Consider the following 57671-nt stretch of genomic DNA (forward strand, 5'->3'; position numbering starts at 1 on the left):
TTAAGTCGTTTTGTGTGTTCATTCATCATTAAGTTAATTTGCTACTAAGTAGCTATGTAAAATCAACATCAATGTGAGTGCCCACACAAATTGCATGATAACTAATTGTTAAAGATGGCTACACGATGTAGTTATGCAAACCTGTTCATGGATGAACGTTTTGGTTTGTACTTTCTCATGTAGAAGAACTAAGTCGCATTCGCTTAACTCTTATTGCTTGTGGCTAACGTTGCCGTTTGCCCGAAGCAGGAGGCGCATTATAAGCACCTTAGTTAGGAAGTCAACAGCTTTTATAAAAGATTTTATAAAAAGTTTTTATTGGCGTTAAACTCTAAGTATTACTTAAGGTTTAACCTTCTAACCGTTCTTTGGGTTGCCCCGAAGAAGTGGAGCGCATTGTATAGATCTAAGCCTTGGCGTCAACAAGTTTTTTAGTTTTTTTATAAATTAATGAGTATTGGTACATATAATAGACAAAACGTATATTTTAGCAGCTACATCTTGCTTTGTTTCTATTTATTTATATAAGGCTCATCGTTAATTTGCCTCTTTACCCATATTAACGGGCGATTAATAACCATATTTTCCCAGATTAAATACTTCTTTTAAAAACACATACATTAAAAACAGAAGCGAGATTAACAACCTTGTAAAATATTGCTACAGTGGTTCACTTATAAAAAGCTTTAAACAATAAAAATAATAATTAGGGTTCGTTATGAATAGAAGAGAATTTATACGCATTATTGGCGGAACCGTTGCTGTCACAGCTATCGCGCCAACTTATGGTTTTGCCAACTCAGGTTTTTCCTCATCGGGTATGCTAATTGAAGCTGCTAATTTTAACAATTTAGGTGGCTGGGTATTAGATACTCAATTTTATCAGCAGATGGGCGGAGTTCAGCTATTAGCTCATGGTTTGGGCTCTCCTGTTGAAAATGCATCTACGCAAATTGACGTTATTGATTCAGGTTTATGGAATGTGTATGTAAGAACTACTGATTGGTGCCCGGGTGACTGGGAAGCTCCGGGACAGTTTAAAGTTCATATAGATAACAAGACTCTGGAGAATAATCTAGGAACTCAAAAAGGCTGGGGCTGGCAGCTTGCTGGGCAAGTAGAGCTTAATAAAGGCCAATCAAAAATTGAAGTTGAAGATCTAACAGGTTTTGAAGGACGGTTTGATGCGATTTACCTTACTAAAGAATCAAGCCCTAAACTACCTAATACCCCAACAGATTTATTCCATTGGAAAGATCAACTCACTGGGCGCAGCAAATTAGCTATTGAAGAAAAAGTATTTGATTTTGTTGTATGTGGCGGTGGAGTAACTGGTTGTGCGGCGGCAATTGCTGCTGACTCACAAAACATTAATGTTGCGGTAATACAAGATCGCCCTATCTTTGGTGGTAATGCCAGTGAAGAAATACGTGTAACTTGTATAGGTATAACAGGAAAGAACGACAAACTTATTAAGTCGGTTGGCACAGAGGAGTGGAAACTAGGCTCGGAAGAATCCATTGTCGACCAACAAAAAAGAGAAAAGACCATGGCCGATAGCAATGTAAGTTTATTTGCTGGTCACATGCTAATTGGTCTTGAGAAACAAGGTGATAAAATTGTCAGTGTAGATGCCCGAAATATAACAACGGGTATCATTACTCGCTTAAGATCGAAACAATTTCTCGACAGTACAGGTAATGGTGCCTTAGGTGTACTAGCTGGTGCAAAATACCGTTATGGCCGTGAAGCAAGTTCAGAGTTTAATGAGAGCTGGGACAAACATGGCGATTTATGGAGCCCTGAAAAGCCTGATAATAAAGTTATGGGTGCTACCATAATGTGGAAAAGTAATCGAAGTAAACAAGCCGAAATTTTTCCAAAGGTTCCTTGGGCAATGGATGTAGCGGGTAAAGATGCTGCGACTCGTGGTGGATGGAAGTGGGAATATTCATCTGATGAGCTTGATCAAGTAGCGGATGGAGAAACCATTCGAGATCACCTATTCCGAGCTATATACGGTAACTTTTACAATGCCAAAAAACACCCTAAACATCGTAAGACAAAAATTAACTTTTTAGGTTATATTCTAGGACGCCGAGAGTCAGTACGTCTAATGGGTGATCATATTTTCACCTTAAATGATGCTGTTGATAAGCCAGATTTTCCCGATATAGTTGCAGAAGAAAAACGCGTATTTGATATACACTACCAAGAAAAAGAGAAAGGCCATCATGCTGATTATCGTTCTGAAGGGTTATTTAAATACGTAGGGCTATATTACATTCCATTTAGAAGTTTATTTTCTAAAAATATCGATAATCTATTGATTGCTGGCCGTAACTTTAGCTGTTCACATATAGGTCTTGCCGGGCCTAGGGTAATGAATACTTGTGCACAAATGGGTGTAGCGACTGGTTACGCCGCCGCTTTGTGTACAAAATATAACGCTAATCCTCGCAAGGTCGGTCAACAACATATTACAGAGCTAAGAAAGTTAATTGGCTACGTATAGTAAACCTTAAATAAGCGATGCTAGATTCGGTTATGTTATCTAGCATCGTGTGGTTTATAGCAATTATATTAACTTCCGGCACATTGAGTAGCACTTTCAATTGTTCACCTAATTAATGAAAATGCTATTACTAAAATGTCGTATTGCATAAGCAATTCTGTACCGCGTATAAATTTACGCTCAGTTCATACTAAGGATCTACAATGTTTAATAAACATTTGATGAACTATGGCTTATTAATCTCATTTGTCATTTTAATGGTGACAGGGATCATCGCTTACCTATTGCCTTTTTCATTAAATAATACTCGAGTTCATATTGTATTTGCATTCGCTACCATCTTTTTTATTGGCTATCATTTAACACAAAAGTACGGTTACTTTCCTAAGGCTATTACTCGCACAAGTTTAAGAACAAGGCAGTTATTGCTATTAATCTTGTGTATTTTGATTTTTGTCTTAGTTAGCGCACTACAAAATATTGCACCAATAAGTAAATTCATGGATTGGAGCTATGAAAGCAGGCATCAAAGAGAAATTCTCAGAGTATCACCAAATACGGCAACTCAAATAATAGAGAATAATTTACATACAGTGCGCAGCTTCGAACCTAAAGAGGATGATACACAGCGTGCTGTAGCTTTAGATATTGAAGTCAGAATGTCAGCGCAAATTACACATAAACCAGCTATTGCCATTTGGGCAGAATCCACTACTGGCGCCTTAATAGAAACTTTGTACTTAAGTCCTGAACTAGCTTACTCCGATTCACCAACTTGGCATGGACAGACAGTTAATCGCAGCAAAATATTACCTATATGGAGAAGTCGATTCACTTTAATAAGTGGTTTAGAGCCTAACGGTACTATCGATGGTTCAACAGGAGCGACGGCAAACCATACATTCTCACTTAAAAAGTATTTTAGCCAAGCAGAACAAGAATACCTGATATTTTTCGAAATAAACCAACCATTTGACACCAATAAGGATTGGCAAGACAAGCTGTTAGGCCAGCCTTCAGTCGTATATTCCACTTATATGGAGCATTCGGATTTAAAGAAATATGCCATTCTTGAATTAACCGGCCATGGTGGCTCTAATAATTTAGGTGGTGGAATAGAATACGAACTCGACACTATAACTACAGCCAAAGAATTAGTTGATCTTATTCTTATTAGTGGAGCTAAATATAGAAGTGAATAATCGCAATAGTTTTAAAAACTTGTTGTGATATTTGCATTAAATAATGAAAAAAGACCGCGGTGCGGTCTTTTTATTTTGAGTTCCAAATATAAATTCTGGAATTGTTTCAGCAGCTAATCATTACGCACTAGCTTGTGCAATAACTACTTCTTTCGCTTTCTTCGTGTAACTATCCATAGTATGGAAGTTTAAGTAGCGATATGTATCGGCAGCTGTTGTATCTAACTTAGCAGAATACTCCATGTATTCAGCAACTGTTGGTAAGTGACCAACAATAGCACCAACAGCAGCAAGTTCTGCTGAAGTAAGATAAACATTTGCGCCAGTACCTAAACGGTTCGGGAAGTTACGAGTCGAGGTTGAAAGTACTGTCGATTTCTCAGCAACACGCGCTTGGTTACCCATACATAAAGAACAACCTGGAGTTTCAATGCGCACGCCTGCTCTACCATAAGTAAAGTAGTAACCTTCTGCTGTAAGCTGATCTCTATCCATTTTAGTTGGCGGAGCAACCCACATACGTGTTTTAAGTACGCCACCAAAATCTTCTAGTAATTTACCTGCCGCGCGGAAATGACCAATGTTAGTCATACAAGAGCCGATAAATACTTCGTCTACATCTGCGCCAGCAACATCTGAAAGAAGCTTAGCGTCATCAGGATCATTTGGACAACAAACAATAGGCTCTTTAATTTCATTTAAATCAATTTCTAAAACATGAGCATATTCTGCATCACTATCAGCTTCCATTAACGATGGATTAGCTAACCACTCTTGCATTGCTACAATGCGGCGCTCAATAGTACGTACATCACCGTAACCTTCACTGATCATCCACTTAAGCATAACGATGTTTGATTCTAAGTACTGTGCAACGGCATCTTCTTCAAGTTTAATTGTACAACCTGCAGCACTTCGCTCCGCTGATGCGTCAGATAATTCAAATGCTTGCTCAACCGTTAAACCGGTTAAACCTTCTATCTCTAATACTCGACCAGAAAACTCATTAACTTTACCTGCTTTTTCGACCGTTAATAAACCATTTTTAATCCCGTAGTAAGGGATGGCATGAACAAGATCGCGTAAAGTGATGCCTGGTTGCATTTCACCTTTAAAACGAACAAGAACCGATTCCGGCATATCAAGTGGCATAACACCTGTTGCCGCAGCAAATGCTACTAAACCAGAACCAGCAGGGAATGAAATACCAAGAGGGAAGCGAGTATGTGAATCACCACCTGTACCAACAGTGTCTGGTAATAACATACGATTTAACCATGAGTGAATAACACCATCACCTGGACGAAGTGACACACCACCGCGGTTCATCATAAAGTCAGGTAATGTGTGATGGGTATTTACATCAACAGGTTTAGGGTATGCCGATGTATGACAGAAAGACTGCATTGTTAAATCGGCAGAGAAACCTAAACAGGCTAAATCTTTTAATTCATCACGAGTCATAGGACCGGTAGTATCTTGTGAACCAACCGTGGTCATTTTAGGCTCACAATATTGACCCGCACGTACGCCATCTACGCCACATGCTTTACCAACCATTTTTTGCGCTAAAGTATAACCTTTAGAGCTTGCGGTAGCATCTTCTGGCTTTTGGAATAAATCAGTTTCACCTAAACCTAACGCTTCACGTGCACGGCCAGTTAAGCCACGACCAATAATAAGTGGAATACGGCCACCAGCTCGAACCTCATCAAGTAAAACCGGGCTTAATTCGAATGTAGAAATAACTTCGTCTGTATTTGCACGCTTAACCACACCTTCGTATGGGAAGATATCGATCACATCACCCATATTCATCGCCTGTACGTCTAATTCAATTGGTAGTGCACCAGAGTCTTCCATAGTGTTATAGAAAATTGGCGCTATTTTACCGCCTAAACATACACCGCCACCACGCTTGTTAGGAATATAAGGGATATCATCTCCCATAAACCATAGCACTGAGTTTGTTGCCGACTTACGAGAAGATCCCGTACCAACAACATCACCTACATATGCTAATGGAATGCCGTCTTGTTGTAATTCTTCAATTTGCTTGATCGGGCCAATAACACCTTCTTCTTCAGGTTCAATACCATCACGGCCAATCTTAAGCATAGCTTTTGCGTGTAGAGGGATATCAGGACGAGACCAAGCATCAGGTGCTGGAGATAGATCGTCGGTATTGGTTTCACCAGTAACTTTAAATACTTTAACCGTGATTTTTTCAGCAACAGGTTCACGATTAGTAAACCACTCACCGTTAGCCCAAGATTGCATAACAGCTTTAGCTTGCTCGTTACCAGCTTCAGCTTTTTCTTTTACGTCGTGGAATGCATCAAACATTAATAATGTTTTAGAAAGCCCCTTTGCTGCAGTTGCACCTAACTTATCGCAATCTAAAAGATCAATCATTGGTTGAATGTTGTAACCACCAAGCATTGTACCTAATAATTGGGTTGCGCGCTCAGCATCTAAGATTGGCGATGTTGTTTCACCTTTTGCGATTGCAGCTAAAAATCCAGCCTTAACATAAGCTGCGTCATCAACACCGGCAGGTATACGATTTGCAAGTAGGTCTAATAAAAGAGCTTCTTCACCGGCAGGTGGATTCTTTACTAATTCAATTAACAGAGCAACTTGCTCAGCATCTAATGGCTTAGGTACGATACCTTCAGCGGCACGCTCTTCTACGTGTTTGCGATATTCTTGAAGCACAACGCTTTCCTCTCTGACTATAAGATGAAAAACAAATAAATGTTTTCACTTTGTTATTAAATTTTATTGAAATAAGTATATGTGATAACAAAATAAAACTGAATAACATTACTAATCACAAGGTTTATATTTACTATAAATACGATCAATATAGTTATAGGTATAAAAAATAAGTAAAAATACACTTATCTTTGTTAATAGCAATTTGCATCAAAAAAGCCCATGTAACAAATTGTACAAAACACTTTGCTTGCTTGACATTATAGGCAGGAGATATAGAGTTAAATGAATAGATTTATTTAGTTTCTGGTAACTAATATGTTCAAAAAAATTGCAATACTTTCACTAGCGTTACTTTCTACTTCAGTATTTGCCACGGGTAAAGGTAATCACCATTTCCCAGGTATTTTTGTAGGCGCGACTACAATAGACGATAAAACCGACTTTTCTTACGGGTTAGAATATGAGTATAAATTCACTCGTACTTGGGGAGCTGGTTTTGTATTAGAAAATACCGATGAAGCGCACGAAGGTGCCGGTGTTGAAGTTAAACTTGTTTCGGCTTACTTTCACCCTATTCATCACGTACGCATCGGCTTAGGCTTTGGTGAGGAAAAGGTAAATGGCAGTCATGGTCACCCTAGCCATGAAGAAGATTTAGTACGAGTATCAGCAAACTACGATTTTGTTGTTGGTGACTTTGAAATTGCCCCAACCGTTGCATTCGACTTTGTTGACGGTGAAACCTCTACAGTATTAGGCGTAGCTTTTATTCGCCCTTTCTAAAGCGGCAAAAATAATATAATAAGAAAGCTTTAGTTAGAGCTTTCTTGTCTATCACATTAAACTCATCACCTTACAAAGCCGTTTTGGATTAATCAAAACAGCATGCTTGTAGCGCACATTACCTGGTCATAACAAACCAACTAATATAACCCTCTCTTCTACCTGCTATAAATAGCATGAATATTGTTTATTTAACTAAATGATTAGTAGTGGCTAGAAATTCAGGTAAACTATGCAAAAAATTTTTCCTGCTAATTTAACTTTATTAGCAATATTATAGCTAGAGAGAGAGCCACATGAGCTTATATTTAGAATACCTTAAAGACATTGAAAGTCGTAAAAACGATCTTGGATTGGCCCCTCTGCCAATTGATTCTGCTGATTTATTATCTGAAATTATTGCGCAAATCAAAGATACTGAAAATGAGTACCGTGCAGAGTCACTTAACTTCTTTATTTATAACACCTTACCAGGTACTACAAGTGCCGCTGGTGTAAAGGCTGCTTTCCTAAAAGAGATCATCTTAGGTCAATCTAGCGTTGCAGAGATCACTGCTGAGTTTGCTTTTGAATTGTTATCACACATGAAAGGTGGTCCTTCAATCGAAGCTCTTCTTGATTTAGCATTATCTGACGATGCATCAGTAGCAAACCAAGCTGCTGACGTGTTAAAAACACAAGTATTCCTTTACGACGCAGATATGGCTCGCATCGAAGCAGCATTTAAAGCGGGTAACGCAATTGCTAAAGACCTATTAGAAAGCTACGCACAAGCAGAGTTCTTTACTAAGCTTCCTGACGTAGAAGAAAAAATTGAAGTTGTAACTTACATTGCTGGTGAAGGTGATATCTCAACTGATTTACTTTCTCCTGGTCATCAAGCGCACTCTCGTGCTGACCGTGAATTACACGGCAAGTGTATGATAACTGAAGAAGCGCAAGAAGAAATACAAGCATTACAAGCTAAGCACCCGAATGCAAAAGTAATGCTTATCGCTGAAAAAGGCACTATGGGTGTTGGTTCTTCTCGTATGTCTGGTGTAAACAACGTTGCTCTTTGGGCTGGTAAGCAAGCAAGCCCATACGTACCATTTATTAACATTGCTCCAGTAGTTGCAGGTACGAATGGTATCGCGCCTATTTTCTTAACCACTGTTGATGTTACTGGTGGTATCGGTCTTGACCTTAAAAACTGGGTAAATAAAGTTGATGCCAACGGCAATAATGTTGTTGACGAAAATGGCGACCCAGTATTAGAAGAAGCGTACTCTGTAGCGACTGGCACAGTATTAACGATTGATACTAAAGCTAAGAAATTATACAACGGCGATGAAGAGCTAGTTGATATTTCATCAGCATTTACTCCGCAAAAAGTAGAGTTTATGAAAGCTGGCGGATCGTACGCAGTTACTTTCGGTAAAAAATTACAAACATTTGCAGCTGAAACATTAGGTGTTGCACCTGCTAGCGTATACGCAGCGTCAAAAGAAATTTCACATGAAGGTCAAGGTTTAACAGCTGTTGAAAAAATCTTTAACCGTAATGCGGTTGGTGTTGTATCTGACTCTCCTTTACATGCTGGTTCAAACGTTCGTGTTAAAGTAAACATTGTTGGTTCTCAAGACACAACAGGTCCTATGACATGTCAGGAATTAGAAGCAATGGCTGCTTCTACTATTTCTCCATTAGTAGATGGTGCATACCAATCAGGTTGTCATACAGCATCAGTTTGGGATAGCAAAGCACAAGCGAACATTCCTAAACTAATGGCATTTATGAACAAGTTTGGTTTGATCACTGCACGTGATCCTAAAGGTAAATATCATGCAATGACTGATGTTATTCATAAAGTATTGAATGATATTACCGTTGACGACCGCGCTATCATCATTGGTGGTGACTCACATACTCGTATGTCTAAAGGCGTAGCCTTTGGTGCCGATTCAGGTACAGTTGCTATTGCACTTGCCACTGGTGAATCTGCAATGCCAATCCCTGAGTCTGTAAAAGTTACATTTAAAGGTAACATGAAAGGCCATATGGATTTCCGTGATGTTGTTCACTCAACACAAGCACAAATGCTTAAGCAATTTGGCGGCGAGAACGTTTTCCAAGGTCGTATTATTGAAGTACATATTGGTACATTAATGGCTGACCAAGCGTTTACATTTACCGATTGGTCTGCAGAAATGAAAGCTAAAGCGTCAATCTGTATTTCAAACGATGAAACACTAGTTAAATCTATCGAGCTTGCTAAGAGCCGTATCCAAATTATGATCAATAAGGGTATGGAAAACGAAGCAGGCACATTAGCAGGATTAATTGCTTTAGCTGATAAGCGTATCGAAGAAGTTAAATCAGGCGCTCAACCTGCTCTAGCACCGGATGAGAATGCTAAGTACTACGCAGAAGTTGTTGTAGATCTTGATTCAATCGACGAGCCAATGATTGCTGATCCTGATGTGAACAACGAAGACGTATCTAAGCGTTACACGCACGATGTTATTCGTCCAGTATCATACTACGACGGTAAGCCAGTAGATTTAGGTTTTGTTGGTTCATGTATGGTTCACAAAGGTGATATGCAAATTATCGCGCAAATGTTCCGCAACCTTGAAAAACAAAACGGTAGCATTTCATTTAAAGCACCACTAGTTGTTGCGCCACCAACGTACAACATTGTTGATGAGCTTAAAGCTGAAGGTGACTGGGAAATTCTACAAAAGTACTCAGGTTTTGAATTTGATGATGCCGCACCTAAAAATGCAGCACGTACTAAGTACGAAAACATCATGTATTTAGAACGCCCAGGTTGTAACTTATGTATGGGTAACCAAGAGAAAGCTGAGCCTGGTGACACTGTTATTGCTACATCAACGCGTTTATTCCAAGGTCGTGTTGTAGCAGATAGCGCTGAGAAGAAAGGTGAATCACTACTTGGTTCAACGCCATTAGTGGTACTTTCAACTATGCTAGGTCGTTTCCCAACTATGGATGAGTACAAGTCTGCTGTAGAAGGCATTGACTTAACTAAGTTCACTCCTCCTACAGAAGAAATGACGACTAAGTTTGCTGTACCAATTAAAATGGTATAAAACAAAGTATGTAAATTTCTATTTTAGCTGATAAGGTAGTATAAAAGTTAATAAGGGTTACTTAGATAGTAACCCTTTTTTTGTGGGTAAATAATCTGTCGCTTTACTAATAATAGCAAGTCAGGGGAATTTTATGGCTAATAACAACAACATCGCTATACCATCACAACAAGTAATTGATACCGTTATAAAAATTATCGCTATCGTACTACTGGGTACTTGGTGCTTCGACATCATCCGTCCATTTATCTTACCTATGGCGTGGGGAGCCATCATTGCCACAGCATTGTTTCCACTGTTTAATAAAATGGTTAGTTTATTTGGCAATAGAATAAAAGCCGCAGCCACAGTATTTGCCATTGTCGGTATATCAATATTAGTTATTCCAACCATAATCTTTGGCGGCTCAGCCATTGAATCAATATCCGCAGTTTCAGAGCAATTGAAGGAAGGAGCACTAGTTATCCCTCATCCTGACGTGAGTGTAAAAGACTGGCCTTTTATTGGTGAAAAGACATATATAGCCTGGGAAACGGCAGCGACTAACTTAGAAGCTTTTACTGATCAGTATTCTGAACAAATTAAAAATACTATATCTACACTTTTGGGAGCTGTTGCTAGTTTTGGTGGCATAATATTTCAATTTATTTTTTCAATGCTCATTGCTGCTATGTTTTTAGCAAATTCTGAATCTTGTATTAAAGGCTGCCATAGTTTTTTTAAGCGATTAATGGGAAACAGATCTGATACAGTTCTAAAAAATACTGTCGCTACAGTGCGCTCTGTAGGTGCAGGTATTTTAGGTATTGCATTTACCCAAGCAATGCTTGCCGGAGTTGGTTTAGTCCTAGCCGATATTCCCGCAGCAGGTTTATGGGTACTGCTAGTGCTATTAGTTGCGATAGTGCAATTACCACCAATCCTTATTTTAGGGCCTATTGCAGCATATTACTTCTCAATTGCTGACACTACACCAGCCGTAATATTTTTAGTTTGGTCATTACTAGTGAGTGCTAGTGATGCTGTTTTAAAACCAATATTATTAGGTAGAGGGACTGACATTCCTATGTTGGTTATACTTATTGGCGCAATTGGAGGAATGATATTTTCTGGTATTATTGGCTTATTTACCGGTGCCGTAATTTTATCTTTAGGCTACCAATTGATGCTTATGTGGCTTGAGCAAGGTTCAACTGAAGATGAACAAAGTATTGAGCCAACGACAAAATTTTAAGCTGAGGATACTTTTAATAAAAAGCTATCAAACTTCAATAAAATAGAAAGCTACAAACAAAAACGCCAGCATAAGCTGGCGTTTTTAATGTTCTACTCTAGGAAGAGTTACTTTTTCTTCTTAACCGCTTTAGGGTTAGGTAAATCAGTAATTGAACCTTCAAAGATTTCAGATGCTAAACCGATTGACTCGTTAAGCGTTGGGTGAGCATGAATCGTTAATGCTAAATCTTCAGCATCAGCGCCCATTTCAACCGCTAAACAAACTTCACCAAGCATTTCACCAGCGTTGATACCTACGATAGCACCACCAAGTACACGACCAGTTTCTTTTTCGAAGATCATCTTAGTTTTACCTTCAGTACGTGCTGAAGCAATTGCACGACCAGAAGCCGCCCAAGGGAAGTTAGCAACTTCGATATTTAAACCTTGCTCTTTTGCTTCACGCTCAGTAATACCAACCCAAGCCATTTCTGGATCAGTGTAAGCAATTGAAGGGATACAACGAGGGTCAAATACGTGTTTCTTACCAGCAATAACTTCAGCAGCACAATGTGCTTCATGAACAGCTTTATGAGCAAGCATAGGTTGACCAACAACATCACCGATAGCGAAGATGTGAGGTACATTAGTACGTAATTCGTTAGATACGTTGATAAAACCACGCTCGTCAACATTAACGCCAGCTTTATCAGCTGCAACTAAGTGACCATTTGGCTTACGGCCAACAGCAACTAAGATCTTGTCGTAACGAACTTGACCTTCTGGTGCTTTTTTACCTTCAAAAGTAACGTATAAACCGTCTTCTTTCGCTTCAACAGCAACAACTTTAGTAGACAACATGATGTTGAACTTTTTCTTGTTGTAGTTAGTGTAAACTTTAACTATGTCTTTATCAGCAGCAGGTACTAACTGGTCAGCAAACTCAACAACAGAAACGTTAGAGCCTAATGCTGAGTATACAGTACCCATTTCTAAACCGATGATACCACCACCAAGTACTAACATTTCACCTGGAACGTCTTGTAATTCAAGCGCACCAGTTGAATCGATAACGCGAGGGTCATCGTTAGGGATAAATGGTAAATCGATTACTGAAGAGCCAGCTGCAATAATTGCGTTGTCGAAAGTAATGTTAGTTACAGTGCCGTCAGCGCCTTCAACAGCAATAGTTTTGTCAGAAGTAAACTTACCGTAACCTGTTACTGTGTTAACTTTACGAGCTTTAGACATACCGCCTAAACCACCAGTTAATTGACCAATAACGTCTTCTTTCCAGCTGCGAATTTTATCTAAATCGATTTTTGGTGCGCCAAAAGTAACACCATGAGATGCCATAGCTGCAGCATCATCAATTACTTTAGCAACATGAAGTAATGCTTTAGATGGGATACAACCAACGTTTAAACAAACGCCACCTAGGGTTTCGCGACTTTCTACTAGTACAACGTCTAAACCTAGATCGGCAGCACGGAATGCTGCAGAATAACCACCAGGGCCAGCGCCTAAAACAACGACTTGAGTTTTAATATCGTTACTCATGTTAACCTCAAAAATTTTTATATTTATTTGACCAACTCATGTCAGCCAAGCTGATACCCGAAGGTATAAATTCTGTCATTGCAGCTTATTAAACCCTTACGGTTAATTGCTGCAACATTTGCCTTGCATTATCAAACACTATTACTTGGCATTTTCGCACGCAAGTTTACCGTGTGTGATAATAAATCGCCAATAAAACTGTAAAAAATTAGACTTAAGTCTCTACTTTTATGTAAAAATTTTAATCCAATGCTATTCAGCTTTAAATGATAATTGTTAGTTTTCTAAAACGCGATGTAATGCATCAGCATTACATCGCTATCAATTATAAAATTAATTGACGGATATCACTCATTACTGATGATAAATGCACAGTAAAGCGTGCCGCTAATGCACCATCAATCACACGGTGATCGTATGACATTGATAATGGCAACATTAGTTTTGGTTCAAACTCTTTACCGTTCCACTTAGGTTTCATTTCAGATTTAGATACACCTAAAATAGCCACCTCTGGTGCGTTAACGATTGGCGTAAATGCCGTACCGCCAATACCACCAAGAGAAGATATAGTAAAACAACCACCTTGCATATCAGCAGCTTTTAACTTGCCATCACGAGCTTTAATACTAATTTCTAAAAGCTCTTTTGATAACTGGTGAATACCTTTTTTATCTACATCACGAACAACTGGTACAACTAAACCGTTAGGCGTATCTACCGCTACACCAATATTGATGTATTTTTTCATGATTAAGCTTTCGCCGTCTTCACTCAAGCTTGAGTTGAATACAGGGAATTCACGTAATGCATCAGCTGCAGCTTTTAAAATAAACACTAGAGGCGTAATTTTAAAACCAAGCTTTTTCTTCTCAGCAATAACGTTTTGTTCTTTACGGAATGCTTCAACGTTAGTGATATCGGCTTCATCAAACTGAGTAACGTGTGGGATAGTAACCCAGTTACGGTGTAAGAATGGACCAGAGATTTTTTGAATACGTGATAAAGGCTTAGTTTCAATTTCACCAAACTTAGAGAAATCAATCGCTTTAGCGCTAACAACTTGCAAGCCACCTTCGCCACCAGCAACTGATGTATTAGCAGTGGCTTTAGGGCGAGATAATTCGTATTTAACGTACGATTGAACATCTTCTTTTAAGATACGGCCTTTGTTACCTGTACCTTTAACAAGCGTTAAATCAACACCAAATTCACGACCAATACGGCGAATTGAAGGTGATGCGTAAATATGACCTTGGCTTTGCTTAGTACCAGCACTTGGGTGATGTGGTACTGGTGCAGCTTTTGGCGCAGCTGGTGCAGAAGGAGCTACAACGGTAGTCTCTTTTACCGGAGCAGGCGCCGCAACAGGTGCTGGTGCTGGAGCTGCTGCGTCTGAAGATGTTTCAAGCATAATCACTAAGCTACCTTGCTTAACTTTATCGCCAGCAGCAACTTTAACTTCAACTACTGTACCCGCTTCAGGACATGGTACATCCATAGTCGCTTTGTCAGTTTCTAAAGTAATTAAACCATCTTCTGCTTCAATAACATCGCCAGCAGCAACTAATACTTCGATAACGTCAACTTCGCCGTCTTCGCCAATATCAGGAACAACAACTTCAATGACTGCACTTGCCGCAGGAGCTGCAACTGGTGCAGCTTCAACAACAGGAGCCTCAACAACTGGTGCAGGCTCTGGAGCAGCCGGTGCTGCAGGAGCTTCAACTTCAGCAGCTGGTGCATCTGCGCCAGCTACTTCAATCATAACAACCAAGTCGCCTTCGTTGATCTTGTCACCAACAGCTACTTTAATTTCTGTGATAGTGCCTGCAAAAGGCGCAGGAATATCCATAGAAGCTTTATCAGTTTCAACACTAACTAGCGCATCTTCAGCTTCTACTGTGTCACCAACAGCAACACATAGTTCAATGATTTCAACTTCATCGCCACCTACATCAGGGACTAGAACTTGTTTAATATCAGACATCTGTATTTTCCTTTCCAGTCAATTATGCGTAAAGCGGGTTAATTTTATCAGCGTCGATACCAAAGTCTTTAATAGCTTTAGTAACTACTGACATTTTAATTTCGCCGCGCTGTGCTAATTCGTAAAGTGAAGCAACAACAATGTAGTTGTGGTCAACTTCGAAATGACGACGTAAGTTTGCACGTGAATCACTTCGGCCAAAACCGTCAGTACCTAATACACGGTAATCGGTATTAATGTATGCACGTAATTGGTCAGAGTAAGATTTAACGTAATCTGTTGCAGAAATAGCAGGACCATTGTCAGCGGTAATCACTTGGCTGATGTAAGGTACTTTTTGCTCTGCTTCTGGGTGAAGCATGTTGTAACGAGTCGCTTCTTGACCTTCACGAGCTAATTCATTGTATGAAGTAACTGAGTAAACATCAGATGAGATACCAAAATCGTTAGCAAGAATTTGTGCAGCAGCACGTACTTGTAACAAGATAGTACCTGAGCCCATAAGCTGAACGTTGGCTTTCGCTTTTTTGCTTGGCTTAACCGTTTCTAACTTGTAAATACCTTTAATGATTGCTTCTTCAGCATCTTTTGGCATTTCTGGGTGTTGGTAGTTCTCGTTCATTAACGTTAGGTAGAAGAAGATGTTTTCATTTTCTTCGTACATTCTACGTAAACCTTCACGAACAATAACAGCTACTTCGTAACCGTAAGTTGGATCGTAAGTAACACAGTTAGGAATAAGACCTGCTTGAATGTGTGAATGACCATCTTGGTGTTGTAAACCTTCACCGTTAAGCGTAGTACGACCTGCAGTTGCACCTAATAAGAAACCACGTGCTTGGCTATCTGCCGCTGCCCATGCTAAGTCACCAACACGTTGGAAACCAAACATTGAGTAGTAAATGTAGAATGGGATTGTTGTTGCATTACAAGTTGAGTAAGACGTACCTGAAGCAACCCATGATGCCATTGCACCTAGCTCGTTAATACCTTCTTGTAGTACTTGACCTTTTTTGTCTTCACGGTAGTAAGCAACTTGGTCAGCATCTTGAGGTACGTATTTTTGACCTTCGTTGGCGTAAATACCAACTTGACGGAATAAACCTTCCATACCAAAAGTACGCGCTTCATCAGGAATGATAGGAACGATGCGTTTACCGATCTTCTTATCTTTTAATAAGCTGTTAAGTACACGAACAAATTGCATTGTTGATGATACTTCACGCTCACCTGAACCTTTCAAGATAGCATCAAAAATTTTCATTTGCGGAATTTCTAATGCTTCTTCAGGTTGCTCTAAACGAGCCGGTAATGAACCACCTAAAGTTTCACGACGTGCAGCCATGTACTTGTATTCATCACTGTCTTCTGGGAACTTGTAGAATGGTAAGTCGGCAATATCTTCATCGCTAACTGGAATGTTAAAACGATCGCGGTATTGCTTAATAGAGTCAACGTCCATCTTCTTAACGTTATGAGCAATGTTAAGTGCTTCACCAGATGCGCCTAAACCAAAACCTTTAACCGTTTTAGCAAGAATTACTGTAGGACGACCTTTAGTTTCCATTGCTTTTTTGTATGCAGCGTAAACTTTAACAGGATCATGACCACCACGGTTTAAGCGGTAAATGTCTTCATCTGACATGTTAGCTACTAATGCAGCTGTTTCAGGGTACTTGTTGAAGAAGTTTTCACGAGTGTACTTACCACCTTTAGCTTTACAGTTTTGGTATTCACCATCTACTGTTTCGCCCATAAGCTGTAAAAGCTTACCTGAAGTGTCACGAGCAATAAGTGCATCCCAGTACGAACCCCAAATAACTTTAACAACTTCCCAGCCTGCGCCGCGGAATGTACCTTCAAGTTCTTGGATGATTTTGCCGTTACCACGTACCGGGCCATCAAGACGTTGTAAATTACAGTTGATCACGAAACATAAGTTATCTAAACCTTCACGAGACGCTAAACCAATAGCACCTAATGATTCTGGCTCATCTGTTTCACCGTCACCTAAGTAACAGTAAACACGTTGGCCTGAACAGTCTTTAATACCACGGTCAGTTAAGTACTTTAAGAAACGAGCTGTGTAGATAGCTTGTAGTGGACCTAAACCCATAGATACTGTTGGGAACTGCCAAAAATCAGGCATTAAGTGTGGGTGTGGGTATGAAGATAAACCGTTACCGTCTACTTCTTGACGGAAGTTATTCATTTGATCTTCAGTTAAACGACCTTCTAAGAAAGCACGAGAATAAATACCAGGAGAGATATGACCTTGAGCAAAAATAAAATCGCCACTGCCTTTCTCAGATGCACCTTTAAAGAAGTGGTTAAAACCAACATCATAAAGCATTGCTGAAGAAGCGAATGAACCAATGTGACCACCAAGCTCTAAATCTTTCTTAGATGCACGTAATACTAATACTAATGCATTCCAACGAATTGCTGCACGGATACGCGCTTCAATTGTTTGGTCCGCAGGCATGTGCGGCTCTTGATTAACTGGAATAGTATTTACATAAGCTGTTGTTGCATCAAATGGTAAATGCGTACCACCGCGACGAGCACGGTCGATTAATGATTCAAGTAATTGGTGTGCACGTGCAGGACCTTCTTGTTCAAGTACAGCTTCTAATGAATCAAGCCATTCTTGAGTTTCTTGAGGATCAATGTCGTGATTGAGTAGTTCAGTCATGTTGATTGTAAACTCCGATTATGTATTTATGAAACGCGTACGTTTCTTTTTATATTTTTAACGGCAATAGCAATGTTGCTCTACTGCCCTACTTTTTCTTTAACAAACGATCTCGCTGTTTGTTTTATTCTTTTAAGCTGATAATTAAATTAAAAGCTTATTAATTTGTTTGTAAGCGCCTAAGTGAACGAGTCACTCGTGAGTCTTCTTTTGCTAGCTTAAGCATAACTTCTTCTATATAAGCTAGGTTTTTGTGGCTTGCTCCCCAGGCTTTGTTCGGCTCGCCACTTATAATGCTTTTCATTAGCTGCTTACGATAATGTGCAATTCTTGTTGGCACATCAGGTCGCTTTGAAAGCACTTGTAAATTCTTATCTATATTGTCTATTAGCAATTCGCTCATCGCGCGCGCTAAATGTAATATCACCGCATTATGTGATGCTTCACATATTGCTAAATAAAACTCGTAAACCGCAGTAGCTTCGGCGCGATAATTATCATTTAATGCCGTATTTTCTATCTGCGCTATGGCGATTGCTTCAAACGCTTGCTCAACTAAAACGAAATCCGCTTTGGTGCCGCGCATCGCTGCATAATAAGCAGCCATACCTTGAATGCCATGACGAAATTCGAGTAAATCAAATTGCGCTTCACTTTTATTTGCCATTAATGCAAATAGTGGGTCTGACATTCCGGCTAATAAGTTATCACTAACAAAAGTCCCGCCACCTTGACGACGATAAACCAAACCTTTGGTTTCTAGCTTTTGTATTGCCTCCCTTAACGAAGGGCGTGATACTTCAAACTCTGCTGCTAACTCTCGCTCTGGTAACAGCTTCTGCCCTGGCTTTAGCGTTCCTTCAAGGATCATATCCTCTAACTGCTGCAGGATAACTTCCGATATTTTCGGTTGTTTAATTTTCTTAAAAGCCATTGACATATATTCTTTAAAATAAGTTTAATTATTTAAAAATCATTGGTAAATTGGTTTTACCAATTTCTTTATTTGTCTGCCTAAAGTAACAGAGTTTATTGTAAATGTAAAATTATTACATTTTCCAACAAGACAGTTACAAACCTAACACCTGTTAATTTTATGTAATGGTCTTACCAATAAAAATATGAGCATTATAGACCTAGCACTTATATTTAAAGGCACGCCTTAATATTTATAGGGTAGGATTATAGTAAAGATAAAAGTTTGTGCGAATATGCAAACAAAAGTTAGCGAGAACAAATAGGAAGGAAAAAGCCAAGCTTTGCCCCTAATTGTTTGAATATGTTTATGTTTTAGTAAAAAAAATGAAATTTACTTTCAAAAGACAAAAAAAAGCCACCAATTAAGGTGGCATTTTCAAACATAGATTTTCTAGCTTAATACGCCAGCTATAGTCATAAATGCTGTGGCAGCTAGCAGTAATAAAACATTACGTTTGGCTAATCTAACTAATAAAGTAGGCTCACTGGTTAAGTCTTCTTGATCTACAATGCAGTCTTCAGATGTTTTAGCTACTTCACATAAATATTTACGTGGTGACATAGTGTAGTTTAGCAAGCCTTCTAACCAAAGCGTTGATGCCTTGGAAAAATGACCAACAAGCATATAACCAAAAGCTGAAAAACGTGAAGGGATAAAGTCGATGTAAAATAGTATATTACGGCTTTTATCAACGGCTTGTTTTGAGATAGCTTGGTCTGCATCGATATCATCAACCGTTTCACTTTCACCATCATCAGCCGATAACTCTTCGCTCGCAGCATCAGATTTAACTTCATTTGTACTTGCATCCGTTATTGCCACATTATTAGATAATGCAATCAACACACGGTAAAACACTACCGCCGAAATTCCAAAGAAGATAAATATCAGCATAATTGCCATATAGTACTGATAGTTTAACCACACAAGCGTTTGTCCAAAACTTTCACTTTCATAAGCTTGGTCTTGTTGCAATTCCATCTGATGATGAGTTACAGCAACTTCATCACCTCGCATTGCCGCATTTAAAAAGTTTTTATAAGCATCGCGCGAAAAGCCGCAGCCGAAACAAACCACTAAGATTAGTGTAGATACAATAAAGCTTATAATTTCAATATCAATGACAGCCATAACGCCCCAAACTATTGCCGCGGGGATCAAAGCTAATGCCGTAATATTGAGTCTTGAACGGCTAATCTCGTCTTTAGAAACAAAGCCTAAGATAAAGTTAATGTAGCGAGCATAATAATAATTAAAATGCCATAAAGGGGATAGCAACACTCGCTCGGCAGCTAAAGCGATAAGTAAGCTAATAAGTATCATTGAAAATCCTTGCGTTTATATTTTTATATATTGTTTAGCTTTGCAGCAATAAGGGAAATCATACATGCTTTTTAATACGTGAACTTTAACACGCTAATTTATTTGAAAATTCTACTCTTAGAATAGACTATTTGCCAGAAAATTATCAGCTAAACATCAGCAAAAACTGCATTTACAAACCTTGCTTGTATTTAATCCAGTCAAAACTTTCACCTGGATCTGTTTTTCTTCCAGGTGCAATATCACTATGACCAACGATTCTGTCTGTATTTATCTCTGGATAATGTGCTAACAACAACTTAGTAATAACTTGCAGCTGTTCATATTGTGCATTGGTATAAGGTAAGTCATCGGTACCTTCCATCTCAATACCAATAGAAAAGTCATTACACTTTTCTCTATCACAAAAACTTGAAACCCCAGCATGCCAAGCCCTTTTATTAAAAGGTACATATTGCACAACTTGACCATCGCGGCGAATTAAACAATGAGCCGATACACGAATTTGATAAATATCTTTAAAGTAATCATGCTCATCAGGATTTAACCTGCCTAAAAATAAATCCGTAATATGGCCCGAGCCAAACTGCCCTGGTGGTAATGAAATATTGTGTACAACCAGCAAGCTTATATCTTCACACTCACGTTCGTCACAATGAGTAGAAGGCTTAATATCTAAAACCTCATCGCCCGCTTTACCGTCATCTAACTCTAACCAACCATTATTAATGGTAAATAAACTCATTTAACCTTTCCTAAAAAATACAACATCAATTTATTAATCAACACTAAGCCATATTCAACAACACTAGGCTTTAATTCGTCGTTCCCATGTAGACGGGAATCCACTTTATTTACACATGCCTAAACATAGAAAACACCACTCTATATTTTTAACACCGATACTGTCATTATAATAAGCAGATAAACACAACACACTCAACGCAAAGATTATCTTATGAACCATGAAGATCCCACAAAAAAATTAGGCAAAACCATGATGTGGATCACTTGGGCTATTGCCCTTGCATTATTAGTCTGGTTTTTCCAAGGCACACTAGACAAGCAATGGAACCCAAACAAATCACCAACCGTATCTCTAAATGACAGCGGACTTGCTGAAGTTACCCTAAAACAAAACAGACACGGCCATTACGTAGCTATGGGTACTATTAATAGTGAGGAAGTGATCTTCTTACTAGATACCGGCGCCACTAATGTATCTATTCCCGCGCGTATTGCCGATAACTTAAACCTACCAGATCTAGGCAGTCATTATGTGCAAACCGCAAATGGTAGAGTTAGAGTCTATAAAACCGTCATAGATCAATTGAGTATTGGTAATATAATCCTTTATAATGTCGCGGCAAACATAAACCCAGGTATGAACACAAATGAAATACTGTTGGGCATGAGCGCACTCAAACAAGTTGAGTTTCGCCAAAGCGGCAAAACTCTATATTTAACAGAACAAGCAAATTAATGTTGTAGATAATATCGGCCTACAACTATATAGCTCGAAACTAGCTAACGCGTTAGCAACTAACTTATATAAAGAGAACACCTTAATGCATACTCCAGAATTACAACAAGACATTCAATCCACAATCGAATGGGCACTGGCAGAAGATTTAGGTGCTGCTCCGGGTGTAAAAGCAGACGCTAACAACGATATAACCGCAACGCTCATCCCTGCCGATAACAAAGCAGTAGCTACCATCATATGTAGAGAAGATTGTGTTATTTCAGGTGTAGCTTGGGTAAACGAAGTATTTAAGCAACTTGATGAATCAAGTAACCTACAAACTGACATCACTTGGTTTGTTACCGACGGCCAAGCGGTAAAAGCGAACAGCACCTTATGTGAAATAAGCGGCAACGCCCGTTTATTACTTACTGGTGAGCGCACAGCATTAAACTTTTTACAAAGCTTATCAGGTACAGCAACCATCACTAGCCAATACGTTAAAGAGCTAGAAGGTGGCACAACCAAGTTACTTGATACACGTAAAACAATTCCAGGCATGCGCAGCGCACAAAAATACGCAGTCACTTGCGGCGGCGGCCATAACCACAGAATTGGTTTATTCGATGCATTCTTAATAAAAGAAAACCACGTAAACGCCTGTGGCGGAATTAACAATGCTGTACAAACAGCAAAAGCTAACTTCCCAGGAAAAACAGTAGAAGTTGAAGTTGAAAGCTTAGATGAACTGAACCAAGCACTAGAAGCTGGCGCAGATATTATCATGCTAGATAACTTCACCACAGATATGATTGAACAAGCAGTTGCCCTTACCCGCGGTAAAGCAAAACTAGAAGTTTCGGGCAACATGACCCTAGAAAAACTAAAAGCTTACACAGCAGCAGGTGTAGATTTCATTTCAGTTGGCGCATTAACTAAACACGTACAAGCTATCGATTTATCGATGCGATTTGTTTAAATAAATAAGTTTTATTTAAACAAGAGTAATATAGACGAAATATACATATATTTCGTCTTCCCCATGCAGATGGGGATCCATTTTTTCAATAGAAAACAGCCCTCCCCTCACAAATAAACGGCAAGCAAACGCCGTTTTTTCGTACAAAACGGCAAAAAAATGCCGAAAAACGCCTAAAAACGTAAAAAAATGTTTTACACGCGTTGTAAATTGTTACATATTATCCATAGCCCCCGATAACAATAAATAAACTATGGATGTTTAAACATGAAAAATATTAAAACTATGAAAAAAGATCAGGGTTTTACCCTAATCGAATTAATGATCGTTGTTGCGATTATCGGTATTCTTGCAGCTATCGCACTTCCTGCTTACAAAGATTATACCGATAAAGCAAAAATCACTAACGCTATAGGTTCAGTTGCAGGCTATAAAGTTGTAGTTACTGAGGCTTACTCTGTTGATGGCGACTTTACTGATGCATGTGATAGTGTTCCAAGTGGTGGTGACATAACTTGTAGTACTACAACTGGTGTACTTACAAGTAAGTACGATACTGCTACGGTAACATTAACACCTACAGAGTCTGCAAACCAAATTTCTTGGGAATGTTCGCATGACCTAACTGTTACAGTTAAAGGTTGTGAAGGTTAATTTAAACTTTTAAAAGTTTTTGAAAAGCTAGCATGTATTTGCTAGCTTTTTTTTTGCTAAAAAACTTTAAAATAATCTTAGAAAAGGTAAACTGGAATAACATTAATAAAAAGAAATATTGCTTATGAAAGGGATTCAAAGACAATCTAGCCTATTATCAGCTCTAGTTCGTAATGAAATAATTGCGAAAGAAAAAGCCGCCGATATATTTTCTATTAGTCAAAAGAAAAAACAATCAATCATTAAGTATTTAGTTAATGAAAATAAACTTTGTCCTGTGACTCTAGCTAAAACTTTATCTAAGAGTTTTGGATATCCATTAATTGATATCAAAAAATTCGACGTTTCATTATTATCTGATAGTTTAAGAAATGATAAGCTAATCCAAAAACATAATGCTCTTCCACTATTTCTTCGTGGGCAGATTTTATTTGTTGCAGTTTCAGATCCTACCAATATAGATGCATTAGAAGAATTTCAATTTAATACTGGCTACAGTACAGAAATGATTTTAGCTGATGATAAGTCATTAACAGATGTAATTGAGCAACTTTTAGAGGATGATAATTCAGCACTAGATATAAGTGAATTAGATCAAGATGAGCTCAGTGATCTTGACGTACAAGATGAGAATAAAGAAGAAGAATCAGAAAGCGGCTCAGATGATGCGCCAATTGTTGTTTATATCAATAAAATATTATTAGATGCAATTAAAAAAGGCGCCTCCGATTTACATTTCGAACCTTTCGAGCACAAATTTAGAATTCGTTTTCGTGTCGATGGCATATTAACCGAAGTTGCTACCCCACCAGTAAATTTATCAAGCAGAATGACTGCACGTTTAAAGGTTATGTCTAAGCTTGATATCGCCGAGCGCCGGGTCCCGCAAGATGGTCGTATTAAATTAGCGATTTCAAAAAAGAAATCTATTGATTTCCGTGTTTCAACCCTACCTACTATGTGGGGCGAAAAAGTTGTAATGCGTATTTTAGATTCATCTAGTGCCAAACTTGGCATTGATATATTAGGTTACGAAGATGAACAAAAACAATTGTATTTAGATGCTCTTTCAAAACCACAAGGTATGATATTAGTTACCGGGCCAACAGGCTCAGGTAAAACCGTATCCCTATATACAGGCTTAAATATTTTAAATACGGAAGAGAGAAACATATCAACCGCGGAAGATCCTGTTGAGATTAACCTTGAAGGGGTTAATCAGGTTCAAATTAACAATAAAGCAGGGTTAGATTTTGCAAGTGCGCTTAAATCTTTTCTTCGTCAAGATCCTGACATTGTTATGGTAGGTGAAATACGAGATTTAGAAACCGCCGAAATAGCAATTAAAGCAGCACAAACCGGTCACTTAGTATTATCAACATTACATACAAATTCAGCGGCTGAAACGCTAACTCGTTTGTTAAATATGGGAGTACCATCTTATAACGTAGCAAGCTCAGTATCTTTAATAATTGCACAACGTCTTGCTCGTAGATTATGCAATCACTGTAAAATAATAGATGATATTTCTGAACAAGCTCTTATTGAGTTTGGATTTGAACCTTCCGAAGTACAAGAATTAAAAATATTTAAACCAGTGGGCTGTGACGAATGCACAAAAGGTTATAAAGGCCGTGTGGGTATTTATGAAGTAATGAAAATAAGCCCTGCAACGGCTAGTATTATTATGGAAGGTGGCAATTCATTAGATATAGCCCAACAAGCCCAAAGTGAAGGCTATAATAACTTAAGGCAATCTGCACTATTGAAAGCTAAATCAGGAGTTACCAGCTTATCAGAAGTCAGTCGTGTTACAGCTTAGATGTTAATAAAAAACAACAAAAACAAGGGATTTTATGGCTATTAATGCAGCACAATCTAAAATAGCACAACCCAAACCACTCGAAGTTTTCGAGTGGGAAGGGGTTAACCGTAAAGGGAAAAAGATCAAAGGAGAACTTTCTGCGGTTAACTTAATGGAGTTAAAAGCACAATTGCGTAAGCAAGGTGTCACCCCTCTAAAGACCAAAAAAAAATCGAAACCACTTCTGGGACTAGGGGGGGATCCCGCTATAAACTCCAAGGATATAGCTGTAATTACTCGTCAAATAGCAACTATGCTTGGGGCTGGAGTACCACTAGTGCAAACAATCGAGATGATTGGTAAAGGGAACCCTAATGGTAATATTCGTAAGTTACTTAGTGATATAGGGAATAAGGTTCAGTCAGGTATGCCACTTTCAGACTGTATTCGCGAACACCCTAAACATTTTGACGACTTATATTGTGATTTAGTTGCCTCTGGTGAGCAATCGGGTGCATTAGAAACAATTTTCGATCGTATAGCTATTTATAAAGAAAAAGCTGAAATATTACGTTCAAAAATCAAAAAAGCAATGACTTACCCTATCGCTGTATTAGTTATTGCAGCTATCGTAACCTCAATACTTTTAATTTTTGTAGTACCTACATTTGCAGAAATTTTTGCAGGTTTTGGAGCAGAACTTCCTGCATTCACTCTTTTTGTAGTTGGTATATCAGATTTTATGGTTGCCTATTGGTGGGTTGTATTAGCCTTTATTTTTATTACTGGGTATGTTTATAAACAAGTCCACCTCAGAAGTGCCGACTTTAGAGATAAAGTAGATGTCACTGTACTGAAATTACCAATAGTTGGCATGATATTAGACAAAGCTGCAGTTGCTAGGTTTGCACGAACTTTATCAACAACTTTTGCAGCAGGTGTACCATTAATAGATGCTCTAGATTCTGCAGCAGGAGCCTCAGGGAATGCAGTATATCGTAATGGGATAAAGGAAATACGAAGCGAGGTTTCTTCTGGAATGCAGATGAATCTAGCTATGAGAAATGTATCTCTGTTTCCGGATATGGTAATTCAAATGGTTGCTATTGGTGAAGAGTCAGGTGCTCTAGATGATATGTTAGCTAAAGTAGCTACAATTTATGAACAGGAAGTAGATGATGCTGTAGATAATCTTACTGCTTTGTTAGAACCCTTGATTATGTCAGTTTTAGGTGTTGTGATAGGTGGTTTAATCATCGCAATGTATCTACCTATATTTGCCATGGGGTCAATAATTTAAATCATCAATTTAACTCGTAGATAATCATAAGCTGAATTATAAATGGTTTTATAATTCAGCTTTCTTTTAAAATATTAAGGTTTTAATAGTGTTTTCAGATGTAATGGCTCTTTTTGAGCAATCTCCTTCTATGTTCTATACAACAATTACGATTCTAGGTTTAGTCATTGGTAGTTTTTTAAATGTGGTTATTTATCGTTTACCAAAAATGATGGAGAACGAATGGTTTTGTGAATGTCGCGAACTTTTAGCGGATGAATTAAAGCCTGTAGATAAAAAGCAGAATAAAGCTAAACAAGAAAAAGAGCCTGAAGCTTTAACTCTTTCAAAGCCAGCATCTACTTGCCCTAAGTGCGGTCATAAAATAAAAATTCTTGAAAATATCCCTGTATTGTCTTGGTTGTTTTTAAAGGGTAAATGCTCAAATTGCTCTAATCCTATCTCAGCTCGCTACCCAATAATTGAAACAGTTTCAGGCATCTTATCGCTAGTGATTGCTATGCATTATGGCGTAACTATTCAAACTCTATTTATGCTTATTCTTACTTGGTCATTGATTACTTTAACTATGATCGACTTTGATAAAATGATTTTACCAGATCAAATCACTCTACCTTTAGTTTGGCTTGGTTTATTGCTTAATTTAAATGGCGTATTTATAGGCCTTGAACAAGCTGTAGTTGGCGCTATGGTTGGTTATTTAAGCTTATGGTCTATCTTTTGGTTATTTAAGTTAGTTACCGGCAAAGAAGGTATGGGCTATGGTGACTTTAAGCTATTTGCTGTATTCGGCGCTTGGTTTGGCTGGGAGTTATTGCCAGTTTTAATTTTAATGGCTTCACTTGTAGGTGCTGTTATTGGTATCAGCTTAATGGTATTTAAAAACCATGAAGGCTCTAAGCCAATTCCATTTGGCCCTTATTTAGCTATTGCTGGTTGGATCACGGCTTTATGGGGTGATAGTATTTGGCAATGGTACTTGGGTATGTTGGTATAAGGGATGTTGGTGTAGAAAGATTGTGGCCTTTTCCACAGTGACGATACACTTTTGGAGGTCCCGTGCAAAAACATCACGGGATGACGTAGTTAATTTTTAATAACTAGTAGTTTCTTATGCTGTTTAATGTTTTAAGTTGGTTTTAATCTGATATGTCAAAATTAATAATCGGTTTAACTGGTGGTATTGGTAGCGGTAAAACAACTGTTGCTGACATTTTTGCTGAATATGGCATTGATATTATCGATGCTGATGTTGTTGCTCGTGAAGTGGTTAAACCTGGTAGCCCTGCACTTAAACAAATAGCGGAATATTTTGGCGATGAGTTTATTTTATCTGATGGTAATTTAAATCGCTCTAAACTTAGAGATAGGATATTTTCTAACCCTAGTGATAAAGCTTGGTTAAATGCTTTATTACATCCTCTTATTCGTGAGGCAATGAACGAGCAATGTTTGCAAGCTAAAAGCTCTTACTGTTTTTTAGTTGCGCCTCTTTTAATTGAAAACAATATCCATACTTCGGTAGATAAAGTATTAGTGGTAGATGTTAAACCTGAAACTCAGCTTACTCGTACAACCTCACGAGATAACAATACGCAGGAGCAAGTACAAAAAATATTAGCTTCGCAAGTAGATAGAGAAACTCGTTTAGCTCATGCAGACTATATTATAGATAACGATAAATGCACTTTAGATGAGTTGCGCACTCAAATTGAATTAATGCATCGAGAGTTCTTGAAGCTGGTTATTGATAAGTAATTGATTATCTTTTTATCATCACATGTATTCTTGTTTACCCCCTGTAAAGATCCATTAAAAAAAATATTAGCCTTTAGTTTCATCTATCGGTAATATGAATGTGTTAACGCATTAAAAATTAAACAATAATTATAATTAAATGACTGATATTCTTTATGAGCATCCGTTAAATGAACGGATCCGAAACTATTTAAAACTTGAACAATTATTTGTTCAAGCTCGCTCCTGCCTTGCTCAAGAATTTAGTTCTAGCCATACTTTATTTTTTAATGCTTTATTTGCCATTCTCGATACCTTAGATAGAGCTGATATTCGCGGTGATGTAATTAAGGATTTAGAAAAGTTAGAGCAAAACCTTATTGTTTGGTCTAAGTCACCGCAAGTAAATACTAAAGCGTTAGACCTTAACCTTGAACAATCTAAGAGCCTTACCTCAAGCCTACGTTCTAAAAAGCCTTTATGGTCGACATTAAAAGAAGATAAGTTTTTAGACAGTATGCGCAAGCGTTTTACCTTACAAGGCGCTTATTGCGGATTCGATTTGCCAGCGTTAGCTTTTTGGTTAAACCAACCGCCTATTTTTATTCAGCAAGATATCGACCGATGGCTTAGCTCTCTTGCAACCGTTGAACAATCATTAGTCCTGATCTTAAAGTTTATTCGTCAACGCGCAGCATTTGAAGATATTGAAGCCGGTAATAGTTTTTACCAAGATAGTGGTGAAGGTTTAATGTTATTAAGAATGGAATTAGATGCTGCTGCAGATTACTTCCCAAGTGTTAGCGGTAATAAATACCGCTACTCTATTCGCTTTATGCGTTTGTGCCCCGAGAAAGGGCAACAATACATAAGTGATACCGTGAACTTTAAATTGGCTAAGTGCTAAATTTTCAGCCTTGCTTAATGGTATATCTGAATATATTAGGATACATAATTTTAGCATCTAAATATATTTTAGATTTAATATCTTGATCCACAAAAACTCCCATACTCTCCAATAGAATGATCGTTTGAATCATGTTGTCATAAATCTTTGCTCTAGGTTTAAGTTCAACATAACTGAGCCCCCAAGTTAAGTATTGTTTCAATAGATTAGGATCGGACTGCTCCTTCCCCATCGATAAATAAATACTTTGATAAAGCCTATCAATATAATCTTGCCAAATTATTGTATTATTCACATTTAATAGATATTTAGTTTCTTTATAATCACTTTGATAGAATTTATTCATATTATAAGCAGTATGTAATCCACTCAAAAAGAACGGTACAGCTATTATCGGGGTTATTACTCCAACAACTTTAAATAGATTATAGCTAGATACATTACATGTCTGGGGGGGTGTATTAGAAGAATCTATAAACCAAACCAAAATAATTACATAAATATAGTGTATAAGAGATATATAAAATGGATATTCAACTTGTGTGTGAATCAATATTGGTAAAACTAAACTCAATAATACCATGCTATAAGTGACTTTAGTCCTTGTAAAGATTGATATAAAACCAATAGCTAAAATAAGTAATCCAGCAAGGGCAATCAAGCCCCCTTCTGTTAACCACAATAAAACTTCATTATGAGGATGATCTAAATTTTCAAGAGGTTGATTAAGTTCTGGATTATCCTTTAAATTACTTAAATGCTTTATTCTGTATGCCTTTTCAAAATTACCATAGCCATGCCCTATTATTGGACTGTCTTTGACCATATCGACAGATACAGCCATTATATCAAGTCTAATTCCGGTATCTTTATAAACATTTTCTCCCCTATCAACACTCGGAAAAATATTTAAAGATGAAGCTCCAAGCAGAACTCCTAAAAACAATACAGGTATGGTAAATTTAACTTTATTAAATTTATTAAAATAAAGTGGCAATAGGAAAATAAACGAGACTATCAAGCCTAAAAATCCAGTTTTTGACTGCAGCAAAAACAAAACAATTACACTTGAAAATATTGAGTAATAATAGAGGGATGAAATAACTCTATTTGTTCTCTGTTCAGCTTGTTTATAAATTAAAAAGATTGATAAAAATATACCTGATGCCATAAAACTTGCCATAACATTCGGCTGTCTGAATACACCAGAAGGCCTTAAGTTTAATAGTTCATAATATCCAAAATCTAATGGTGTAAATCTAAAAACAAAAAACTGAAGGAGGCCTAAAGTTGATTGAATCGTAATACCTATTAATAAAATATTTAATATATCTATTTTATCATTCAGCTTAAATTTAAATTGATATAGTGAAAATAATAAAAATAAGCCGCCCATAATTGCCATCAATCTTGGAAAAAATGCATAAAAAGAGGAGTTGTTAAATAACAGCGGAATAAATAAGAATGCACACCCTATTAATATCCAGTTCAAAATTGGAGATAATTTTATTTCTTTATTTTTAAATATGGAAATCATGCCAAAACTAATTAGCAAAGCTACAACTAACCAACCAATAATATTAGGTGTAAAGTATAGGCCACTCCCTACAGGCATAAAAGTAAGAACATGCATACCTAAAACGGTATAAAAAAGTAATGTGATTTTAAAAAGATTATGTAGATTAAATTGCACTTAACAGTCCATATTGTTGTTATAATTATTTTTATACATAATACCCCATATTGATTTGAATCTGGAAAGAAAATGACCACAAAAGTTAACTGCCCTACTTGTAAAACTGAAGTTATTTGGAATAGTGAAGCTGAGTTTCGCCCTTTTTGCTCGAAACGTTGTCAGTTAATTGATCTTGGAGAGTGGGCCGATGAAGGCCATAAAATTTCTCAACCAATTCCTAATGACCAACCGTTTACTGAAGAAATGTTAGACGCATTAGAAGATGAGTTTATTCAACACAATAAGTTTTTTGTTGAGCCTAAGTAAAAGTTACTTTTTGCATTTGTTAAATAAAGAAAAGGTGTAATTCAAAAATTGAATTACACCTTTTTTGTTGTATTAACATGCGGTTTCCCTTTTAGTTTTTCTGTCGTTGGTATTTTCCTACATTGTTTGTGTTGAGATATAGATTTTCCATTATCTGTCCTCCTACTTCTATAATTGAGCTAAGTTAATAATTCATTGCAGTGGTAGAAACCTTTAGCTCTTGCTTTAACAAAGCAATATTAAGCGCTTTTAAGTTATCCATCACAACATCGTTTGCATCAAAAGATAAAGCAGTATTAAAGTCTTCAAACGCATTTGCTTTGCTTCCTAGGTAATGATGAACAATACCACGGTTACTGTAAGCAATTGATTTTAAGTAACGTGTATGATTGTAGTTATCACCGTTAGCTTCGATGTGAATGATTGCAGTTGAGCATGCTTTTTCTGCAGCTACGTATTTGCCTAGTTTTAAGTTTGCAACGCAAACACCCATAGACTTTTCAAATGCATCAATGCTGCTAGCACTTACATTATTTATTCTAGTTAAGCTTTCATCATACTTACCTTCTAAAATATCATCCGAGCCAGGAGCATTTTCAACAATTGCTATTTTAAACTGCGAACTTACATTGGCATAAGTATGAGCTGGTGTTTCACTTAAACTAGCAAATGATGCAAAGCTTGCGGTTAAATTAGCAGCAGCTCCTATACTTGCAGCAATAAAAGATGAAGCAAGAATTGATTTATATGTTAGTTTTTTGGGTTTCATAGTAATTTCCTCTAAGTAAATTAAGTAAATGTACTCACTCCTTGATATGAGTACAGGCTTACTTTAGGTAATTACTGTTTTGCTGACAAACGATGAAAATAAACTTAATGAATGAATTTTTTTAACGCTAAGGCTTTTATACTATCGCTTAGCCTCCATTAATTTTACTCTTACCAAAGATCGCAGAATGTGTCTTGTACCCAATCGGCAAACTTTTGAATTTCTGGAGAATGTTCAATATCTTCGTGTCGCAATAAGAAATATCTGTCATTAGTAACTAACTCTTGTTCAAATAGGCGTACTAAAAATTGTTCCTTAAACCAGGTTTGGCTAATAGGCATAGGGATAAGAGCTATTCCCATCCCCTGCTGTGCAGCCCTTGCAACACCGAACATGCTATCAAATTGGATTATTTGCTTAGGGTCGAAATCTAATATATCGGCTTTATCAGCCCATTGATGCCATGCCCATGGACGAGATTGATGCAATATCAATGGCACCGACTTTAACGCATCATAGCCTTCTGCAGCCCATTTACGATATAAACGCTTATTACATGCAGGTACATAACGTACAGGGAAAAGATCTGTGATGATGCTACCGTTTGGCTTGCCATTTGAAAGTACAACGGATAGATCTGCCGTAGACGGTGTTTGCATTCCAGATTTAACCGTTTCTAATTGTAAGTTGATTTCTGGATTTTCATTAGTCCAGTCACTTAACTTAGGAACAAATAACTCGCTGGCAAAAAACTCTGGCAGGGTAATAGTAATGGTTTTGTTTTGCTGTCTGTTAGTAAAGTCAGCTATGGTTGTCTCTAAGCTAGAGATCAAGGGTTGAATTGATTGATAAAATTGCTTACCCGCATTAGTAAGCTCTATTGCACGTGTTTGACGCTTGAACAGCTCTATACCTAACTGTTCTTCTAATTGTTTAATTTGGTGACTAACAGCGGATGGGGTAAGAAATAATTGTCCTGCTGCATGCTTAAAGCTTAAACACTTTGCTGCGATACAAAAGGAACGTAATCCGCGTATTGGAGTTTGAACGGCCATAATAAATTTAAAATTCTCAAAATGAAGACATAAAAAGTAAAGCAAACACCAAGCCAACATTTAAGTTACTGTTTTTGAAAGTTAAAATTTATTTTTGACTAAAAAGGTAATAGTAAAAAGAGCTAAACGCACCATTTTAGTGCAATTTAAAATAAAAAAAGGGCATCAAAAGATGCCCTATAAAAATAACCAAATGATACTTTAAAAACTCTGGGGAGGTTTGAAAGTGAATTTAGAATATATAATTAACTTAGATGTAACAAACGAGAAGAATTTGTTTAATAGGTTAGTTTTATTAACTTGTTCAATAAACACACTATTAAATAATTGATATTAATAAATACCTTTAGTTAATTTAAAATCTATTAACTATTTATTTTTTATTGTTGGCAAAGTTTATTTTATATTTCCCCCTTTTTCATAAACCCCATCAGTGTAACTTATAGAAGTGATAAATTTAGGTATCAACAAAATTACTCAAACAAGACAATATCAGAGTGCAAAAATAAAAAAAAGGGCATCAAAAGATGCCCTATAAAATAACCAAATGATACTTTAAAAACTCTGGGGAGGTTTGAAAGTGAAGTTAGAATATCTAATTAACTTAGATGTAACAAACGAGAAGAATTTGTTTAATAGGTTAGTTTTATTAACTTGTTTGATAAATGTACTAAAGTTTAGATGATGTTAAGAAACAGCTTTATTTAAACATAGTGCTAAAGATCAAAAAGCTAGATTGCACATAGTTACAATCTCAAGCATAATAAATTTATAACAAGAATAATTACATATATTTCACATGAAAAACCTCTTAGCTATTTTACTCTTCGCTATCGCTGGCATAGCTTATTTACAATTTGATCCTCTTTCAGATAAACCAAAAGCAGAACCTGTAGAAGTTGTTAATTTAGATTTCAATAAAGACAGCTCGGATGCGATATTAGCTGCAGCATTTGATGCATCAGCACCAGTAGAAGAAGAAAAGGTACCTGAAGTAGTTGAGGTTAAAACTGTTTCAGTTAAAGCCAATCGCTCAGAGCCACCAGCTAGTATTAGCCAAATTGAATACGCATTTAAAAAGAAAAAATCGGATGTTCAAGTAAGAGCCTATGGCAGTGTTTTAAAGTTACTATCAGACGATAATAAAGGTAGCCGTCATCAACGTTTCTTAGTTAAGCTAGCAAATGAACAAACCTTATTGATTGCCCATAATATTGATTTAGCGCCTAAAATCACTGCACTTAAGCAAGGTGATCGTATTGAGTTTTACGGTGAGTATGAATGGAACGCGAAAGGCGGGGTTGTTCATTGGACCCATAAAGATCCTAACAATAAACACAAGCATGGTTGGTTAAAGCACAAGGGCAAGATTTACCAATAACCTTATTGATGAACTTAATCAAAAAACTCCGTTATTAACTAAAATAACGGAGTTTTTTTTTTAAGGCTGTACCTAAAAAGCTATTTATAACTCGCTTTGCTGGATTTTTTCTAAAATAGCAACATTAGCCTTAGGAAAATCTAACTCAAGTAGTTGCGCTTTGCTAAACCAGCCCTGCTGTTGGCCTTCTTGCGCTGTTGGCTCACCAAGAAACTGGTCCACTAAAAATACATCTAACAATACCTGTTTATCACTATAGTCATGGCTTATTTCAATCAAGGGTTGCATTGCTAAGGTGTCGATTGCGATTTCTTCTTTAAGCTCTCTGTGCAGAGCCTGATGGACAGTTTCGTCTCGTTCTACTTTACCGCCTGGAAATTCCCATTTACCGCCTTGGTGAGCGCTTTCAAGGCGTTTGGTGAGGAAGAATTTCTTATCTTTATATATTACGCCTACGGCTACATGGATTCTTTTAGTCATTTTGGTTGCGCTGTGAATACTAGTAATTTTTGATGTGGATAGAATAGAAGATTGTGGCCTACGCCACAATGACGAATTATATATTTTATATAATTAGAAAAGATTGTAGCCCCGACACTTGCTCCTGCAGTGTTCTAATAAGTTGCGTCCATGCAACGATACGCCACAATGACGAATTATATATTTTATATAATTAGAAAAGATTGTAGCCCCGACACTTGCTCCTGCAGTGTTCTAATAAGTTGCGTCCATGCAACGATACGCCACAATGACGAATTATACATTTTATATAATTAAAAAATATTGTAGGCCCAACACTTGCTCCTGCAGTGTTCTAATAAGTTGCGTCCATGCAACGATACTCCACAATAACGAATTATACATTTTATATAATTAAAAAATATTGTAGGCCCAACACTTGCTCCTGCAGTGTTCTAATAAGTTGCGTCCATGCAACGATACTCCACAATAACGAATTATACATTTTATATAATTATAAAAGACTATGCATCCGACGTTACTTACAGATAATAAAAAGCCCGATAACATTGCTGCTATCGGGCCTTATCTAAACTTATCTACAAGCTACAGTTATCTATGTTAGTTTACCGTGACATTGCTTGTATTTTTTACCTGAGCCACAAGGACAAGCCTCGTTACGGCCAACGCGTTTTACTTCATTTTCTTGTGTCGCTTGGCCACTAGATTCGTGAGTAAATTGCATTGGTGCTTCTTCCGTTTTACGGTTTTGCTCTTCTACTGCTTCAACGTCAGACTCTTGTTGAATACGTACTTTAGATAGTACAGAAACAACATCGTATTTTAAGTTTTCAAGCATTTCAGAGAATAACTGGAAAGATTCTTTCTTATATTCTTGCTTAGGATTCTTTTGTGCATAGCCACGTAAGTGAATACCTTGACGTAAGTGATCCATTGCCGCTAAGTGTTCTTTCCAATGAGAGTCTAAGCTTTGCAACATAACCGCTTTCTCAAATTGACGTAACACGTCTGCGCCTACTTGCTCTTCTTTAGCACTATAAGCTGCTTCAACTTCAGCCATGATTTTTTCACGTAGTGATTCTTCATGTAACTTACTGTCTTCTTCTAACCATTTAGCAACTGGCAGTTCAAGTGTTAACTCACCCTTAAGTTGCTCTTCAAGACCTGGTATATCCCACATCTCTTCTAAAGATTGTGGTGGAATATGAGAAGAGATGATACCTGAAATAACATCTTCACGAATTGCCGCTACTGTTTCACCAATATCGCCTTCGTCTAGTAATTCGTTACGTTGTTCGTAAATTACTTTACGTTGATCGTTAGCAACATCATCGTACTCAAGTAATTGCTTACGCATGTCAAAGTTACGGCCTTCAACTTTACGCTGAGCATTTTCAATTGAACGTGTAACCCAAGGATGTTCGATAGCTTCGCCATGTTCCATACCAAGCTTGCGCATCATGCCTGAAATACGCTCTGATGCGAAAATACGCATTAGACCATCTTCCATAGAAAGGTAGAAACGAGTTGAACCCGGGTCACCTTGACGACCTGAACGTCCACGTAATTGGTTATCGATACGACGTGATTCATGACGCTCTGTAGCGACAATATGTAAACCACCAGCTTCAAGAACCTTGTTATGCTCTTCTTGCCAAGCTGCCGTTGCTTTTGCAATGTTAGCTTCGCTTTGATCTTTTAACTTATCTATTTCAGCAGATAAGTTACCACCTAATACGATATCGGTACCACGACCGGCCATATTAGTTGCAATTGTTACTGCGCCAATTTTACCGGCATTTGCTACAATTTCAGCTTCTTCAGCGTGGAATTTAGCATTTAGAACTTTATGCTTGATCTTAGCTTTACGTAAGATGTTAGATAAAAACTCTGATGTTTCAATGCTGATAGTACCAACTAATACTGGCTGACCGCGCTCTACACAGTCTTTAATATCTTCAATAATTGCTTCAAATTTTTCTTCAGCAGTTAAGTAGATTAAATCCGCCATGTCTTTACGGATCATGTCACGGTTAGTTGGGATAATTACCGTTTCTAAACCATAAATATGGTTAAACTCGAACGCTTCAGTATCAGCAGTACCTGTCATACCTGAAAGCTTTTCGTATAAACGGAAAAAGTTTTGGAAAGTGATTGATGCTAATGTTTGGTTTTCGTTTTGAATATTAACGTTTTCTTTAGCTTCAATGGCTTGGTGTAAACCTTCTGACCAACGACGACCTTCCATTGTACGACCAGTGTGTTCATCAACAATAACGATTTCACCATCTTTAACAATGTAGTCGATATCTTTTTGGAAAAGCTTATGTGAGCGAAGGGCTGCCATTACATGGTGTAAAAGTGCAATGTTACTTGCTGCGTATAACGAGTCACCTTGTTGGATCATGCCACGTTCGGTTAAAATTTCTTCAACTCGTACTTGACCACGTTCAGTTAAGTAAACTTGCTTTGATTTTTCATCGATAGTGTAATCACCATCGCCTTCAATGCCCTCTTCATCTTCTTGTGCTTGTTGTTCAAGCATAGGTACTAATGAATCAACTAAGCGATAAAGTTCAGAGCTATCTTCAGCTTGACCAGAAATAACCAGTGGAGTACGAGCTTCATCGATCAGGATTGAATCGACTTCATCGATAATGGCAAAGTGCAATGGACGTTGTACGCGTTGCTCTGGAGAAAATGCCATGTTGTCACGTAAGTAATCGAAACCAAACTCATTGTTGGTACCGTAAGTAACATCTGCTTGATAAGCATCTTGTTTTTCTTGTTGTGAAATATTAGGAATATTACAACCAACAGTCATGCCTAAAAATTCAAATAAAGGACGGGCCCAATCAGCATCTCGTTTAGCTAAGTAATCGTTAACTGTGATTACATGCACACCTTTACCTGATAACGCATTTAAGTATGCAGCGACTGTTGCCGTTAAAGTCTTACCTTCACCGGTGCGCATTTCGGCGATTTTACCTTGATGTAAAACCATACCACCGATCATTTGCACATCGAAATGGCGCATACCAAATACACGAGAAGATGCTTCACGAACTACGGCAAATGCTTCTGGTAAAATGCTTTCTATGCTTTCATCATTACTGATGCGCTCTTTGAACTCTGCAGTTTTAGCTTTTAACTCTTCGTCGTTATACGCCTGAACTGTTGGCTCTAACGCTTGGATTTTCTTTACTTCTTTGTTCATTACCTTTAGTAGACGATCATTACGGCTACCAAACAGCTTCGTTATCATTTTTACAAACATTTTATTTAAACCATTTCCCTGAAATACATTTCAGCTAAAAAAACATCAACCAGAAGCTGATAAATTACATTGCGGGATATTATACCCATTCCACAGATTTAGTGGAGTTGATATTACTATTTCTTAGACTTGCGATAAACGTATTTTATTGGATTTATCTGTTTATCATCTTTTAGAATTTCGTAATGTACATGTGGACCAGTTGAGCGACCGGTACTACCCATTAGAGCAATAACCTGCCCTTTACTAACCACATCACCCACTTTTACTAACAAGGCCTTATTATGCCCATATCTGGTTTTGTAACCAGTGCCATGATCAATTTCAATTAAATTTCCATATCCATAGCGTTCATCAGACCACGTTACCACTCCTGAACCAGTAGCAATAACATCTGCATCTTCTTTACCAGCAAAGTCTACACCTTTGTGCATCGCTGGCTTACCATTAAACGGGTCTTTACGTACACCATAGTATGATGACAACCAACCTTTACCAATTGGACGACCAGATAAATAGCTATTGTTTTGTATATGGTGACCAAGAGCAACAGATTCAAGCATTTTTAATTGTTTTTCTTTGTGCTCTATCAAACTTTCTACATTAAGTATTTGTTTTGATAATTGCGCAGCATTAAATTCACTAACAATAGCTGCTGACTGCATTGGACCACCAGAAGATGGCTCTTCTGCCATATTAAATTCTTCTTTTGGAATATCAGCTTCTTCAGCTAAACGTTCACCTAGTGCATTTAATCGTAAAATATTACTTTGTAAATCGGCTAACTTCATCGTTAGCGCATTAATTTGCTCTGCGGTTAATTCATCTGCCGCTATAGATTTTTGTTGTACAGGCATTGAAGCTTGCAGATGCTCAGGCATAGGATCGGTTTTAAGGGTAAGGTGAATGATGAGTCCTGAAAGCACAGCAAAACTAACAACAATGGTTAACCATCGTGGTTTACTGAGTTTTAATGAAAAGCGAACATTTTGTCCGCGGTATAAAAGTGTTAGACTCATATATACTTTATTGTAATTAGCAGTTTTAACTTAAGGGTTAAATACATTCACATGAAACGCATAGTCAAAGACCCTGAAGACCTTAACGATCTACTCAAAAAAGCGAGTGGTAATATCGCTGACTTCTCTACTAAAGCAAAATCCTTAAAAATATTGACCGACATTGTACGACAAACTTGTCCTGATTTACCAGAAAATGCGTGGCAAATAGCTAATTGTAGGCAAGATTTAGTCATAATTGAAGCTAAATCACCGGTTTGGGGACAACGATTGCAATTTGAGCGTAACAATATAGCACAACAATTAGCAATTCAAACCCAAGGGATTTTTAATAAGATTGAAATTAAGGTTAACCCTTACGGTAACAGGCGAGAAGTAGTAAAACCTGTTGAGAAACCAAAAAAGTTTATGTCTGAATCAACTGCAGAGCATTTAGTCGATGTCGCTAAGGATGCACCAGCAGGGTTAAAAGAGGTTTTACTGCGTTTGGCAAAACATGCTGATAGAGGAAAGAGCTAAGCAGATCTTAGTAATCCTAATTTTTAAGCATTAAAAAAGGAGCATAAGCTCCTTTTTTGAATCTATTTTTTGTATATATATTGTGCGTTACGCTAAAGATGCTTCTTGGTAAGCAATTGGTGATGGACGTTCATCTTCGTACGTTACCCATTCCCAACTTTCAACTTGCTTAAATACTTCACGTAAAAGCACGTTATTTAAGCCATGGCCAGATTTAAACGCATTTAACTCACCTAAAATGCTCACGCCGCCCATGTATAAATCACCAATAGCATCTAAAATTTTATGCTTAACGAACTCATCATCGTAACGAAGTTCATCGTTATTTAGCATTTTAAATTCATCAAGTACGATAGCGTTTTCTAAGCTGCCACCTAATGCTAGGTTATGTGAGCGTAAGAATTCGATATCTTTCATAAAACCAAAAGTACGTGCTCGACTGATTTCTTTAATAAATGAACCAGTTGAAAAATCGATACTCATTGCTTGGCTTGTATTAGCAATTACCGGGTGGTCAAATTCAATAGCTAAATTAACTTTAAAACCTTCATGAGGTTTAAACTCGGCCCATTTATCACCTTCTTCAACGCGAATAGTTTTAGTGATGCGAATGAATTTTTTCGCCGCATTAACTTCTTCAACGCCTACTGATTGTAATAAATAAACGAAAGGCAATGCACTGCCGTCCATAATTGGGATTTCTGGCGAGTCAACTTCAACAACTAAGTTGTCAATACCAAGACCCGCAACAGCGGCAAGTAAATGTTCAACGGTGGAAATTTGAACACCTTGTTCGTTAACCAAACAAGTACACAGCGTAGTTTCACCAACAGCTTCAGGCGTCGCCTGAATATCAACAACTGGCTCTAGGTCAACACGGCGGAAAACTATACCCGTGTTTGCAGGTGCAGGACGGAGAGTGATCTGTACCTTTTCACCTTTATGTAAACCAACACCTGTTGCAGAAATGCTTTGTTTGATCGTACGTTGTTTAATCATAATTCGCCTTAAAAAACCTTTCGTCTTACCTAACCACTTTTGCAAATTGGCAAAAATGGATGCGTAATATAGCAAAATAACCTTTTAGAGTCAAAAACTAAGCTTTATGGCTCAATTTTTGCTTTCTCTACCCAGACTCAATAAAAGTCAGTAAATCTCTGACGCTTCATCCGATGAAACGCTATTTCAGATTCAATCAACTAAACTGACTTAGTATTCATTATAGTTAATAATGTTTAAGTACAAAAATTCTACCTAAACTGTTTCTAGCGATTAATTCACTAGCAACAGAAGTTAACTATTTATCTATACAAAAGCAGACCGGTAATTAGTCAGCTTGCTTTCGTAAAAATGCTGGAATATCTAAGTAATCAGTTTCAGTAGCAACACTTGCTTGTGGCTTATCTTCAACATAAGTACTGCTGGTAACTTCTGGCTCAGGTGCTGGTGCATAAGATGCATTCACAACCATAGGCTCAGGCTTATACATTGGCGGTACAATTGAAATTTCTGGTTTTTGTTGACCAATACCAGTAGCAACTACAGTTACACGAAGTTCATCAGTCATTTCAGGGTCGATAACCGCACCAACAACAACAGTAGCATTTTCAGAAGCAAATGCTTTAACTGCGTTACCTACAGTTTCAAATTCATCGATTGAAATATCCATGCCAGCAGTAATGTTAACTAAGATACCGCGTGCACCTGCTAAATCAACATCTTCAAGTAAAGGACTTGAGATTGCAGCTTCAGCAGCTTCTTCAGCACGATCTTCGCCAGATGCTTGACCTGAGCCCATCATAGCTGTGCCCATTTCAGACATGACTGTACGTACATCGGCGAAATCGACGTTGATTAAACCTGGACGAGTAATTAATTCAGCTATACCTTGAACCGCACCAAGTAAAACATTATTTGCAGCTTTAAACGCATCTAATAAACTCGTACCAGGACCTAATACTTTAAGTAATTTTTCATTAGGAATAGTGATTAATGAATCAACACTTTTCGCCAAAAATTCAATACCTTGGTCTGCATAGTTCATGCGTTTTTTGCCTTCAAATGGGAATGGCTTAGTTACCACAGCAACCGTAAGAATGCCCATTTCTTTAGCAATTTCAGCAACAACAGGTGCAGCACCAGTACCTGTACCACCACCCATACCGGCAGCGATAAAGATCATGTCTGAACCTTGTAGAGTTTGACGAATCGTCTCTCTATCTTCTTCAGCACTTTTACGACCGATTTCTGGGTTAGCGCCAGCACCAAGACCTTTAGTAACATCCGCACCCATTTGCAACGTTACCGTTGCTGATGAATTACGTAATGCCTGTGAGTCAGTATTAGCAGTAATAAATTCCACGCCCTCAATCGTTTGCGAAACCATGTGTTCGACAGCGTTACCGCCACCTCCACCAACACCAATAACTTTGATGACCGCTTCTTCGTTGTGGTCTTCCATTAATTCAAACATAATTTTACTCTCCGTTTTATTTTTTGTTCCACCAAAAAAAATTTTAAATATTATTTTTATCGCCAATAAGTAATCTACTTACTGGTTAAAATTCACCTTTAAACCAGTTTTTTAAACGAGTAAGCATGCTTACTACGCTTTCACCTGAGTTTGAATCTGTTGCACCTTGGCTACTTGCTTGTGTACCGTAATGTAGTAATCCAATTACCGTGCTGTAGCTTGGGTCATTAACATAGTCAGTTAAGCCTTTAATGTTTAACGGGCTACTTACTCGAACAGGCATTTGGAATACTTCTTCAGCAAACTCGGTAACACCTTCCATTTTTGCCGTTCCGCCTGTTAACACAATACCAGCCGCTATCTGGTCTTCTAAACCACTTTCTTTAATTTCTTCTTGAATCAATTCAAATAATTCGTGATAACGTGGCTCAACCACTTCAGCCAATGTATGACGAGACATACTTCTTGCCGGACGACCACCAACACTTGGTACTTCAATATTTTCTTCCATACTCACCATTTGACGAAGCGCACAAGCATATTGCACCTTAATATCTTCGGCATGGCTCAGCGGCGTGCGGAATATTTTAGCGATATCACTAGTTACCTGATTACCACCAACAGGGATAACAGAACTATGACGCAATGCACCACCAGTGAAAATTGATATATCCATAGTACCGGCGCCCATATCAACGACACACACACCTAATTCTTTTTCATCATCAGTTAATACTGCGTAACTAGAAGCTAATGCTGAGAAAATTAACTGATCGGCATTAAGCTCACAACGCTCAACACACTTAACAATATTTTTTGCCATATCGTTAGCACAAGTAACGATATGAACTTTTGCTTCTAAACGCACACCAGACATACCAATAGGGCTTTTGATACCGTCTTGCACATCAACGCTGTATTCTTGCGGCAGAACATGCAGCATACGACGCTCTGCTGACATAGGTACTGAACGTGCTGTATGTATTACATTTTCAACATCTTCTTGGATTACTTCATTGTCATTAATTGGCACCATGCCATTTTCATTTTGGCAACTAATGTGCTTACCTGAAATGCCCAAGTAAACTGAGCCAATTTGACAGTCAGCCATTAATTCAGCTTCGTTAACAGCTCGTTGAATTGACTGAATCACTAAGTTGAGATCATTAACCCCACCTTTATCCATACCACGAGCAGCATGATGGCCAACACCAATAACACTTAATTCACTATCTGGTGTTATTTCTCCAACAACGGCAACAATTTTAGATGTACCGATATCTAAGCCAACAACTAAATTTCTTTCTGCTACTTTAGGCATTTGTTTTTTGCTCTTTTTGACTATCTAATTCATTTATCACTGGTTTCCAACCTACGGCCATTCCAGTGTCATAACGTAGATCGATGTAATCTACTTGCATATCATCTTGCGCAAACGCTTTTATTTGACGATATGCATCCATAAAGCGCTGAACTCGTTGTATTCTATCTTCTCTGCCTAAGTTAAGCGAGACTCCATCAGCTAAAATTAGCTGCCAAGAATAACGTTCAGTCAATACTAATTCGCTTACCCCTACATCGACATATGTCAATAAGTTGGTAAAATTGCGATAATTTTCAAGAGCAACCACTTCACTACCTTCAGGACCAAATAATTTAGGTAATGTATTGGTTACTCGCGTTTTATCCGCCTGAAAAATAACGCCATGCTCATTAATAAAAAAATCGTCATTCCACTGGGCTACAGGCTTTTGATCCATAACGTAAACACTCACCTCATTTGGCCACTGTTTGCGCACAGATGCTGCATAAACCCAAGGTAATGCTTCTAAATTTTGTTGTACCTGATTCACATCTAATTTAAAAAAGTTATTTAACTGGCTTTGTTTTAAAGCCGCTACAATCTCACTTTTCGATGTGTACGGAGTATTACCATTAATCACCAAAGATGAAACAGGTACCGACTCGCCCTTGGTCATCGAAAAATAAATTTCACTAGCAACGACCATAAACAACACACAAACAACAACGAAAAATGCCAGGCCAGACCAAAAGCTTACTGGTGCATTTTTTAATTCGTCTTTTGTTGGTGTCGTTAACAAATCAATTAACCTTCTTCAATTAAGCTAAGCTGTATAATACGCTCAACCAAGTTTTCAAAACTATAACCAGCTACTTTCGCAGCTTTTGGTACAAGTGATGTTTCAGTCATACCAGGTACTGTATTAACTTCTAATAAATTAAAATTGCCATCTGCATCCTGCATAAGATCAACACGTCCCCAACCTTGAGCACCAGTCGCTTGAAACGCACGCAATGCTAATGCTTTTAATTCGGCTCTGCGATCATCGTCAAGGAAACATGGACAATGATAAATTGTACTGTTTGATTGATACTTAGCTTGGTAATCGTAAAACTCATGTGGTGTTTCCATTTGAATCGGTGGTAATACTTCATCACCTAACACCGCCACAGTAAACTCTTTACCACTTAACCAAGCTTCAACTAAAATTTGTTTATCAAAAGCAAAGGCATTTTTCAGTGCCGTATCAAGCTCGGCAACGTTAGTCGCAATCGCCATACCGATACTTGAGCCTTCCTTTGCTGGCTTAACCATTACTTTGTTACCAAGTTTGGCTAACACATTTACCGAGGTTTGCTGGTCGAAATCCTCTGGCGTTACCACACAAAAATCTGCCGTTGGTAAATCCATAGCTTTAAATATTTGCTTACTACGTACTTTATCCATAGATAAAGCCGAGCCTAAAACACCTGAGCCCGTATATGGCACATTTAAGTATTCTAGTGCGCCTTGAATACAGCCATCTTCACCACCTCGGCCATGTAGAGCAATAAATACTCTATCAATACCTTGCTGGGTAAGCTCTGCTAAGTTAAAACCTTTAGTATCTATACCTGTAACGTTATAACCCGCTTTAATTAAGCCGTTGGTTATCGCTGCACCAGACTTTAACGACACTTCACGTTCAGCGCTGTCGCCGCCAAATAATACGGCTATTTTTTGTTGTTTAAGCTGTTCAGTACTTAACTGTTTAGCCATTAGTACCTCCACCTTTAACATTAAGAATTTTTGATGCGACTAATTCACGTGCAATAGCACCGACACTACCAGCGCCTTGAGTAATTAACATATCGCCATCAGTTAATACTGACGATAAAATTTCTGGCAATTGTTCAGGAGCACTAACATAAATAGGCTCCACACCACCACGTAAACGTAAACTGCGTGCTAATGATTTTGAATCAGCATTGGCTATTGGCTCTTCGCCTGCAGGATAAACATCTAATAAAATTAATACATCAACGTCACTTAATACTTCCACGAAGTCTTCATATAAATCGCGAGTACGAGAATATCGGTGTGGTTGGAAAACCATGGCTAAACGACGCCCTGGCCAACCATTACGCATTGCTTTTATCGTTGCTGCAACTTCACTTGGGTGATGACCATAGTCATCAATTACCGTCATTTCACCTTGCGCTGTTTGGATATTCGCTAAGTGTTCAAAGCGACGACCAATACCTTCAAATTTACCTAATGCAGAAACGATAGCTGCATCATCTACGCCTTCATCACTTGCTACTGCAATTGCCGCTAATGCATTAAGTACATTGTGCTGACCTGGTAAATTTAAAGAAATTTGTAATTCTGGTTTATCGGCGCGAATAACGGTAAATGAGCTAATGCCTGCTTTTTGCTCATAGTTAATCGCTCGAATATCAGCGTCTGAGCTAAAACCGTAAGTAGTTACTTGGCGACCAATACGTGGCAATAGTTCACGCACAACAACATTATCAAGGCACATAACCGCTAAACCATAAAATGGTAGGTTATGGAGGAATTCAATATAGGTGTCTTTCATTTTTTCAAAATCACCGTCATATGTTTCCATATGATCTGGGGCAATATTAGTTACAACCGACACCATAGGTTGTAAATGCAAGAATGACGCATCACTTTCGTCTGCTTCTGCTACTAAATAACGGCTTTTACCTAAACGTGCATTTGTCCCTGCACTATTTAATAAGCCACCAATAACAAACGTAGGGTCAAGTTGACCTTCAGCCATAATACTGGCGATTAAACTGGTTGTAGTGGTTTTACCATGCGTACCTGCAATAGCAATGCCGTGGCGAAAACGCATTAGCTCAGCTAACATTTCTGCTCGGCGTACCACTGGTATACGTAACCCCTGTGCAGCTACTAGCTCTACATTTGCTTTATCAATTGCAGTTGAAACTACGATTACACTAGCACCTTCAACATTACTCGCATTATGACCGATAGTAATGTTTGCGCCTAATTGAGTTAATCGGTTTACTACCGGATTAACACTTATATCAGAGCCGGTAACTTGATAGCCTTCGTTAAGTAGTACTTCGGCAATGCCGCCCATTCCAGCACCACCAATACCAACAAAATGAATTACTTTTACGCGACGCATTTCAGGTATTTTCATATTAGATTCATTCATTATTTCACCATAGCCTTACAAATATCAGCAACGGCTTGTGTTGCATTAGGAGTCGCCGCTGATTTACTCGCTTTTGCCATACTGCGTAGCGCTGAGTCCGAGCTAAATAACATATTTAATTTTTGAGATAACAAGGTTGCACTTAGCTCACGTTGTGGCACTAACTTAGCAGCGCCTTGCTCCACTAAAAATTGTGCATTTTTTGTTTGATGATCATCAACTGCATGTGGCAGCGGAATAAAAATGGCTGGTTTACCAGCAATCGCCACCTCAGAAACTGTTAACGCACCAGCGCGGCAAATAACTAAATCAGCCCAATCATAAGCTGCGGCCATGTCATCAATAAAGTCGGTAACTTTTATCTTGTCGCAGTTAACGCCGTACTGATGATAAAGCTCGGTAATTTTTTCACTATTACCACTACCGGTTTGATGCCAAACATCTAGGTCGAGTAATTTAATTTGTGATACTGCTTGCGGTACAGTTTCATTTAATATTTGCGCGCCTAAACTGCCGCCAACGATCAATACTCGCTTACTTATTTCTCGCTGTGCATCGCTACTAACTTGCGTAATTTTACTACGCACTGGGTTACCAACAACTTGTGCTTTAACACTTGCTTTAAATGCACCAGGAAACGCGCTTAATACACGGCTTGCTAATTTTGATAAGTAGCGATTAGACATGCCGGCAACCGCATTTTGCTCGTGCAAAACTAGAGGTATACATTTAAGCCAAGCAGCTAAACCACCTGGTGCACTTGCATAACCACCCATACCTAATACCACATCAGGCTTAACTGTTTTAAGCACTTTTAATGACTGCCAAACCGATTGCAATACTTTAAAAGGCATCGTCAGTTTTGCTTGCCAACCTTTACCGCGTAAGCCCGCGATATTAATAAAAGAAATATTTATTCCGTGCGCAGGAACCACTTCCGCTTCCATACGATCGCTGGTGCCTAACCAGTGCACATTCCAACCTTCACTTTGCAGTTGTTCTGCCACAGCTAAACCAGGGAATATATGACCACCGGTACCGCCAGCCATTATTAAAATTGTCGGAGAATTTGCCATTAGCTCTGCCCTCCTTTAGAGATTGCATGAATACTTTGCAACCTTAATTCATGATCGATGCGAATTAATACGACTATCGCTAATGTCATGACTATCATTGAACTACCACCATAACTGATCAACGGCATGGTTAGGCCTTTAGTTGGGAAAAGCCCAGCACTAGCACCTACATTAACCGCTGCCTGAAAACTCATCCAGATGCCAATGGCATAAGCAAAAAAGCCTTCAAAATATTTTTCTTTTTCTAATGCTCTTCTACCTAGCAATAAAGCTTTTATTACTAGCGTTAAACACAGAGCTAAAATACATAACACCCCAAAAAAGCCAAATTCTTCACCAATAACAGCCATAACAAAATCGGTATGTGCCTCTGGCAGATATTCTAACTTTTGGATGCTATTTCCTAAACCTTGGCCAAACATTTCACCACGGCCATAAGCCATCAATGATTGGGTTAATTGATAACCACTACCAAACGGGTCTTGCCAAGGATCCATAAATGACGTTACACGTCTTAATCGATAAGGCTCAACAATGATTAACAGCACTACCGCACCAACACCAACGACTAAAACTGAGATAAATTGCCATAATTTAGCACCGGCTAAAAACAGCAAACCTAAAGTGGTAGCAAACATTACGATTACCGTACCCAGATCAGGTTGGAATAATAGCAAAACTGCTAGTAGGAATAATACCCCTAAAGGCTTAAACCAGCCTTTAAATTTTTGCGATACTTCTTCACGTCTCCTAACTAAGTAACCAGATAAGTAACAAAAGAAGAATAATTTCGCCGGCTCAGCCGCCTGAATATTAATTGGACCTAAAACAATCCAGCGCTGTGAACCATTTACGCTGTTACCAATAACTAAAACCACTAGCAATAACATAATTGCTAGTAGTAGGAACCAACCACTTAGTTTGTGCCACATTTGCATAGGCACTTGCAAAGCAATACCAGCAACGATAAGGCTTAACACTATGTATACGGCATGCCGAATCACAAAATGGAATGGATTGTTAAATAAACGCTCTGCTACCGGCATAGATGAGCTGGCCACCATGACTAAACCAATTAAGTACATGGTAAACGCTAATACCAAAAAGCTACGGTCAAAAGTAAGCTGAATGTCACTGTGCTTATCTTCAGTTAACCACTTAGGTAACTTAGGAAGTTGTATTGAAGGCATAACTACAGCCATTAGTTTGCCTCCCTTACCGCGGTGATAAATACTTCACCACGTTGCATGTAGTTTTCAAACATATCAATGCTGGCACAAGCTGGAGATAGCAAGACAACATCGCCTTTATTGGCTAGTTTACGAGCCTGTGCTACCGCACTTTCAATGCTATCTGTGCGAATACTTGCAGGTTTTAAGTTTGCAATTTGATCGCCATCTTTACCTAAAGTAATTAACTTATCGACATGAGCTGTTAAGGCTGGTTTTAATTCGTTGAAGTCAGCACCTTTACCATCACCGCCAGCAATTAAGATTAATTGCTGTTTGTCATTAGCTAAACCATCAATGGCAGCAATGGTAGCACCAATATTTGTCGCCTTAGAGTCATTTACCCAGATTACGCCATCATTACTTTCAACTTGTTTACAACGATGTTCTAAACCCTCAAACGATAACAGTGCTTTACACATATCGGCTAATGGCCAACCAGCTGCATAGCCTAACGCTAATACGGCTAAACAGTTCAGTTCATTATGACGGCCAACTAAAGGTAAATTAGAGCATGCGATTAATGCTTGCTCACCAAAAGCAAGACTGCGGATGCCGTTATTAGTTACTATGCCAAAATGACCTTGCTGTGGCGCATCTAAACCAAAACTTATCGCGTTATCTTTAACTGTGCTTGGCTGTGAACTAGCTTGCTCTCTATTTATTACCTGCACATGTGTTTGGTCATAAATTTTATGTTTGATGGTTTGGTAATTTTCTAGCGTTTTATGACGATCTAAATGATCATCACAGATATTTAATACTGTGGCAGCTTGTGCCTGCATAGATTGCATAGTTTCTAACTGAAAACTTGAAAGCTCCAGTACAACCGCATCATATTTACTATCAATAATATCTAAAACCGGTAAGCCAATATTACCAGCAAGTGCCGTTTTAAAGTTCAAGCCTTTAGCAATATGGGCTAATAAACTTACTACCGTAGACTTACCATTTGAGCCGGTAACTGCAATCAGGGTGTCATCATTTGCTAAGTATTTACGGGCTAAGAAGAATAATTCGACATCGCCAATTAACTTGCTTTGAGCTTTACGGTTATCGGCTATCACAGGTAGGTTAATATCTACACCTGGGCTTGCGATTATAATGTCAGCATTAGCAATAGCCTGAATATCCCAATGACCGATGATTAAATTACTTTTGCTATTTAATTTAGCTAAACGTTTCACTCCCGGCGGACGGGCACGTGAGTCATTTATTACAAATTGCAAACCTTGCGCCGCCAAAAATTTAGCACAAGAAAGTCCTGTGGCACCTAAGCCAAGGACTAAAATCTGCTTATCTTGTAAAAACGTTAAAGTTTGCATGTATAAATCAAATACCCTTTTATTGTTAACGTAACTTAAGTGTTGCTAAACCAATGAGTACTAATACGGTTGAAATTATCCAAAAACGTACAATAACTCGTGGCTCTGGCCAGCCTTTTAATTCGTAATGATGGTGAATTGGTGCCATTCTGAAAATTCTTTTAGCACGCAATTTATAAGAGCCGACTTGTAAAATAACTGACAAGGTTTCAACAACAAAAATACCGCCCATAATAAACAGTACGAATTCTTGTTTTACTAAAACAGCGATAACACCTAAAGTTGCACCTAAAGCAAGTGAACCAACATCGCCCATAAATACTTGCGCAGGGTAAGTGTTAAACCATAAAAAGCCTAAACCAGCTCCAACTATGGCTGTACATACAACGACAAGTTCACTCACTTCTCTTATATGCGGTAAATGCAAGTAAGTAGCAAAGTTAACATTACCGGTAACGTAGGCAAAAATACCTAAGGCACCTGCAACTAAGATCGTTGGTACAATTGCTAAGCCATCTAGGCCGTCGGTTAAATTTACTGCGTTTGAAGTACCAACAATAACGAAGTAAGTTAATACGATATAAAAGATACCTAATTGCGGCATAACATCTTTGATAAATGGTAAAAGCAATGATGTTTCAATTGGTGAGCCAATTGAATATAAATAAAATGCTGTACCTAAACCAACAACGGTTTGCCAAAAGTACTTCCAGCGGGCAATAAGGCCGTTCGAGTCTTTACGAATTACTTTGCGGTAATCGTCAACAAAACCAATAATACCAAAGCTAGTGATAACAAATAACACAACTTGCACATAGCGATTGCTTAAATCAGTCCATAATAAAGCACTACCGATAATAGCGCCTAAAATCAATAAACCGCCCATAGTTGGGGTGCCTGATTTAGATAAGTGACTTTCAGGACCGTCATCACGTACCACTTGACCTATTTGCATATTTTGCAAATAACGAATTAGTTTCGGGCCAAAAAATAATGAACCAATTAATGCCGTTAAAGCCGCAACAATGGCCCTAAACGTTAAGTATGAAAATACATTAAAGCCCGAGTAGTATTGGGTTAAGTATTCGCCTAGCCAAACTAACATGGCATTGTCTCCTGATTGTTGTTACGCCATTCTTTGATGGCTTGAACGACTAATTCCATGCGTGCACTTCTAGAGCCCTTCACCAAAATGGTAATTGCTTGATCTTCATTACTAAGCAATGCTGCTAAATGCTCGACTAATGATTCTCTTGATGAAAAATGATGTCCATCTTGGCCAAATACTTCGGAAGTACTTTGACTTAAAACACCTAGTGTTAATAAATTATCGATGTGATGCGTTAGTGCATGTTCACCAATGTCTTGATGATAAGTACGAGCTTCTTCGCCAAGCTCTGCCATATCGCCTAAAATTAAAATAGTACGGCCTTTATAACTCGCTAATAACTCAACCGCAGCTTTGGTTGATTCAACATTGGCATTATAAGTGTCATCAATAAGGGTTAACTTATTAGGTAAATTAATTAGATTTAAGCGACCTTTAACCGGAGCCATTTGTGCTAGCCCTTGTTTAATGTCTTCTAATGTTGCGCCAAACTCTAAAGCAACGGCCGCTGCTGCAACTGCGTTACAAACATTATGTCGCCCTGGTACAGGTACGCTAATATCAATATTTCCTTGATAGGTGTTTAAAGTAAAACTGGTACAGCCTTTGTTATTCATGCGAATATTGCTGCTATAACAATCCGCTTCTTTCACACAAGAAAATTTACGTACCGTTTTTTCATTTAAACGCCATTGCCACTTATGCGTATAAGGCGTGTCTTGGTTATAAATAGCAACGCCGTCTGCGCCAAGACCTTCATAGATCTCACCTTTTGCTCTGGCTACGCCACATAAATCGCCAAAACCTTCTAAGTGAGCGGCAGCAATATTATTAATAATGGCTACATCTGGTTTAGTTAATCCTGTTGTGTAAGCTATTTCACCAATGTGGTTAGCGCCTAACTCAATAACCGCATATTCATGCTGCTCTTCTAAACGCAATAACGTTAATGGCACACCGATTTCATTATTAAAATTACCATTTGTGGCAAGCACCGTGCCTAATCTTGATAAGATTGCCGCAACCATTTCTTTTACTGTAGTTTTACCGCTACTACCAGTAATAGCCACTGTTTTTGGGTTTACGGTAGCTTTAACAAGCGCTGCCATTTGCCCCATAGCTTTATAACAATCGCTAACGACTAACTGAGGGATATCAACTTCTTGCTCGGTTTCAACTAAAGCGGCTATACAACCAATTTCAGCGGCTTTACTTACAAAGCGATGACCATCGAAATTAGGACCTTTTAATGCAATGAAGAAATCGCCGGCTTTAAGGTTACGCGAATCAGAACAAACTGAAGTGATAGTTTTGTCACTACCAACAAGTTGACCATCTAAAGCGCTAGCTAGTTCGGTTAATGTTAATGGGATCATAAGCTTGCCACCTGTTGATATAATTTACGAACAACTTCACGTTCATAATAAGCAATTTTTTCAGTGCCAATAATGGTGTAATCTTCATGACCTTTACCGGCACAAAGCACCATATCATCGGCGCCAGCTTGTTTAAGGGTGCTGATAATAGCTTGCTCTCTATCTAAGATTGTTGTTACTGCTGCTAAGTTTTTAATACCCTTAGCAATATCAGCAATAATGGTATTTGGATCTTCTGTGCGCGGATTATCATTAGTAAGCACTATTTGGTCAGCATATTGCTCAGCAATAGCGCCCATTACTGCGCGTTTACCTGTGTCTCTATCGCCACCACAACCAAACACTGCCCAAAGCTTACCTTGGCAATGTTTACGAGCTGAGGTTAATGCTTTCTCTAATCCATCTGGAGTATGCGCATAATCAACCACGGTTGTAGCTAAGTTAGGTGCAGAAAAAGTTTCCATACGACCAGCAACGGCCGTTAAATTTTTAGTGTGCTTAGCTATATCTTCAAGGGCAACACCTTGTACAAGCAAAACAGCAATCGCAGCAAGTAAATTACTTACGTTAAATTCGCCTAGCAGACCACTGCTGATATTAATGTTGCCCCAACTAGAGGTAAGAGCAAAATCAACGCCTTGGTTATGACATTTTATATTGCTGGCATTAATAAATTTTGCGTTTGGATTGCTTGTCACAAATGCTTGCTGATCAAAATTTGCATTACAGCTGTATAGCACTCGCTCATTATCAATGGCTAATTCGGTTAACCACTGATGCGTTTGTGCGTCATCAGCATTAAGTACCCAGACTTGCTCTTTAGTGCCATTAAATAGCGCACGTTTTGCTGCACCGTAACTTTGCATATCGCCATGATAATCTAAGTGATCACGAGTTAAGTTAGTAAATACTGCAATATCAATCATGTCACTTTCAACGCGATGTTGGCTAAGTGCATGCGAAGAAACTTCCATCGCCACTTGTTTAATATTTTGCGCTTTAAATTGCGCTAACAAATTTTGTAATTTTGTTGGACCTGGGGTGGTGTTATTTATATCAACCAGATTATCTAATGTACCTGCCCCTAAGGTGCCAATGATTGCTGTTGGCTTACCAACCGCATTCATTAACTGCGCCATAATCTGACAACAACTGGTTTTACCGTTGGTGCCAGTAATACCAACCAAGGTTAAATCATTGACTGGTTGGTTATAGTAAATAGCACTTAGCTTTGCTAACTGCTTATCGAGTTGATAAAAATGAACAATAGTTACAACACCATTGGCGCTATGATTTGATGCAACTTGTTCAATACTACCGTGCAATTTTGCTTCAGCGCATTGTGACAACACTAGGCTAGCACCTTGAGCTATAGCTTTATCGATAAAGTCGCTACCAACTAAATTGGTGCCGCTAACCGCAGCAAAAACATCACCCGTTTGCACATCTCTTGAGTCATTTACTAAGTTATTTGTTGCTACATCACTAATATTGATATCAAAACAAGCAAGTGTGTTGCTTATAGAAAAAGTAGACGAATGAATATTAGGCATCATTATCTCCTTTTTTAAAGCGCTTGCTCCAATGACTGATCTGAGCTTCATCATCTGGTGCAATGTTTAAATATTGCAGCGAGCCAGCCATAATTTTTGAGAAAACAGGCGCAGCAACATCACCACCATGGTATAAATCACCACCGGGTTCGTTAATTACCACTACGATAGCAATTTTAGGGTCTGAGATAGGTGCTACACCGGCAAAAATACCTACGTATTCGTTACCGTAACCGCCACCTGCAGCAGTTTTAATCGCAGTACCTGTTTTACCGCCTACACGATAGCCTTCAACTTTAGCTTTGGTAGCACCGTGCAGTACTACTTGTTCAAGCATACCTAAGACTTGCTTAGTGTTTTGCTCATCGAGTACACGCTCACCTTCATCAAATGCAGGGTCTTTAAGTACAGTTAAGTATTTTTTATAACCACCATTGCCTATTGCCGCATAAAAACGGGCCAGTTGCAGTGGACTAATAGCTAAGCCATATCCCCAAGATAAAGTCGCTAATTCAAATTTAGACCAACGATTTCGATCAGATAACATACCTGATGTTTCGCCATTTAAGCCGGTACCAGTATCTTCTGAAAAGCCCATTTCAAAAAACTTACCAAGTAGAAAGTCTTTCGGTACATCTAACGCTAATTTTGTAGTGCCCATATTAGACGACTTGATCAAAATATCTGTGATAGAAAGCTCACCGTAATTACGGGTATCTGAAACACGGCGGCCACCAATTCGCATCCAACCTGGCGAGGTATTTATCACGGCATCTGGCTCTGTTACGCCAAACTCTAATGCCGTAAGTACAGTTAGAGGTTTCATTGTTGAACCAGGTTCAAAGAAATCGGTAATAGCTCGATTACGAAAACGATGCGGGGCAACACCACGACGATTATTAGGGTTAAATGACGGACCATTTACCATCGCTAAGATCTCACCCGTATGAATGTCTAAAACCACGGCTGATCCAGACGTGGCTTTGAACGATTTAACCGCAGCTTTGATTTCTCGATAGGCCAAGGACTGTATCCGTTGGTCTATCGATAACTCAATATCTTCAGGCTTAGTCGCATCCTCGTCATTAAGTATTTCTATTTTCCGACCTTTGGCATCTTTTCGGTAAGTTTGTGAGCCATCGGTTCCGGTCAACCTATCATTATAAAGCAGCTCTAACCCTTCTATGCCCTTATCGTCCACATTGGTAAAGCCAACTAAATGCGCACTAATTTCCCCCGCAGGATAGAAGCGCTTGGACTCTTTTCGGGTATAAATACCAGGGATTTTTAGTTCTTTAATGTAGTTTGCCGTAGCTGGGGACAGCTGGCGAGCAAGATAAACAAAGCGGCGTTTAGGATTAGTACCCACTTTACCTTGTAATTCATTTACATCTTCATTTAACACATCGGCCAGAGCTTTCCAGCGACGTTTTAATTTATAGCCATCATTGTTTATAACAACTTTAGGATCAGCATACACAGTTTGTACAGGTACACTTACAGCAAGCTCGATACCGTTACGATCAACAATAGCACCTCGGTGAGTATCATTGCTCGTTGTCCGTAATGTACGTTTATCACCTTGATTTTTAAGAGTATCTGGCTCAATCACCTGCAGAAAAGCAGCACGAGCCATAATGCCAGAATAAACAAAACAGATTAAACCCAAGACGATATAAAACCGCCACGTGATCGTGGCCGGTTTGTAATTGTCTTGGTTATTTTTGCTTTTATTTACTGTCATTGTAATTTTATTATTATTTCCTGATTTGGCTTAGGTCGCTTCATCAAAAGTAACTTTTCTGCCTGATATTCTATTTCGCTATGTTCAGCTAGAGAGTTTTCCTCTAGCAATAAATTTCGCCATTCGATATCTAAATCATCTTGCTCGCTATACAGCACTTCCAGTTCACTGGTTGTTTGCCTATTTAAATGGGTAAAATAAATAACTGCAAATGCTGAAATCAGCACTAAAACAATCAACCCATAAGTCCAACTATAGCGGCGTATGTCTTGCCAAATTTCATGGGATAAAGCAAATTTACCCATTGCCATCATTAATCCTTGGCTAATCTTTCTGCCACTCGTAGAACTGAACTGCGAGAACGAACATTTTCATCAATTTCAGTTTTACTTGGCTTTAATCTTTTTCCAACAAGAGCAAGTTTTTTGCCCTTTTGTGCTTCTACTTCAGTTACCGGCAAACCGCGAGGTAATTTCTTACCTTGGCTATGCTTTTTCATAAACTGCTTCACCAAACGATCTTCTAAAGAATGAAAACTTATTACCACTAAGCGCCCACCTTCATGTAAAACATCAAGAGCCGCATTTAATACATTTTCAATTTGCTCAAGCTCCGAGTTAATGTACATACGAATAGCTTGAAAACTTCTTGTCGCTGGGTGTTTTTTAATTTCTTTTTGCGGTGCAACTGTTGCTATAATTTTTGCTAATTGACCTGTGGTTGTAATTTCACTTTCTGCGCGGGCATCGATAATGCCATTGGCAATGCGCCATGCATGTTTTTCTTCGCCAAAGGTTCTTAATACCCAAGTAATGTCTTCAACATCAGCGCTGTTAATCCACTGCGCTGCTGTTTGGCCTTTACTCGTATCCATACGCATATCTAAAGGACCGTCACGCATAAAGCTAAAGCCACGGCTTGCGTCATCAATTTGCGGTGATGAAATACCAAGATCGAGTAAAATACCATCTACTTTATCTGTAACATCTAAATCAATGGCTATGTTGGCAAGCTCAGCAAAGCCATTATGAACAATAGAAAAGCGGGGATCGTCAGCAAATCTTAGCGCAGACTCTATTGCTGTCGGATCCCTGTCGATCGCAATTAAACGACCATTATCACCCAAGGTTTTTAATATCAACCCAGAATGACCGCCTCGACCAAATGTGCAGTCGATATAAGTGCCGTCTGGTTTTATATCCAGAGCGTCAACGGACTCTTGTAGCAGTACCGATATGTGTGAAAATTCTGTCGCCATAATTACAGTGAAAAATCTTGTAAGCGTTCAGTTAATTCAAGTTCGCCAGATTGAATATCACCAATGCCTTGTTGCATTTGTGCTTGCCAAACTGATTCATCCCAAATCTCAAACTTATTAAATAACCCAACGAGCATAATGCTCTTATCCAAGTTGGCATGTTGGCGCAATACGCCGTTTAATAACAATCGACCATTTTTATCAAGTTCACACTCTGTAGCATTACCTAGCAAGATTCGCTTGATGGTGCGCTCACTTTTATTCATATCTGATAAGCGGCTTAATTTTAGTTCTAGCTCTTCCCATTCTGGTAATGGGTAAAGTAATAAACACGGGCTTTCTGTGTGCAGGGTGCAAACCATTTTACCTTCGTAATCGGCAAACAAAGACTCACGGTACCGAGTTGGTATCGTGATACGATTTTTGCTATCTAAGGTTACGTTGCTTGCGCCTCTAAACATGAGTTTTTATTTTTGTGATCTTAATTATTATTTTCGTTTGTTTTTTATACGATTATTTTTAAGATCCACATTTCTCCACTTTTTCCCACTTAAGTACAGTTTAGTGATAATAGTCAACCGTTGTCAAGTAAAGTTAAGGGATTAAA

45 protein-coding genes are annotated in these 57671 nt (G+C 38.2%); 16 read left to right on the plus strand and 29 right to left on the minus strand.

From position 1 onward, the window contains the following. Nucleotides 1–718: 718 nt before the first annotated feature. On the plus strand, nucleotides 719–2515 hold the full coding sequence (locus FNN08_RS15075; protein ID WP_143587260.1) for an FAD-dependent oxidoreductase: 1797 nt from the start codon (nucleotides 719–721) through the stop codon (nucleotides 2513–2515). Nucleotides 2516–2718: 203 nt separating this feature from the next. Further along, a complete protein-coding gene (locus FNN08_RS15080) occupies nucleotides 2719–3717 on the plus strand; it encodes a DUF4405 domain-containing protein (protein ID WP_143587262.1) in 999 nt (332 codons plus the stop codon). 120 nt (nucleotides 3718–3837) lie between these two features. Here the strand turns inward: FNN08_RS15080 and acnB are convergent, their stop codons facing one another. Continuing rightward, nucleotides 3838–6435, minus strand: coding sequence for a bifunctional aconitate hydratase 2/2-methylisocitrate dehydratase (acnB, locus tag FNN08_RS15085; RefSeq protein ID WP_143587264.1), 2598 nt, complete (start codon nucleotides 6433–6435; stop codon nucleotides 3838–3840). Between the two features lie 318 nt (nucleotides 6436–6753). On the opposite strand from acnB, the gene FNN08_RS15090 reads away from it, so the two are divergent. From FNN08_RS15090 to FNN08_RS15100, 3 genes are all read left to right on the plus strand, one after another. Beyond that, nucleotides 6754–7221: a hypothetical protein gene (locus tag FNN08_RS15090; RefSeq protein WP_143587266.1), complete on the plus strand. Its 468-nt coding sequence runs from the start codon at nucleotides 6754–6756 to the stop codon at nucleotides 7219–7221. Nucleotides 7222–7517: 296 nt separating this feature from the next. Then, nucleotides 7518–10316: a bifunctional aconitate hydratase 2/2-methylisocitrate dehydratase gene (locus FNN08_RS15095; RefSeq protein ID WP_143587268.1), complete on the plus strand. Its 2799-nt coding sequence runs from the start codon at nucleotides 7518–7520 to the stop codon at nucleotides 10314–10316. A gap of 133 nt (nucleotides 10317–10449) precedes the next feature. Continuing rightward, on the plus strand, nucleotides 10450–11550 hold the full coding sequence (locus tag FNN08_RS15100; protein WP_143587271.1) for an AI-2E family transporter: 1101 nt from the start codon (nucleotides 10450–10452) through the stop codon (nucleotides 11548–11550). Nucleotides 11551–11657: 107 nt separating this feature from the next. On the opposite strand, the gene lpdA is transcribed toward FNN08_RS15100, so the two are convergent. The 6 genes from lpdA to ampD form a co-directional block, all read right to left on the minus strand. Next, nucleotides 11658–13091: a dihydrolipoyl dehydrogenase gene (lpdA, locus tag FNN08_RS15105; RefSeq protein ID WP_143587273.1), complete on the minus strand. Its 1434-nt coding sequence runs from the start codon at nucleotides 13089–13091 to the stop codon at nucleotides 11658–11660. 325 nt (nucleotides 13092–13416) lie between these two features. Continuing rightward, nucleotides 13417–15081, minus strand: coding sequence for a pyruvate dehydrogenase complex dihydrolipoyllysine-residue acetyltransferase (aceF, locus tag FNN08_RS15110; RefSeq protein ID WP_143587275.1), 1665 nt, complete (start codon nucleotides 15079–15081; stop codon nucleotides 13417–13419). 22 nt (nucleotides 15082–15103) lie between these two features. Further along, nucleotides 15104–17776: a pyruvate dehydrogenase (acetyl-transferring), homodimeric type gene (gene aceE, locus FNN08_RS15115; RefSeq protein ID WP_143587277.1), complete on the minus strand. Its 2673-nt coding sequence runs from the start codon at nucleotides 17774–17776 to the stop codon at nucleotides 15104–15106. Between the two features lie 160 nt (nucleotides 17777–17936). Continuing rightward, nucleotides 17937–18710: a pyruvate dehydrogenase complex transcriptional repressor PdhR gene (gene pdhR, locus FNN08_RS15120; RefSeq protein WP_143587279.1), complete on the minus strand. Its 774-nt coding sequence runs from the start codon at nucleotides 18708–18710 to the stop codon at nucleotides 17937–17939. A 435-nt stretch (nucleotides 18711–19145) separates the two neighbouring features. Continuing rightward, a complete protein-coding gene (ampE, locus tag FNN08_RS15125; protein ID WP_143587281.1) occupies nucleotides 19146–20078 on the minus strand; it encodes a regulatory signaling modulator protein AmpE in 933 nt (310 codons plus the stop codon). 172 nt (nucleotides 20079–20250) lie between these two features. After that, nucleotides 20251–20823 (minus strand): 1,6-anhydro-N-acetylmuramyl-L-alanine amidase AmpD, encoded by a 573-nt coding sequence (gene ampD, locus FNN08_RS15130; protein ID WP_143587283.1) that lies wholly within the window; start codon nucleotides 20821–20823, stop codon nucleotides 20251–20253. 213 nt (nucleotides 20824–21036) lie between these two features. On the opposite strand from ampD, the gene FNN08_RS15135 reads away from it, so the two are divergent. The 8 genes from FNN08_RS15135 to zapD all read left to right on the plus strand — a co-directional run bounded on the left by FNN08_RS15135 (nucleotide 21037) and on the right by zapD (nucleotide 28924). Beyond that, entirely contained in the window at nucleotides 21037–21561 is a 525-nt protein-coding gene (locus tag FNN08_RS15135) for a TIGR02281 family clan AA aspartic protease (protein WP_185962688.1), read from the plus strand. Nucleotides 21562–21646: 85 nt separating this feature from the next. Next, on the plus strand, nucleotides 21647–22522 hold the full coding sequence (gene nadC / locus FNN08_RS15140; protein ID WP_143587285.1) for a carboxylating nicotinate-nucleotide diphosphorylase: 876 nt from the start codon (nucleotides 21647–21649) through the stop codon (nucleotides 22520–22522). A gap of 267 nt (nucleotides 22523–22789) precedes the next feature. Next, nucleotides 22790–23176, plus strand: coding sequence for a prepilin-type N-terminal cleavage/methylation domain-containing protein (locus tag FNN08_RS16600; protein WP_313904986.1), 387 nt, complete (start codon nucleotides 22790–22792; stop codon nucleotides 23174–23176). Nucleotides 23177–23300: 124 nt separating this feature from the next. Beyond that, nucleotides 23301–24998: a type IV-A pilus assembly ATPase PilB gene (pilB, locus tag FNN08_RS15150; protein ID WP_143587287.1), complete on the plus strand. Its 1698-nt coding sequence runs from the start codon at nucleotides 23301–23303 to the stop codon at nucleotides 24996–24998. Between the two features lie 34 nt (nucleotides 24999–25032). Next, nucleotides 25033–26280, plus strand: a complete 1248-nt coding sequence (locus tag FNN08_RS15155) for a type II secretion system F family protein (RefSeq protein WP_143587289.1) — start codon at nucleotides 25033–25035, stop codon at nucleotides 26278–26280. Nucleotides 26281–26383: 103 nt separating this feature from the next. Next, nucleotides 26384–27277, plus strand: coding sequence for a prepilin peptidase (locus tag FNN08_RS15160; RefSeq protein WP_143587484.1), 894 nt, complete (start codon nucleotides 26384–26386; stop codon nucleotides 27275–27277). Between the two features lie 152 nt (nucleotides 27278–27429). Continuing rightward, the gene (coaE, locus tag FNN08_RS15165; RefSeq protein WP_143587291.1) at nucleotides 27430–28038 is read left to right on the plus strand and encodes a dephospho-CoA kinase; all 609 of its coding nucleotides are present in this window, start codon (nucleotides 27430–27432) and stop codon (nucleotides 28036–28038) included. A 139-nt stretch (nucleotides 28039–28177) separates the two neighbouring features. Then, nucleotides 28178–28924, plus strand: coding sequence for a cell division protein ZapD (gene zapD, locus FNN08_RS15170; protein WP_143587293.1), 747 nt, complete (start codon nucleotides 28178–28180; stop codon nucleotides 28922–28924). A 4-nt stretch (nucleotides 28925–28928) separates the two neighbouring features. Here the strand turns inward: zapD and FNN08_RS15175 are convergent, their stop codons facing one another. Further along, nucleotides 28929–30617: a PglL family O-oligosaccharyltransferase gene (locus FNN08_RS15175; RefSeq protein WP_143587295.1), complete on the minus strand. Its 1689-nt coding sequence runs from the start codon at nucleotides 30615–30617 to the stop codon at nucleotides 28929–28931. Between the two features lie 72 nt (nucleotides 30618–30689). Here FNN08_RS15175 and yacG point away from each other — a divergent pair, with 72 nt between their 5' ends. Beyond that, nucleotides 30690–30926: a DNA gyrase inhibitor YacG gene (gene yacG / locus FNN08_RS15180; RefSeq protein WP_143587296.1), complete on the plus strand. Its 237-nt coding sequence runs from the start codon at nucleotides 30690–30692 to the stop codon at nucleotides 30924–30926. A gap of 184 nt (nucleotides 30927–31110) precedes the next feature. On the opposite strand, the gene FNN08_RS15185 is transcribed toward yacG, so the two are convergent. After that, nucleotides 31111–31695 carry a hypothetical protein gene (locus FNN08_RS15185; RefSeq protein ID WP_143587298.1) on the minus strand — a complete coding sequence of 195 codons (585 nt, stop codon included), beginning with the start codon at nucleotides 31693–31695 and terminating at the stop codon, nucleotides 31111–31113. Between the two features lie 170 nt (nucleotides 31696–31865). Further along, nucleotides 31866–32750 carry a LysR substrate-binding domain-containing protein gene (locus tag FNN08_RS15190; protein WP_143587300.1) on the minus strand — a complete coding sequence of 295 codons (885 nt, stop codon included), beginning with the start codon at nucleotides 32748–32750 and terminating at the stop codon, nucleotides 31866–31868. Between the two features lie 799 nt (nucleotides 32751–33549). Between FNN08_RS15190 and FNN08_RS15195 the strand changes: the two genes are divergently transcribed. Next, a complete protein-coding gene (locus FNN08_RS15195; RefSeq protein ID WP_143587302.1) occupies nucleotides 33550–34131 on the plus strand; it encodes a DUF3465 domain-containing protein in 582 nt (193 codons plus the stop codon). Nucleotides 34132–34215: 84 nt separating this feature from the next. On the opposite strand, the gene mutT is transcribed toward FNN08_RS15195, so the two are convergent. The 3 genes from mutT to FNN08_RS15210 all read right to left on the minus strand — a co-directional run bounded on the left by mutT (nucleotide 34216) and on the right by FNN08_RS15210 (nucleotide 38907). Next, entirely contained in the window at nucleotides 34216–34611 is a 396-nt protein-coding gene (gene mutT, locus FNN08_RS15200; protein ID WP_143587304.1) for an 8-oxo-dGTP diphosphatase MutT, read from the minus strand. Between the two features lie 595 nt (nucleotides 34612–35206). Then, the gene (gene secA, locus FNN08_RS15205; RefSeq protein ID WP_143587306.1) at nucleotides 35207–37888 is read right to left on the minus strand and encodes a preprotein translocase subunit SecA; all 2682 of its coding nucleotides are present in this window, start codon (nucleotides 37886–37888) and stop codon (nucleotides 35207–35209) included. Nucleotides 37889–38004: 116 nt separating this feature from the next. Beyond that, entirely contained in the window at nucleotides 38005–38907 is a 903-nt protein-coding gene (locus tag FNN08_RS15210; protein WP_143587308.1) for a M23 family metallopeptidase, read from the minus strand. A gap of 51 nt (nucleotides 38908–38958) precedes the next feature. On the opposite strand from FNN08_RS15210, the gene FNN08_RS15215 reads away from it, so the two are divergent. Continuing rightward, nucleotides 38959–39426 carry a DUF721 domain-containing protein gene (locus FNN08_RS15215; RefSeq protein WP_143587310.1) on the plus strand — a complete coding sequence of 156 codons (468 nt, stop codon included), beginning with the start codon at nucleotides 38959–38961 and terminating at the stop codon, nucleotides 39424–39426. Nucleotides 39427–39513: 87 nt separating this feature from the next. Here FNN08_RS15215 and lpxC read toward each other — a convergent pair whose 3' ends face one another. The 16 genes from lpxC to mraZ all read right to left on the minus strand — a co-directional run bounded on the left by lpxC (nucleotide 39514) and on the right by mraZ (nucleotide 57525). Continuing rightward, complete coding sequence (gene lpxC / locus FNN08_RS15220; RefSeq protein WP_143587312.1) at nucleotides 39514–40425, minus strand: UDP-3-O-acyl-N-acetylglucosamine deacetylase; 912 nt, start codon at nucleotides 40423–40425, stop codon at nucleotides 39514–39516. Nucleotides 40426–40753: 328 nt separating this feature from the next. After that, on the minus strand, nucleotides 40754–41899 hold the full coding sequence (gene ftsZ / locus FNN08_RS15225) for a cell division protein FtsZ (protein WP_143587314.1): 1146 nt from the start codon (nucleotides 41897–41899) through the stop codon (nucleotides 40754–40756). Nucleotides 41900–41984: 85 nt separating this feature from the next. Beyond that, nucleotides 41985–43220 (minus strand): cell division protein FtsA, encoded by a 1236-nt coding sequence (ftsA, locus tag FNN08_RS15230; RefSeq protein WP_143587316.1) that lies wholly within the window; start codon nucleotides 43218–43220, stop codon nucleotides 41985–41987. Further along, nucleotides 43213–44001, minus strand: coding sequence for a cell division protein FtsQ/DivIB (locus FNN08_RS15235; protein WP_143587318.1), 789 nt, complete (start codon nucleotides 43999–44001; stop codon nucleotides 43213–43215). The genes ftsA and FNN08_RS15235 overlap by 8 nt, the downstream gene beginning before the upstream one ends. Before the next feature lie 5 nt (nucleotides 44002–44006). Then, nucleotides 44007–44960 carry a D-alanine--D-alanine ligase gene (locus tag FNN08_RS15240; RefSeq protein ID WP_143587320.1) on the minus strand — a complete coding sequence of 318 codons (954 nt, stop codon included), beginning with the start codon at nucleotides 44958–44960 and terminating at the stop codon, nucleotides 44007–44009. Then, the gene (murC, locus tag FNN08_RS15245; RefSeq protein WP_143587322.1) at nucleotides 44953–46395 is read right to left on the minus strand and encodes a UDP-N-acetylmuramate--L-alanine ligase; all 1443 of its coding nucleotides are present in this window, start codon (nucleotides 46393–46395) and stop codon (nucleotides 44953–44955) included. Before murC ends, FNN08_RS15240 begins: the two co-directional genes overlap by 8 nt. After that, nucleotides 46395–47471 (minus strand): undecaprenyldiphospho-muramoylpentapeptide beta-N-acetylglucosaminyltransferase, encoded by a 1077-nt coding sequence (gene murG / locus FNN08_RS15250; protein WP_143587324.1) that lies wholly within the window; start codon nucleotides 47469–47471, stop codon nucleotides 46395–46397. Before murG ends, murC begins: the two co-directional genes overlap by 1 nt. Then, nucleotides 47471–48673 carry a cell division protein FtsW gene (gene ftsW / locus FNN08_RS15255; RefSeq protein WP_143587325.1) on the minus strand — a complete coding sequence of 401 codons (1203 nt, stop codon included), beginning with the start codon at nucleotides 48671–48673 and terminating at the stop codon, nucleotides 47471–47473. The genes murG and ftsW overlap by 1 nt, the downstream gene beginning before the upstream one ends. Continuing rightward, entirely contained in the window at nucleotides 48673–50025 is a 1353-nt protein-coding gene (gene murD / locus FNN08_RS15260; protein ID WP_143587327.1) for a UDP-N-acetylmuramoyl-L-alanine--D-glutamate ligase, read from the minus strand. The genes ftsW and murD overlap by 1 nt, the downstream gene beginning before the upstream one ends. A gap of 25 nt (nucleotides 50026–50050) precedes the next feature. Next, nucleotides 50051–51130, minus strand: a complete 1080-nt coding sequence (gene mraY / locus FNN08_RS15265; RefSeq protein ID WP_143587329.1) for a phospho-N-acetylmuramoyl-pentapeptide-transferase — start codon at nucleotides 51128–51130, stop codon at nucleotides 50051–50053. Continuing rightward, nucleotides 51124–52509 (minus strand): UDP-N-acetylmuramoyl-tripeptide--D-alanyl-D-alanine ligase, encoded by a 1386-nt coding sequence (gene murF / locus FNN08_RS15270; RefSeq protein WP_143587331.1) that lies wholly within the window; start codon nucleotides 52507–52509, stop codon nucleotides 51124–51126. Before murF ends, mraY begins: the two co-directional genes overlap by 7 nt. Continuing rightward, nucleotides 52506–54062 carry a UDP-N-acetylmuramoyl-L-alanyl-D-glutamate--2,6-diaminopimelate ligase gene (locus FNN08_RS15275; RefSeq protein WP_185962689.1) on the minus strand — a complete coding sequence of 519 codons (1557 nt, stop codon included), beginning with the start codon at nucleotides 54060–54062 and terminating at the stop codon, nucleotides 52506–52508. Before FNN08_RS15275 ends, murF begins: the two co-directional genes overlap by 4 nt. Next, nucleotides 54055–55806: a peptidoglycan D,D-transpeptidase FtsI family protein gene (locus tag FNN08_RS15280; protein ID WP_143587335.1), complete on the minus strand. Its 1752-nt coding sequence runs from the start codon at nucleotides 55804–55806 to the stop codon at nucleotides 54055–54057. Before FNN08_RS15280 ends, FNN08_RS15275 begins: the two co-directional genes overlap by 8 nt. After that, entirely contained in the window at nucleotides 55803–56117 is a 315-nt protein-coding gene (gene ftsL, locus FNN08_RS15285; RefSeq protein ID WP_260679367.1) for a cell division protein FtsL, read from the minus strand. Before ftsL ends, FNN08_RS15280 begins: the two co-directional genes overlap by 4 nt. 2 nt (nucleotides 56118–56119) lie before the next feature. Next, nucleotides 56120–57064 carry a 16S rRNA (cytosine(1402)-N(4))-methyltransferase RsmH gene (gene rsmH, locus FNN08_RS15290; protein ID WP_143587336.1) on the minus strand — a complete coding sequence of 315 codons (945 nt, stop codon included), beginning with the start codon at nucleotides 57062–57064 and terminating at the stop codon, nucleotides 56120–56122. 2 nt (nucleotides 57065–57066) lie between these two features. Next, entirely contained in the window at nucleotides 57067–57525 is a 459-nt protein-coding gene (mraZ, locus tag FNN08_RS15295) for a division/cell wall cluster transcriptional repressor MraZ (RefSeq protein WP_143587338.1), read from the minus strand. Between the last annotated feature and the right edge of the window lie 146 nt (nucleotides 57526–57671).

This window comes from Thalassomonas sp. M1454 (genome assembly GCF_007097525.1).
In the GTDB taxonomy this organism is placed as follows: Bacteria; Pseudomonadota; Gammaproteobacteria; order Enterobacterales; family Alteromonadaceae; genus Thalassotalea_A.

What these genes read in the sequence shown, in the direction of transcription:
- FNN08_RS15075 (WP_143587260.1), top strand. Translation starts at nt 719, where the DNA reads ATGAATAGAAGAGAATTTATACGCATTATTGGCGGAACCGTTGCTGTC.
- FNN08_RS15080 (WP_143587262.1), top strand. Translation starts at nt 2,719, where the DNA reads ATGTTTAATAAACATTTGATGAACTATGGCTTATTAATCTCATTTGTC.
- FNN08_RS15090 (WP_143587266.1), top strand. Translation starts at nt 6,754, where the DNA reads ATGTTCAAAAAAATTGCAATACTTTCACTAGCGTTACTTTCTACTTCA.
- FNN08_RS15095 (WP_143587268.1), top strand. Translation starts at nt 7,518, where the DNA reads ATGAGCTTATATTTAGAATACCTTAAAGACATTGAAAGTCGTAAAAAC.
- FNN08_RS15100 (WP_143587271.1), top strand. Translation starts at nt 10,450, where the DNA reads ATGGCTAATAACAACAACATCGCTATACCATCACAACAAGTAATTGAT.
- lpdA (WP_143587273.1), bottom strand. Translation starts at nt 13,091, where the DNA reads ATGAGTAACGATATTAAAACTCAAGTCGTTGTTTTAGGCGCTGGCCCT.
- aceF (WP_143587275.1), bottom strand. Translation starts at nt 15,081, where the DNA reads ATGTCTGATATTAAACAAGTTCTAGTCCCTGATGTAGGTGGCGATGAA.
- aceE (WP_143587277.1), bottom strand. Translation starts at nt 17,776, where the DNA reads ATGACTGAACTACTCAATCACGACATTGATCCTCAAGAAACTCAAGAA.
- pdhR (WP_143587279.1), bottom strand. Translation starts at nt 18,710, where the DNA reads ATGGCTTTTAAGAAAATTAAACAACCGAAAATATCGGAAGTTATCCTG.
- ampE (WP_143587281.1), bottom strand. Translation starts at nt 20,078, where the DNA reads ATGATACTTATTAGCTTACTTATCGCTTTAGCTGCCGAGCGAGTGTTG.
- ampD (WP_143587283.1), bottom strand. Translation starts at nt 20,823, where the DNA reads ATGAGTTTATTTACCATTAATAATGGTTGGTTAGAGTTAGATGACGGT.
- FNN08_RS15135 (WP_185962688.1), top strand. Translation starts at nt 21,037, where the DNA reads ATGAACCATGAAGATCCCACAAAAAAATTAGGCAAAACCATGATGTGG.
- nadC (WP_143587285.1), top strand. Translation starts at nt 21,647, where the DNA reads ATGCATACTCCAGAATTACAACAAGACATTCAATCCACAATCGAATGG.
- FNN08_RS16600 (WP_313904986.1), top strand. Translation starts at nt 22,790, where the DNA reads ATGAAAAATATTAAAACTATGAAAAAAGATCAGGGTTTTACCCTAATC.
- pilB (WP_143587287.1), top strand. Translation starts at nt 23,301, where the DNA reads ATGAAAGGGATTCAAAGACAATCTAGCCTATTATCAGCTCTAGTTCGT.
- FNN08_RS15155 (WP_143587289.1), top strand. Translation starts at nt 25,033, where the DNA reads ATGGCTATTAATGCAGCACAATCTAAAATAGCACAACCCAAACCACTC.
- FNN08_RS15160 (WP_143587484.1), top strand. Translation starts at nt 26,384, where the DNA reads ATGGCTCTTTTTGAGCAATCTCCTTCTATGTTCTATACAACAATTACG.
- coaE (WP_143587291.1), top strand. Translation starts at nt 27,430, where the DNA reads ATGTCAAAATTAATAATCGGTTTAACTGGTGGTATTGGTAGCGGTAAA.
- zapD (WP_143587293.1), top strand. Translation starts at nt 28,178, where the DNA reads ATGACTGATATTCTTTATGAGCATCCGTTAAATGAACGGATCCGAAAC.
- yacG (WP_143587296.1), top strand. Translation starts at nt 30,690, where the DNA reads ATGACCACAAAAGTTAACTGCCCTACTTGTAAAACTGAAGTTATTTGG.
- FNN08_RS15185 (WP_143587298.1), bottom strand. Translation starts at nt 31,695, where the DNA reads ATGAAACCCAAAAAACTAACATATAAATCAATTCTTGCTTCATCTTTT.
- FNN08_RS15190 (WP_143587300.1), bottom strand. Translation starts at nt 32,750, where the DNA reads ATGGCCGTTCAAACTCCAATACGCGGATTACGTTCCTTTTGTATCGCA.
- FNN08_RS15195 (WP_143587302.1), top strand. Translation starts at nt 33,550, where the DNA reads ATGAAAAACCTCTTAGCTATTTTACTCTTCGCTATCGCTGGCATAGCT.
- mutT (WP_143587304.1), bottom strand. Translation starts at nt 34,611, where the DNA reads ATGACTAAAAGAATCCATGTAGCCGTAGGCGTAATATATAAAGATAAG.
- secA (WP_143587306.1), bottom strand. Translation starts at nt 37,888, where the DNA reads ATGTTTGTAAAAATGATAACGAAGCTGTTTGGTAGCCGTAATGATCGT.
- FNN08_RS15210 (WP_143587308.1), bottom strand. Translation starts at nt 38,907, where the DNA reads ATGAGTCTAACACTTTTATACCGCGGACAAAATGTTCGCTTTTCATTA.
- FNN08_RS15215 (WP_143587310.1), top strand. Translation starts at nt 38,959, where the DNA reads ATGAAACGCATAGTCAAAGACCCTGAAGACCTTAACGATCTACTCAAA.
- lpxC (WP_143587312.1), bottom strand. Translation starts at nt 40,425, where the DNA reads ATGATTAAACAACGTACGATCAAACAAAGCATTTCTGCAACAGGTGTT.
- ftsZ (WP_143587314.1), bottom strand. Translation starts at nt 41,899, where the DNA reads ATGTTTGAATTAATGGAAGACCACAACGAAGAAGCGGTCATCAAAGTT.
- ftsA (WP_143587316.1), bottom strand. Translation starts at nt 43,220, where the DNA reads ATGCCTAAAGTAGCAGAAAGAAATTTAGTTGTTGGCTTAGATATCGGT.
- FNN08_RS15240 (WP_143587320.1), bottom strand. Translation starts at nt 44,960, where the DNA reads ATGGCTAAACAGTTAAGTACTGAACAGCTTAAACAACAAAAAATAGCC.
- murC (WP_143587322.1), bottom strand. Translation starts at nt 46,395, where the DNA reads ATGAATGAATCTAATATGAAAATACCTGAAATGCGTCGCGTAAAAGTA.
- murG (WP_143587324.1), bottom strand. Translation starts at nt 47,471, where the DNA reads ATGGCAAATTCTCCGACAATTTTAATAATGGCTGGCGGTACCGGTGGT.
- ftsW (WP_143587325.1), bottom strand. Translation starts at nt 48,673, where the DNA reads ATGGCTGTAGTTATGCCTTCAATACAACTTCCTAAGTTACCTAAGTGG.
- murD (WP_143587327.1), bottom strand. Translation starts at nt 50,025, where the DNA reads ATGCAAACTTTAACGTTTTTACAAGATAAGCAGATTTTAGTCCTTGGC.
- mraY (WP_143587329.1), bottom strand. Translation starts at nt 51,130, where the DNA reads ATGTTAGTTTGGCTAGGCGAATACTTAACCCAATACTACTCGGGCTTT.
- murF (WP_143587331.1), bottom strand. Translation starts at nt 52,509, where the DNA reads ATGATCCCATTAACATTAACCGAACTAGCTAGCGCTTTAGATGGTCAA.
- FNN08_RS15275 (WP_185962689.1), bottom strand. Translation starts at nt 54,062, where the DNA reads ATGCCTAATATTCATTCGTCTACTTTTTCTATAAGCAACACACTTGCT.
- FNN08_RS15280 (WP_143587335.1), bottom strand. Translation starts at nt 55,806, where the DNA reads ATGACAGTAAATAAAAGCAAAAATAACCAAGACAATTACAAACCGGCC.
- ftsL (WP_260679367.1), bottom strand. Translation starts at nt 56,117, where the DNA reads ATGGCAATGGGTAAATTTGCTTTATCCCATGAAATTTGGCAAGACATA.
- rsmH (WP_143587336.1), bottom strand. Translation starts at nt 57,064, where the DNA reads ATGGCGACAGAATTTTCACACATATCGGTACTGCTACAAGAGTCCGTT.
- mraZ (WP_143587338.1), bottom strand. Translation starts at nt 57,525, where the DNA reads ATGTTTAGAGGCGCAAGCAACGTAACCTTAGATAGCAAAAATCGTATC.